Genomic DNA, 44,858 nt, shown 5'->3' with positions numbered 1-44,858 from the left:
TCAAAAAGATCTATCCGAGCGAGTCCACAGATGTCCTTTCTGCGGCCTGACTCTGGATAGAGATCATAATGCAGCCATAAACGTTCTCAGACTGGGGCTACAGTCTGTGGCGAAAGCCTAGATGCCCACCAATTCATTGGCGGGAGTAGTCACGACATGTGGATGCGATCGGAGAGCATCTGCGCAGGAGATGCACCGAAGTCAGATGCCCAAACGAAGAGATTATCTAGTGGGACGCCAACCTGCATGTTTCAAAGGATTGAATAGAGGGGAGAAAAGGTCGTAGTCATGATTTCGAAAGAGGAGATTTTGGAGATACTGAATGGGTACGATCTGGAGAACATCACCATAGCCACGGTCTGCTCCCACAGCAGCCTCCAGATATTTCACGGCGCGAAAAAGGAGGGCTTCCGGACGCTCGGCATATGCATAGGGCCGCCTCCAAGGTTCTATGATGCATTTCCACTTGCAAAACCGGATGCCTTTCTATCGCTGGACAGTTATAAAGCCATGCTGGATGAGAGCGATCGTCTGATCGAGGAGAATGCCATAATAATACCTCACGGCTCGATGGTAGAGTATCTGGGCATCCAGAACTTCGAGGCTCTGGCTGTGCCGACCTTCGGGAACAGAAGATGCCTCGCCTGGGAGAGCGACCGCGAGATGGAGCGGGAGTGGCTTCTCAGGGCGGGTGTGAACGTCCCCATGAGGTTCGAGAGCGCTGAGCTGATAGACAGGCCTGTCATAGTCAAGTACCACGGCGCCAAGGGCGGGAAGGGGTTCTTCATAGCAAAGAACAAGGAGGAGTTCCAGTCGAAGATCCAGAGGGGACAGAAATACACCATACAGGAGTTCATCTTGGGAACAAGATACTACATCCACTTCTTCTACTCCCCCATAAGGGAGAGGGGCTACCGTCTGCGTAGGGGCACACTTGACATGCTCGGGATCGACAGGCGCGTCGAATCCAACGCAGACGAAATATTCAGGATAGGATCTGTGAACGAGCTTGAGGCTGCAGGGATATACCCCAGCTTCGTCGTGACCGGGAACCTCCCGCTGGTTCTGAGGGAGTCGCTCCTCCCAAAGGTCTTCGACCTCGGCGAGAGGGTCGTCGAGACCTCGATAGAGCTCTTCGGCGGCATGGTGGGGCCGTTCAGCCTCGAGACGATAGTCACCGACGACCTGGACTTCAAGGTCTTCGAGATATCTGCAAGGATAGTCGCAGGTACGAACCTCTTCATAAGCGGCTCACCTTACTCAGATCTCATTGAGAGCGGGCTCTCCACAGGAAGGAGAATCGCCCAGGAGATCTCGCTCGCAAGAAGCATGGGGGCGCTGGAAGAGGTCATAAGCTGAGTGGATCGCCAGGCAGAGGCGGATCCATTGTGGAGCGTGCGAGATCTGTGCAACATGATATGGCATACGCCTCTGCCGTCTCATTGTCGCATGGAGGCAAAGGTAGAAGCCGATCCGCCAGTGCCTCACATCACTGAGACACAGCATGCTGTCCTGCATATGCGACCCTTAGGCCAGCGATGCCGTCAGAGGATCACTTCGTCTCAGCCATGCCAGAGGACAGGGAAGCATTGAGGGTGAGATCAAGACAAAGGCGCCTGGGGCAGCTCTCAGCCACGACTCATCAGTGGTCAAAAGAGCAATCCATAGATTTAGGCGGCATGTCTTTGGGAGTGGGGGCGCACGGGAAGACCCCATTCAGGACGGGGAGCGTTCACCTGAATTTGATTGCGCACCTCGGAAGCTGAAGCCACAGTATGTTGCACCCTCTTTGATCTTTTTGTCGCCGGCTGCCCATCGCTTCCACACCGCTGGGCGTTCAGATACACAACCCGAAGTGCTAAATAGCTAATAATGAGCTTCATGTGATCCAGCAAGAGCTGGGAAGAGCTGCAGATGGCTGAGCATTTCTCCTTTGATGTTCTGAAGCGGTCAAGGGTTACGCGCGCGAGGCTCGGGGTGATCAGGACACGCCGGGGGGTCATAGAGACCCCCGAGTTCATTCCCGTCGCCACCGTGGCATCTGTCAGGGCTCTCGGATCAGATGATCTGAAGGCTCTTGGTGTGCAGGCTATATTCGCAAACACGTATCATTTGCACCTGCGAACAGGAGAGGATCTCATCAGGAGGATGGGCGGTCTCCACAGGTTCATGTCCTTTGATGGCCCCATCTTCACAGACTCAGGCGGGTTTCAGGCTTTCTCCCTCGGACTCGGAAGGGAGCACAACATAAGCAAGATAGGAAGCATCTTCCCGCAGGGGAGACGATCTGGAGAGAGGAGAGAGAACCTGACAAGGATCACGGATGAGGGCGTCGCCTTCAAATCCTTAATCGATGGTGGATGGCATTTTCTCGATCCCAGGAGCGCCATGCGTATCCAGAGCAGGCTCGGATCTGACATCGTCATGGCGTTCGACGAATGCACATCTCCGCTCTCCGATTATGACTACACCAGAGAAGCGATGGAGAGGACCCACCGCTGGGCTGTGCAGTCTTTGAGGTACCACGACAGGAGACAGGCGATATATGGCATCATACAGGGAGGCTGGTTCGAGGACCTCCGGAGGGAGAGCGCGGATTTCATAAGATCGCTGCCTTTCGACGGCATCGCGATCGGAGGCTCTCTCGGAAACTGCAAGGAGGACATGCACCAGGTTCTTGATTGGGTCATCCCAAGGCTTGACGAGCGTCCAAGACACCTCCTCGGAATCGGGGAGATCCCGGACATCTTCGAATGTGTTGAGAGGGGGATCGATACATTCGACTGCGTCCATCCGACAAGAATCGCACGCAGAGGCAACCTCTACATATCCCCTGCATCTGGAGGATGCATCGAAAACAAGTTCAGGATAAGCATAAAGTCCTCGATCTTCAAGGACGACAGAAGGCCGGTTGATCCGAGATGCGGATGTCCGACATGCAGGATGTACAGCAGGGCATATCTCAGACACCTCTACATCTCGAAGGAGCTCTCCTACTTCCGAGCTGCCACCGTCCATAACGTGTACTTCATGCTCAGGCTTATGGAGTCGATAAGGAGATCGATAAGAGGAGGGAGGTTCAGCGCACTCAAGAGAAGGTGGATGAAGAGTGAGACATAATGGGAGGTCCGGCAGCGATCCTGCTGGTGGTCACGCTGATGGTGGAGAACGTTTTTCATCGCGTCGTCCAGCATCTGGATCCTCTCGCTTCAGGATCCATATCGATAAAACACAGGCGACGATAATCATCTGCGGGCTTTACATATTCTTCTCGCTGGCCGGCAACATAGCCGCGACAAAGGTCACCTACTTCGGGAGCCTTGTCATGGATGCTGGCTTCATATACTCAATGACATTCACATGGAGGGACCTGATACACAAGCAGCTCGGAAAGAGAGCTGCCATCACCACGATCTGGCTGAGCGCGTTTGTAAACATCCTGGCAGCCCTTTACTTTCAGATCGTGGTTCTGATGCCTGCGGAGCCTGAATGGGCTGCAAATGGCGGGCAGGCTGCATGGCAGTTCCTTTTCGGGATATTCGAGACGTCTGGCGGCCCCTGGTGGCAGTCGATCTTCTCCCTCCAGCTCAGGATAGTTCTCGGCTCGGTGATAACCATGGTCATAGCAGAGCTCATCGACACCCAGATCTATCACCTCTGGGTCACCGGCTGGGGCAGGAACAGACCTCAGTGGGCCAGGGTCGCGGTGTCCAACGCGATATCGATACCTGTAGACAGCACTTTATTCCCACTGATAGCATTCACCGGAATAATCGGATTCGATGCGATGATCCAGATGTTCCAGACGAATATCGTTGTGAAGGCAATCGTCACGCTGCTCTCATTCTGGACGATATACCTGGTGCCTGAGAGGCCGATATACGAGCATCAAGATGGGACAAAGCAGAATTGAGTCGTATTGCGCATCGAGGCCTGAAACTCCGGTGACTTGCAGCTCACAGATTCAAAGGGGACCGCCGGTTTCCGGGAGGCCGGATTATGCGAGCGAGATCGACCCGGTCAGAGATCCAGACTCACCGGCGAGAGCCTGAGGAGATGGAGCTGAGCCCAGAGCGTCTGGCCGGCCTGCGATGAACTTAACTCAAATGTGGCCAAAAATTCATCTGGTGCTCATCCAGAGGTCTTAGGAGGCTGAGATCATGGGGGAGAAGAAGAGCTTTGCGATAAACATAATATGCGAGGACAGGCCCGGGATGCTGCGCGATATAGCCGGCGTGGTGGCGGAGCATGGTGGCAATATCGTCTACACCCAGCAGTTCGTCTTGGACAGGGGGGTGAACAGGGGGAAGGGGACGGTATACATGGAGATAGAGGGGGATGTGCGTGGTGGGGTTGAAGGCGTGGTGGAGTCTCTCAGGTCGATGCCACAGGTATACGAGGTCACAGTGCACCCCTCATTCAACCAGATCTACGGCTCCAGAGTCATAATCATAGGAGGGGGTGCCCAGGTTGCTCAGGCAGCCGTTGGAGCGGTCAGCGAGGCCGACAGGCACAACCTGCGTGGCGAGAGGATAAGCGTAGACACGATCCCGCTTGTGGGAGAGGATGCGATAGCTGATGCCGTGAGCGCTGTGAGCAGACTACACAGAGCCTCGATCTTAATCCTGGCAGGCGCACTGATGGGCGGGCGCATAACAGAGGAGGTTGCGAAGCTCCAGAAGGAGGGAATACCCGTCATAGCCCTGAAGATGGCAGGCACTGTGCCTAAGCAGGCCGATCTAGTTGTTACAGATCCGATCCAGGCGGGAACCTTCGCGGTCATGCATGTAGCCAGGACTGCAGTCTTCGATATAAACAGGGTGAAGGGCATGGAGTTCTAGAGCTTCAGCTCCTTGAGCCGATCCCCATCGAAGAGATCTCCGGTTGTGTAGAACCTGCCGTCCAGCTCCAGCACCGGAGCGGACATCGTGAACACTCCATTGACCCTGAGCTCGGTGAGGGCCTCGGCTGTTGTCATATCAACCACCTCAAAACTCACGCCCCTGCTCTCAAGAAACGCCTTCAACTGCTCGCATCTCGGGCAGTCAGGCGTTGTGTAGATCCTGCATGCCAAACACCTTCACCTCAGAGACATGGGATAGTCCCTGTCAGCCCAGACAGCGTATCCCTGGTTCACTGCGCGCTCTGCGCACTCCCTGCAGCATGAGAAGTTCGCAAAGTACTCGACGCCGTTCATCTCATATTCAAACACATTGTTTATTGTGAATCCACATATCCTTCTGAAGTCCTCACCCATGCAGAAGAAATCGTTCGCCACCTCAGGAGGGCATTCCTCAAGGTACCAGTCCTTTGGCACAAGCACAGGCAGAATGGCCATGTCCATTCCGCAGCCACACGGGCCGTAGCAATCCTCAGGCCCCAGGAAGACTATAGCCTTGTTGACAGGAGGCAACCGACTCACCTCTTAAATGAGCGCCTTCGGAGCGCCATAGCATCTCTGTCGGGATGGCATTTTAAGTTGTTGGCGTGAATGCTCCCTTCCCTGAAGGCCAGGGCTTCCAGGCCTGCGCCACAGATCGCATTCCAAATCTGAGAATGTTGATAAAAGATATGAGCATGAGCTCCAAAAGAGCGCGAACACCGCTGGATGGCATATCGACAATCTTTGATAAAATATGTGCCTGAGCCCCTGCTCACTCGTAAAGCCAGGGCTCATCGATGCGTCTGTACTCGAAGATCTCTGAGTCGCTGAAGTGGAGGGCTATCTCGCGGGCTGCAGACTCAGGCGAGTCAGAGCCGTGAACCACGTTGCGACCGGTCTCTATTCCGAAGTCCCCCCTGATCGTGCCGGGAGCCGCCTCTGCAGGGTTGGTCGCGCCGTTCATCTTCCTCATTGCGGAGATGACTCCCTTTCCCTCAACGACCATCTGCACAGACGGGCCGGAGGTTATGAAATCGACAAGGTCCCTGTAGAATGGCTTTCCCGCGTGCTCTGCGTAGTGCTTCTCAGCACGCTCTCTCTCCATGACCGAGAGGCGCATCGCCACTATCTTGAAGCCCTTCTCCTCGATCCGCTGGATTATCCTGCCGACAAGCCCTCTCTGCACGCCATCCGGCTTGATCATAACAAATGTGCGCTCCAGCCTCTACGCCCCCTTTCGAGCCCACTTTATCTTTCTGGGCACCCGGCCAAGCCTCATGTTCTTCTCACACTTGGACGAGCAGAAGTAGTACACAGTCCCATCCTTCTTTGCGTACAGCTTCCCCGTGCCAGGAGTGATCTTGGTGCTGCAGAATGAGCATCTTCTCTCTTCCATTGGGGATCACCTGCCAGTCAGCTTCTTGGCCTCGCGCGCGGTCTCCAGAAGCATCAGGACATCGCCAACCCTCACAGGTCCCATGCAGTTCCTGGTTATGATCCTGCCCTTGTTCGAGCCCTCCAGTATCCTGCACTTGATCTGGGTGGCCTCTCCATGCATTCCGGTGACCCCGATGACCTCTATGACCTCAGCGGGGACGCCGTTCTCCTCAGCCACTATTTATCACCTACTTCAGAGCCTGGAGTTTCTGGATTATCTCCTCCAACAGCTCCTTTCCCTTTCCCGGCTCTATTATCGCCGCTGCCGCGCTCTTCACGCTCAGACCGGCAGCCGCCCCCACATCGCTCTGTTTCTTCACATACACGTAGGGGGTGTTCTTCTCCTCGCAGAGCGGGGGCAGGTGCGCCACTATCTCTGGTGGCTCCACGTCCTCTCCAATTATCACGAGCTTCGCAACCCCTCGCTCCACGGCCTTTGTAGCTTCATTCGTTCCCTTCTTTATCCTTCCGGTGTCTCGAGCCAGCTCAAGCGCCTCAAGCGACTTGGATGCCAGCTCAGGTGGAACATCAAACCTCACATATATCGGTCTAGCCATATCACACATCTCCTTCAGGGCACCAGCCCATCATCATTCATCGTGGAAAATTGCCTCACTCGAATGAACAGATCCAGCTACATCTCCGTATCTAAAAAGCTTACGCTGTCAGGGCGCGAGCAGATCTGCGATCATGCCCTTCAGCCCCTCTGGTGGTACGCTTCCGTCGAGTCGCAGAATGCTGCCATCGCGCGAGATGCTCATGTTGTATTTGGAGGCGAGCGTCTGTATTCTTGTCAGCGTGTTCCCAGATGGCGACATGAACTTGCAGCTCACATAAACGTCGTTCCCTCTCTGAGATATGCCTGCATAGAACTCATCGTACCCGCCGCCGAGCGGTGCGTTCTCGACGCCACCGACGCCTGCGATCTGCAGATCCGCGATCTCGTCGTACGCCAGGGTCAGTCGATCTGTCGGGAATCCGCCAAGAATCACGTCGATTATCTGCTTCAGCGCGCTCTCAGGGCCGAATAGCGTCGGCCTCCCGAAAACCCTTCCCAGATCTCCGGTCGCAGGTATGATCATGAAATCGCTGTAGGGTATCACAAGCCCCTGGTAGTTGTAGCTGAATGGCATTACCCAGTGGAACTCAGCCCATGTATCGTTGAAGAATACCGATGCCTCTCGCTTGATCTCCGTGGGGTACATCTTATCTCTGTAGATCAGCCCTGCTGCAGGTGGATAGATCTCAGGAATCACAGAGGCTGCAGCATCTGTTATGTTCTGCGATGCCTCGAGATCGATCCAGTATGCGAATGTTGTGCTCTCAGGGCACATCTCAAGCAGGTCCTGCATGCTGGAAAAGCTCATGTCCACCAGATTTCCCCTAACTCCGAAGGCGGAGAGCGGTGCTGTCTCAACCGATTCCGGCCCAGACCGGGTCTCCACATCCCCGCTCCGCAGAACAAACCCCGCAAACGCGGATAGCACCATCACAGCGCCCACGAATATCGCAAATGCCTTGGCAAACTCCTTCTGATTCATTCAGCGCTCCAATACCTGGCGATGTTATTTAATCTTTGGGATTTTATCGAGTAAGCGATCTTCCGGCCAATGCGAAAGAGATAACTACAATCACATCAGATTAAATTCCATGAGAAGATTGGGAGTCTGTCTTCTGCTCCTTGCGCTGCTCTCTGTCGCTTCGGTAAGTGCGCAGGTCGAGTACGCACCCGGTGAGAGGAGGGCGGAGGCTCTCTTCAACATGGGTGTTGGAAGGCCCTGGCTCATAAGCGAGCATGCCCCATGGCTCTACGGATGCACCACGATGCCTGTTCGCGGCTTCAGCTACAGATTCTACGATCCATTTGGAGGTCTGGCAGCAGAGTACCGCGACAGGAGGTACAGCTCTCTGAAAAGCATCTCCCTCAGAGAGGGAACAGTTCTTGGATATGTTACGGTAGATAGCGGCATGCTCAGCGTGCTCGATGCCGACACCCAGAACCCGATCGGCGTGGTCAAGATTCACACAAGGAGGGGCGCATATCCTGTAATCGCCATGGTGGACAGGGACGGATATCTGAGCGGGGTTTACATAGATCTGCGCTATTCATAGTGCCCCCGAGGCGCAGGGTCAGTGGAAACTCCGGTCTTCAGGCCGGATTGGCTGACGATTCATCTGAGCACCTCATACGCAACCTCATATCCCCTGTCAGGGCAGTCCGGCAAGCCTACAGGCATCAAAACATTCAAAGGCTCAGAGCCAGCCGCTCTGTGCTTTAAAATCCTCCATGAAGGCACACGAGATCAGAGTGATTGAGCAGCGCTTTGCGCTGGCCATGATCCTCACGGTATCCATACTGGTAGCGGAGCTGGCAGGGAGCTGGTGGACTGGCAGCCTGGCGCTGCTATCGGATGCAGCGCATGTATTCCTCGACCTCTTCGCGCTCGGTCTGAGCTGGTTCGCGATCAGGATCTCAGCGCTTCCGGCCAGCGAGAGGTACAGCTACGGCTTCCACCGCTTCGAGGTGGTTGCGGCGCTTGCTAACGGTCTCACCCTTGGGTTTGTGGCCCTGGTCGTTCTCATCGAGGCGTACAGGAGACTTCTGGAGCCTGAGCCCGTGAAGGGCCTGGATCTGCTTCTCATCGCGAGCTTCGGGCTCATCGTGAACCTCATCGTCGCCTTTGTTCTGAGCAGGGACGGCCACGTGGAGGATCTGAACCTCAGATCCGCGATCCTTCACGTCCTTGGGGATGCAGCAGCATCTCTTGGCGTGATCGCAGCAGCGCTTGTGATCTGGAGGACCGGCTGGTACCCCGCAGATTCGATCATCAGCGTGTTCATCTCTGCTCTGATATTTGCCGGCTCCTACAGGCTCCTCAAAGACTCATTCCGCCTGATTATGGAGGGCGTGCCTGAGTGCATAAGATCCGATGAGGTCGCGAACCAGATATCCACTGCGCCCGGGGTGATTCAGGTCCACGATCTTCACATATGGGGCGTATGCTCCTCGAACATCGTGCTCAGCGCACATGTGGTGGTCTTTCCTGGGTCTGACCATCAGAGGACGCTCAACGAGATACGAGAGCGGCTAAGGTCCATCTTCGGGATAGAGCATACGACGATACAGCTCGAGAACGAGTACTGCGGCCAGGGCACGGTTGTAGCCCGGAAGCAGTTGAACTGACGAGAGACCGCTAAATGTTATTCGTCCAACACCTTCTCCAAGCCTCACTGATTTTCAGAAGCATTCGAACCGACGAGAGACCACCAAATAATAGAGCATGAAGTTCCCGAACACTGCGAGCCTCTGCATGCTCTCTGCAGAAGCCATAGACATTGCTGTTCTGCATGGTAGAAAGCAGTGGATTCGAGAGAAATCGCTATAAATAAGGCGGACAACCGCTGAGGGATGCTCGCGGATCTGCTCATCCCTTTTATCACCATTGCCATCGCGGAGTTCGGCGATAAAACACAGCTCTCTGTTCTCCTGCTGTCCACCAGAACAGGCAGACATCTGATGCTGCTCACAGGGGTGATGCTCGCCTTTTTCATCGTCGACGGCTTCGCCATACTTCTCGGCGCGTGGATAACAGAGGTCGTTCCGGCGAGCGTTCTGAAGATCATCTCAGGTGCGATCTTCCTCCTATTCGGGATAACCACACTTAGAGATCTTGATGGGGATGGGGAGGAGAGCAGGAGATTTGATGACAGCCCATTCCTGTCTGGCTTTCTGGTGATATTTCTGGCTGAGTGGGGGGATAAGACACAGATCGCATCCGCGATATTCGCGACACAGTACAACCCGTGGATGGTCCTCAGCGGCACCATGCTTGCTCTGTTCATGCTCTCGCTGAGCGCCATATACCTTGGAAGGTTCATACTGAGATACATAAAGCGGCGGACGATCTCCCTGGCAGCGGGGCTGATCTTCCTGGCGATGGGCGTGGGGCTTCTCCTTCTCTAGCCGGGGACCCGTAAAGTGCCAGATACAATCTGGAGTTGACATTGGTATCCTGAAAACCAGATGCGCTGTATCTGTCCCATTGCCCTTACAGCTTTGAGACGGCCTGCTCCCAAAGTCCCGCAATCGTTGAGTCATATGCATGCGACCCTGAGGGATCAATGTGGCATCGTGTATCTGCAGATTCGCGTGCGTGTTCGTCATCAGAGCCCACGACCAGCACAACGATGGCAAAAACCGTAAATCAGGAAGATCGAACGCATCAATATTTGTCGATGTCATATGCGAGCTAAGTAATGGCAGGTGATCGTATAGATCTCATGTAGATCCGAGATGAACACAAATCTTTTTTAATTTATATGGATCATCAGGGCATGAGGTGTTTGGTTTGAAGCTTGTCTATGCAACAGTGGTGCTTTTCCTGCTGCTGGGATCTGCCTTTGCGGGCACTTTCACAGCAGGCCTCGATGTAGATACATATGTTGATAGAGACAATCCGGATGCGACATTCGGCGGTGAGACCACGCTGTGGGTGGCATCACAGGCAGGAGAGCCTGTGAAGATCGCATACATCGGATTTGTAAATGCTTTTGGCAATCAGGGCATCAGTTCTCCTGATCAGGTCTCCACCGCAACACTGAAGCTGACGGTCTCAGAGGTGGAGAAGCCAGGAGCCATCAAAGTCTACTTTGTCCACGGCTATATCAGCCCTGAGCTCACATGGAATGATGCCCCCGAAGCTGTGGAGAACGTATCCGCAGAGATCGAGATCGAATCCCCAGGCGAGTATACGCTGGATGCCACAGACATCGTCAAGGAGGCTGTAAGGACATGCACAGAGGGATGTCCGTACGGTCTGAAGATCGTCGCTGAAGGGGACGCGTCGATCGGACTTGCCTCCTCGGAGTTATCGCGTGGCTCAACCGAGCTCAAGTATGTCGCGGGAATGTAGCTCAGCGGTTTGAGCTACACCTCCTCTTTTTGTGGGAATTTATGCTGTGTTGAATAATGTTTGAGAATCAGATAGCAGAGGCTCGATTCATACGAATTGCAATTCTAGTAAAAATCGATAGCTATCGACCTTAGAGCTCTTAATTATTCAACACAGCAGGAATTTACCATTCGATGACAAGCGCGCACAAAATGTATTTTGGTGATCCGCGCAAAGATGCATCAACAATTCGAGAGAAACCTCCAAATCCCATACCAATATCATGATCTAATGTGATCTATTCCGCGTGGTGGTTTCTTATGCGGCTGCTCTGCATAGCTGATGTTCATGATGCGTACCCCGGCCTGGGGTTTCTGAAAGGTTGCTCTGCGGATCTGATGGTGATAGCAGGAGATCTTCACGATGATGGGACACCGGAGGATGCGGCATATGTTCTCGACGAGCTCTCCCGCTTTCCGCAGATGAAGCTCATAGTCCCTGGCAATATGGATCCCAGGAGCTTTGCTGAGGCTCTCTGGCGCAGGCATGGCCTCATACCGATCCATCGGTCGTCATTTCTGCTGGGGAATGTGGGTTTTGTGGGCATGGGCGGGATGGTGGCGAGGAACCCCAGGAGGATCGGAGATCCCACAAGGTACTACCACAGCGATGAGGATCTTTACCGCACCCTGACGGATCTGCTCCAGTCCATTCGCGATCTCGAGCAGCGGGTGGTGGTGGTCCACCAGCCACCTAGAGGGGTGAGAGATCGTCTCTACAACGGGGAGCTCTCTGGAAGCGTTGGCCTGCGCCGGGTGATCGAGGAGCATCAGCCGGATCTGGTTGTATGCGGCCACATCCACGAGGACCGTGGCGCCTCATGGCTCGGAGGCACGCTGGTGGTTAACGTTGGAGAGGCGCGCATGGGGTATGCTGCGCTTATAGATCTTGATGGTATGGATGTGGAGTGGCTGAGGGCGGAATAGGTTCAGTATTTATATGCGTATTGCCATAATACATTGCGAAGTGGGTTGGATGCCTGCTAGGGTTATGGATTTGATGAGCTATCCGGTGCTCACAGTGCCGCCGAATGCGAGGGTCATAGATGCGATAAGGCTGATGTCCAGCGGGCCGAAGGGCTGCGTTATCGTCGCAGAGGGTGGCCTTCTCAAAGAGGTAAAGGGCATTGTCACAACAAGTCGCATATTCACCAAGGTCTTCGCAGCCGGCCTGGACCCTGAGAGGGTTTGCGTGGCAGACATAATGACTCCAGCCCCGCTTGTCACGATCTCTCCAGATGCCACCAGCAGAGAGGCGGCTGAGCTCATGATGCGCCACAACATACGCCGTCTTCCAGTGGTCCAGGAAGGAGCGCTTGTCGGCATCATCACCAGCAAGGACCTCCTGCGCTGCGTGAAGTGACCAACGATATCTATTTATGGTAAGGTGGAGACGCATACTCTTGCAGCGAGCGCTTCTGCCACGAGCGGGCGGCGCGGAGCCGGCGTGCAAGATGCGACGATGCACCTGCAATGATTGGATTTATCTGTGTCGAGGTAGCCTAGCCAGGTAGGGCGCAGGTTTGCTAAACCTGTTCCCCTTCGGGGATCGAGGGTTCGAATCCCTCCCTCGGCGCTAAATTTTATATGCAGCCCTCTTCCGCCCATCCAGCGGGATACGAGGGAGATGGCCATACCAAGAAGGTGTCAGTCTCCAGCACGGGATAACGGACATGCGCCAAATCCTTTTTGCAAAAGGGAATTTCTGGATGATCTCTTCACGTCCTTGAGGAACGGAATGGCGCCTCAAAAATGCATTCTCCTCAGCGGCTCATGCCTGCCAAATCCTCTCAGGCGGATCTCATCATCTGTGAGTATGAGATACGTGTTGTCACCACCGTCAGCTAGCGAGCCTGCGTTTGCAACCAGGAGATCATCATCCTTTCTGTAGATGGCAGCCTGGTGCGTATCGCCATAGACGAAGCAATCTACCCTGCCTGGATGCCTCTCTCTGATGAACCTGAGGATGGCATCGTACTGAGACTCAACAGGGCTGTATCTCAGCGTCCTGAGCAATCCAGATCTCACCTTTTCGAATATGCCCGTGACCCTCCAGAGCGACTCCTCTATCTCCACAGTCTCGCCCAGGTAGCAGGACCTGTAGATGCTCTCATATGCATACGCCATCATCCTCTCGAGATCAGCGGGCAGCACAGGCTCCCCCGATAGCCTGCGTATTCCCTCGAATATCTGCACAGGCAGCGATTTAATGCCATCTAGATGATGGCCGTGTGTGAAAAGAAGGCGCCTGCTTCCCATCGATATCTCATACGTGGGATAATGGAATGTCATCTTCAGTCCCGCGAGATTCATCGACCATCTCAGGTTGGGTAGATAAACTGCGAAAGGCTCACCCCTCGCGGCCCTCTCGAGAAGAGAGAGCTCCTGGCGTATGATCGTCATGTGGTGATCGTGATTGCCCACCACATAGCTCACCCTCACGCCCAGCTCGTCCAGCCGCCTGAAGAAATAGCTGGCATCTCGTATGGCATTCTCCATCCGGGCCCTCCAGAGATCGAGGATATCGCCGAGAAGCACAACCTCATCTATGCCTTCTCCGTACCTCCAGAGCTCCCATATGAGGTAATCAACATTATCGCGCCTTGAAAGAGCAGAGCACTTTGAGCCGAAATGCGTATCAGAGATCACAGCAATTGACACAGAGCTACACCCCTTCAGCTACCCCCACTTCAGTGCTAACACATAATTATGATTCAAACCCAGTAATACTTTAACTTGTTGGTGAGGTAGCGGCCCACCTAAAGCATCGAGTTGAAGAGCATCCCTGCTCTCTTTGTTCTTTCAAAATCGCCACTCACATATATTCAGTGTATTTTCCACTCAAATTAAATCGACGCGATAAGCGATCGTCGGAATGCATCTGGGCTGAGGACATCATAGGACTTCATGTATCTACCGCTTGCTGCTGGACATTTTGAGGCTGGAGGACCATGCTTGTACATCAGATTCCTTCAGCTGTGATATCACCATCTCCGCTATCTTCGGGCCGAGGATCTCTGACAGGGTGGATTTATCCGCGGCTTTGAGGCTCTCCAAGCTCCTGTAGCCGGCCTGGTAGAGCTTCCTGGCCCTTACCCTGCCTATGCCCTTCAGTTCCAGCAGCTGGAGGAGCTCATCGCCTGCGCCGTAGTGTATCCTGAGCGCCAGCCTCTCAGCCAGATACGTGACTCCTAGATCCATATGCTTCGATATCCTGTGCAGCGCGCTCATGAGCCACTCCGCGGTCTCCGCAATTCTCATGACATCTCCCGGGCCGATATTGTACATGTCCGCGATCCTGTCCTCATGAGCCTCGTTTATCCAGTCCAGGAGCATGGAGGCTGTCTTCACCTCCCTGAGTAGCCAGTCGAGGTTCTCCTCGCTCCCGAGCTCTGATGAGTGCTCGGAGATGAAATCCTCTAGCCAGCTGTCGCTCTGCTGAACGAAGAGGAGCTCCATGTCAGGGGTCATCGTTATCACATGCAGAAGCGTGAGCTCAGAGGGCCTGCGAACGCCCCTGATCCCCTGGATCATCTTCACGGCGCTCAGCGGATCCAGATACAACCTGGATACAAGAGAGCCGAGGGGTGTGGGACTGAGATCCTCCTCGATCATATCGCTCCTCACGAGAAACTCGAGAACAGAATCTATGGTCTCTCCCAGATGCGATGGATCCTGCTGGCGAGCGTAGAATGTCGATGCCATGAGTCTGCTCAGGGAATCTATCGAATCTGCGAATCCAGAAGCAATCGCTGCAAGCACATGCGTGCGGAGCGCTCTCTCGCTGGCCAGCTTCGACCATATCTCCTCAGGCTCGCCCATCACGTAGTATTCCATGAGCTTTTGGAGCTCGTCCTCGCTTCTGGCCATGATGAGCGACTCTCCATATGGATCGAGCCCCGGCCTGCCAGCTCTCCCAGCCATCTGCCTGTACTCCATGACCGGAATCGGGCGGGTTCCGAGACCCGCTTCATATCTCTTGTAGCTCCTTATGAGAACCCTGCGCGCCGGTAAGTTCAGTCCCGCAGCGAGGGTCGGGGTGCATGCTATCACCTTTATGATATTCTGCCTGAACCCCATCTCTATCAAACGCCTCTGCTCGGGCAGAAGTCCTGCATGATGGAACGCGGCTCCGCGTCTCAGGCATATGGAGAGCTTCCTCGAGGTCTCGCCCTCGCCGCTTAGTCTCTCTGCAATCTCGATCGTCTCCTCGGATTCCCGGAGAGCTCCGGCAAGCTTCTGAGCCATCGCCTCAGCATTCCTCCTGGTGCTCTCGAATATCAGCATCTGTCCGCCCTGGTCAATTGTATCCATAACAAGGTTCAGCACAGGATCCCTGCTCCGGTTCTCGAGCTGTATCCCCCCATCCGGAAAGACAAGTCTGTCCTCCAGCAGCACACCCTCCCTGAGCCTGACAGGCCGCCAGTCGCTCGAGACGATCTCCCCTTTTATCCAGTCCGCGATCTCCTCTCCGTTGGCTATCGTCGCGCTGAGCCCGATCACCTGCATCTCAGGATTGAGATGCATGAGCTTCGTCATCGTCATCTCCAGGGTCGGGCCCCTGTTTGCGGAGTCCAGGAGATGGATCTCATCCACGACCAGAACACCGATCTTACGCACCCAGGAGGCCCCGTTTCGTATCAGAGAGTCCGCCTTCTCAGATGTCGCTATGATTATATCGTTCCTGCCCAGACTCTCGTCCCTCCTCTCAAAATCCCCGGTGCTGATCCCTATCTTAAGGCCGAGCCTGGAGAACCTGCTGAAGCTATCGAACTTTTCCGAGGCCAGAGCGCGCAGCGGGACTATGTAAAGCGCCCTTTTTCTTGAGAGCGCGCCCCTGAGCATCGCAAGCTCCGCGAGAAGGGTCTTTCCAGCCGCAGTCGGCACTGATATGATCATGTTCCTTCCGTCGAGAAGCCCGCGCTCTATCGCATCGGCCTGTGGAGGGTAGAGCTCGCTTATCCCCGATGCTTCATAGAGCTCGATGACGCTCTCTGGCAGCCATCTCCTCAGATCTCTGATCGTGAGCATGAAACCCCTTACTCTTATATACTAAACAGCGCTAGTAGTTGCGGCAGCATCTGGATCCTCCAGCATCTTCGGAGAGATATGAATGTACGCTGATAGGATAAAATCCCTTCCTCCATATCTGTTCGCCGAGATCGACGGAATCAAGAGGAGAGCGAGAGAGAGGGGCGTTGACGTCATAGATCTTAGCGTGGGCGACCCGGACATCCCAACGCCTGAGCATATAGTCAGAGAGATGTGCGAGGCCGTGAAGAGACCTGCAAACCATCAGTATCCATCGTATGAGGGAAAGATCGAGTTCAGAGAGGCAGTGGCTGAGTGGTATCGCAATCTCTTCAGCGTCGATCTGGATCCCTTCACAGAGATACTGACACTAATAGGATCGAAGGAGGGGCTTGCGCATGCCCCGCTGGCGTTCGTAAATCCAGGGGACACAGCCCTCGTTCCGGATCCAGCGTATACGGTTTACAGCACAGCGGTGATGTTTGCAGGTGGCATTCCTGAGAGGATGCCTCTAATGAAGAAGAACTCGTTTCTCCCCGATCTCAGGAGAATAAGGGAGAGGCTGGAGCAAGACCCGAACTGGAGGCCCAGGCTGATCTTTCTGAATTACCCGAACAATCCGACCGGCGCGGTCGCTGGATTGGATTTCTTCAGGGAGCTGGTGGATCTCGCCCGCGAGTACGGGATTCTGGTGATGCACGACAACCCGTACTCTGAGATATACTTCGAGAGGCGACCTCCCAGCATACTTCAGGTACCCGGAGCGAAGGATGTGGCTGTCGAGTTTCATTCGCTCTCAAAGACGTACAACATGACTGGCTGGCGCATAGGCATGGTCTCAGGAAGCGCTAAGATCATTGAGGGCATCGGCAGGGTCAAGTCGAACATAGACTCCGGGAACTTTGGAGCTGTACAGGACGCGGGGATAGCTGCTCTCAGAAGCCCGCCGGAGATGGTTGATGGATTGAGGTCCGTGTACAGGGAGAGGATCGATATCCTGTACTCAGCGCTCTGCGATATTGGGCTCGAGCTCGCGAAGCCGAAGGCGACGTTCTACCTCTGGGCGTGGACCGGCGGCGACTCCAGGGAGTACGCCAAGATGCTTCTCGAGAGGACGGGTATAGTTGTGACACCAGGCGTCGGATTCGGCGAGCATGGCGAAGGTTACATAAGGCTCTCTGTGACCCAGCCCACAGAGAGGATCGAGATGGCTGCTGAAAGGCTGAGGAATCTCTGAGAGGAGGGTGTATGTTGCGTAAAGAGTATTCAGCGCATGAGATAGAGGCGAAGTGGCAGAAGATATGGGAGGAGGAGGGCGTATTCCACGCGGAGCCTGATTCGAGAGATAAGTTCTTTCTGACGATACCATATCCATATCTGAACGGCAACCTTCACGCTGGACATACACGCACCTTTACGATAGGCGATGCCATAGCGCGGTACCACAGGATGCTGGGCGAGAACGTCCTCTTCCCGATGGCGTTCCACGCGACAGGTACCCCCATAGTCGGGCTCAGCGAGCTGATCGCGAACCGCGATCCTCTGATATGGGATGTCTACACCAGGCTGCACGGCATACCCGAGGAGGAGCTGAAGCAGCTGACCACTCCCGAGGCCATAGTCGATTACTTCAGGAAGCAGGCGAAGCTCGCCATGAGGAGCATAGGCTACTCCATAGACTGGAGGAGGGAGTTCACAACAACAGATCCAGCGTACAACAGGTTCATCGAGTGGCAGTTCGGAATACTCCGGGAGAAGGGATATGTCACCAAGGGCTCGCATCCTGTAAGGTGGTGCCCCAACGATCAGAATCCTGTAGAGGATCACGATATACTGAGGGGAGAGGACGCGACGATACTGGACTTCACCCTGATAAAGTTCAGGATCGATGATAAGGTGCTGCCATGTGCCACCCTCCGCCCTGAGACGGTCTTCGGGGTGACGAACCTGTGGGTGAATCCAGATGTCGTTCATTACATCGCAAGGGTGAATGATGAGGTCTGGATAATAAGCCCCCAGGCATATTACAAGCTGACTTTCACAGATAGAGCTGTGGAGAAGATCGGCGAGATCCCGGGGGAGGAGCTGATCGGTAAGAAGGCCAGGAATCCTGTAACTGGAGATGAGATCATCATCCTCCCTGCCACATTCGTCGATCCTGATAACGGCTCAGGCATAGTCATGTCCGTGCCCGCGCATGCGCCTCTGGACTACCTCGCGCTCAGGGATCTCTACGATGCGGATCTAAGCAGGTACGGCATAACAGAGGATCTCCGCAACATAAAATTCATCTCTCTGATATCTGTGCCGGAGTATGGAGAGTTCCCGGCAGTTGATGCCGTTAACGAGCTGGGTGTGAAGGATCAGAACGATCCGAAGGCTGAGGAGGCGACGAAGCTCGTCTACCGCCGGGAGTTTCACAACGGGGTGCTGAAGGAGATCACCGGAAGATACGCAGGAACTCCGGTGCACAGGATAAAGGACATACTGCTACAGGACCTTATAGATCAGGGGAAGGCGGAGATATTCTACGAGTTCAGTGAGACTCCGGTGATCTGCAGATGCGGGGCGAGGTGTGTCGTCAAGATGGTCCGCGATCAGTGGTTCCTGGAGTACTCTGATCCCGTCTGGAAGTCCAGGGTGCTGGAGTGTCTTGCTGGCATGCGGATCATTCCCGAGGATATGCGCGCGGAGTTCATCAACAAGATCGACTGGCTCAAGGACAAGGCATGCGCAAGGCGGAAGGGTCTCGGGACAAGGCTTCCCTGGGACAAGGAGTGGCTGATCGAGTCGCTGGCGGACAGCACGATATACATGGCGTTCTACATCCTGGCGAAGTATGTCAACGCGGGCATGAGGATAGACCGGCTGGTCCCGCAGTTCTTCGACTACATCTTCCTCGGAAAGGGCTCGCCTGAGGAGGTCGCATCTATTACAGGATTGGACGTGGGGACTGTCAGGCGTATACGCGAGGACTTCGAGTACTGGTATCCCGTGGACCTCAGGACCTCCGGAAAGGATCTGGTGGCAAACCACCTGCTCTTCTTCCTGTATCACCATGTGGCGATATTTCCGGAGAGCCTCTGGCCCAGGGCGATAGCCGTGAACGGGTTCGTCTCTCTCGAGGGCCAGAAGATGTCGAAGTCCAGAGGGCCTATACTCACGCTCAAGCAGGCTGTCGCAGAGAACGGCGCTGATGTGACCAGGCTGTACATACTTGCGAATGCAGAGTACACCCAGGATGCGGACTGGAGGAATGACGGCGCGCAGGCGACACGCGGTCAGGTCGAGAGGTTCTACGCGCTCGCCAGGGAGATCATCGAAAGGAATGACATAGATGAGAGCGCGGAACTGACGCTGATCGACAGGTGGATGTTATCTCGACTTCAGCGCAGGATCATCGAGACGACAGATGCGCTGAACAACATCCAGACGAGAAGGGCGCTTCAGAGCGCGTTCTACCACATGCTCAACGATTTGAGATGGTATGAGAGGAGAGGTGGAAGGAACCAGCTCCGCAGGATACTGAATGTCTGGGTAAGACTTATGGCTCCGTTCACCCCTCACATCTGCGAGGAGATCTGGCAGAACATTGGCGAGGGATATGTTTCAAGAGCTCCCTGGCCGGTGCCGGAGATCTCTCTCATTGATGAGCATGCAGAGCGAGCAGAGGCGTACCTGGAGCAGACACAGAGGGATGTCGAGGAGATCATAAGGGTGACAAAGACAAAGCCCGGAAGGATCGTGCTGTACACAACTCCCGCGTGGAAGAGAGAGATGCTTCGCCTGGCTCTTGAGGTCTCGAAAGGCGGGAGGCTCGACATGGGCGCTCTGATGAAATCCGCTATGAGCCATCCGAAGATACAGAGCCACAAGAAGGATGCTCAAAAGTATGCAGGCAGGCTTGCGAAGTCAGCGCATGCCCTGAGCGGAGATGTGCTTGAGCTGGACGAACTCGGTATCCTCTCGAGGGAGAAGGAGTATCTCTCCCAGGTGTTCAGCTGCCCGGTTGAGGTCTACGCTGCGGACAAACCTCAGTACGATCCGAAGGGCAGGGCCCAGAATGCAGAGCCCGGAAGGCCCGCGATATACATAGAGTGAGAGCAGCCGGCCGTTTAAGGCCGGGGCTTTATCTCTTCATCATCACAGCCGCTGTTGTGATATCGCGGTGGTGATATGGTGGAGGGGAGGAGATGTGCTTATCTCAGGACCAGCGTCTCCCTCCCAACTCTGAGCATGGCCTCCCTTCCGGCGAGGAGCTCGACGAGCTTCAGGGCGAAGTCCATGGCTGTGCCAGGCCCCTGGCTCGTGATCACATTCCCATCCACCACGACGCGTTCGTCCAGGTACCGCGCGCAGGCAGCCACCTCGTCCTTTCCTGCCGGATGCACTGTGGCAATCCGGCCGTTCAGAACCCCGGCCTTCACCAGGACAGATGGAGCGCCGCATATCGCGGCCACGTACTTGCCAGCTGCAGACATCCTCCGTACAGCATCGAGAACGCGTTCGTCTTTGCCGAGATTTATGAATCCGGGATTCCCTCCAGGGAGCACTATCGCATCAGCTCTGTTGAAATCCACCCGGTCGAAGGTGGTGTCCGGAATAACCCTCACACCATGTGAGCCCTGGACCGGACCGTCCCTGAGGCCGGCGACCTCTACATCGATTCCAGCGCGCCTGAGGATGTCAACCACTGTCACAAACTCGATCTCCTCAAAGCCCTCAGCAAGCGGCACCACAACCCTCATGACAGAACCTCCATATCGAATATGATGGCAGAGCGGATATATTTGATGGGCGCATGTCCGCAAGTTTAAAGGAAATCAGGCAGAAGACCCCCTCACTTCGGAGGAAGAGAGGGTGTCACCGGTAAACTGCATCAGCAACTACCGTGAAGATGATCTGCAGCGTCTCTGGGTTGCAGGACGATATATTGACAATCAAAGACGTCTGGCTGTTTTGAGAGGGGTCCGGAATCAGCAGAATGCCTTGATCAAGCAGCTGGCCGGTTGGTGGAATGGAGATCCATGATGGAACTGTGTTAGCAAACAACAAAACAAAATTCTTATATCCTTAATGGACATATTGCTTTTGGGGTTTGAGGGCAGTTAGATCGATGATGGGCAGGATACCTCAATCCCTTACTCTGTGGGGTGGTGAGCATGTCAGACCTATACAAAAAAATGGTTGACGAGGCCATGATGGCCCAGCGTGCAGATGTTGAGACTGTGAAGAGAAAGAGAGGCCAGGACTTCGTCATATCAGATACGAAGGCATATGTCGATGTGGTCAACAAGATGACCGTCGCGGATGGCCAGTCAAAGGCTGTGATAAAGCTCCACGTCGACTCGGTGAACGCTCACTACGATATACTGAGCTCTCTAACAAAGACAATACGTCCGGAGGACGATCCCTTTGTGGAGCACTACCAGACACCGGCCATAATGGAGATACTCTACGAGGAGGACGAAAAGTTCAGGAAGAGCGTCGAGGCGTTCATACAGGCAGTGGGAAAGGCGGAGGCCCTGATCGGACTGGAGGTGGTCAGGAGATACGGCGGGTTCTACGGTCCGACATGCGTCGTTGATTTCGCGCTGATCCCGGGATCGACGAGCAACGTCGTGAACAGGATACTGAAAACAGTGAACATTCCGGAGCACCACAAGCAGGCGATACTCGCTGCGAAATCGTGGGGCATGAACACATCCTATGGCATAGGCGAGGTCTTCGCGCACGAGATCGAGAAGGGTGCTACGCTCTCAGATGCCATCAAGAAAGAGATCGAGATGATTCAGGCTGTGTACAGAACGCCCATCGAGGCGCAGGCAAGGCTGATGGATGCTGCGGGACACACATCATTCGATGTGAGAAAGTACATGCAGAGCTACAAGAGCAGGATGAAGGGCGCGGTCAAGGCTGCGATGGATGACGGTGTGCACTACGGCAACATAGTAACAGTGCCAGCATACTGCGTCGGGGACATAGCGCACCACATCGCTCAGTCGACATTCAACATGTGCAAGGATGATGTTGTGATGGCGACGATCGAGGCCACAACAGAGGTCATGGAGTCCACGCTGAACAATGCCGTTGATAAATTCAAGAACGAGTACCAGCCGCTCGCGCTCGCCACTGGAGCATCAGCATGCGCTGTAGAGCACATCCTGGAGCTTGATGGCTTCAACGCGATAATGATTGTAGACCTACTCACAAAGAGATTCCACAACTACGTGCAGCTTTACCCCACAAGGAGCGCAGCCGCGGAGCTTCACAACTGCGACTTCATGGACATGATACTCAGAGGATGGAAGTACCTGGACAAGGCAATGCGCATGAGGAACGGCGCAAAGACGAAGATCGTCCCGAAGGTCCTGGGATTCGATGTCGATCTCGATCCGATACACAGAAACGATGTCCTGATGAACCCGCAGAGGTACGCGTATCCGGGATGCGCCATATCTGTCAGATTCTCAGCTCTGATGAGGCTTGCTGATTATCCGTGCCTGCTCACGAGCGAGCCTGTGACAGCTACGATGATGACAAACATAATAGCACTGCACAAGGAGAAGCCTGCGTCTCCGGCGAGAGTGTGCAAGGACTGCGCTGCTGCATCGCTGATAGACTTCAGGCATCAGTACTGCCAGTGGAAGGAAGCCGTGTGAGGGATTGAATGAGATGCTATCTCTGCGCCCTCGATGGCAAGACCACCGAGGCGGTCGCGATATGCATAGTCTGCGGGATGGGCGTCTGCATGGATCATCTCGTCAGGGATGAGATCGAGGTCTGGGAAGGGGGATACCCATTCCCCTCGAAGAAGCTGAAGAGAAAGCTTCCCAGGATTCTCTGCAAGCCATGCTACGCTGTATACCACGAGGGATGAAAGATGTCCCTGGCCAAGAGATGTCTTGCTGAGCTCATCGGGACAGCGATTCTGGTATACTTCGGCGCTGGAGCTGCTGCTATCACACTCATGATCTCGAAGGGCTCCAGCCCGCCTAACCCCTTCAACATAGGGATCGGCGCTCTGGGCGGCCTAGGCGACTGGTTCGCGATAGGGATGGCGTTCGCCATAGCGATCGCTGGCGTCATATACGCTCTCGGGAGGGTATCAGGGGCGCACATAAATCCGGCTGTGACGATAGCGCTCTGGGCAACAAGGAGGTTCCCGAGCGGTGATGTTGTTCCATACATAGTGGCACAGCTCATCGGCGCCTCCCTCGGCTCTCTCCTCTTCGCCGCGAGCGCAGGATCTGATGCTGTGATGGTCGGCGGGCTCGGAGCGACCGCGCCGTTCCCGGGCATATCATTCGGTCAGGCGGTGCTCGCAGAGGCGATGGGGACGTTCTTGCTGATGATGGTGATCATGGGCGTCGCCGTCGACGAGCGTGCACCTCAGGGATTTGCTGGTCTGATAATAGGCCTGACAGTGGGAGGCGTCATAACGACCACAGGGAACATCGCCGGCTCTTCCCTGAACCCGGCCAGGACATTTGGGCCATACCTGATAGACCACATCATGGGCGGCCCTGTGCTCTGGAGCCACTATCCGATATACGTCATAGGTCCGGTGCTCGGCGCTCTTGTGGCAGCGTTTCTATACGATATGCTCGCGAGAGAATAAAAAAATTATTTTTATTATTTTTTAATTTAAACTTTATCCGATTTCTCTCGCCGCATCCATATCCGCATGGAGACCGCCTCTTACCCAAACACAGGATCTCTCCTCTGGCTTTATGGAAGCCGCTGCTTCCACGCCAGCAGAAGCATATCGGATGAAGCCGAACCTGAGAAACCTTCGGCAGTTCTCGACGTACTCAAGAGGCCCGACGTGCATTCGAAGCGCATTAAGCCCGCCCGTCAGGGAGGGGCGTGCGAAAGACTGACCGCACAGTTCTTTCGAAATCGCACTGTTGGCGTCTGTTGGGATATCTTTTTATCGGAAAAGGTGCAAGCCCCAGCCGTGGCAGCAGAGAAATCGCTATCCGAGATCAACGAGCGGATACGTGACGGAAGCGTCAGGGTTGTGACCGCGGAGGAGATGCCCTCCATTGTCGAAGAGCTGGGGCCGGATGGCGCAGTGCGCGAGGTAGATGTCGTGACCACTGGCACCTTTGGGGCGATGTGCTCCTCCGGAGTCTTCCTGAACCTCGGGCACAGCGATCCGCCGATAAAGATCTCGAGGGCCTGGCTGAACCGGGTTGAGGCATACGGTGGGGTTGCCGCAGTCGATCTCTTTCTCGGAGCGACCCAGCCATCTGAGGATAAAGGCATAGAGTACGGCGGCGCTCACGTCATAGAGGATCTCGTCTCCGGGAGGGCTGTGGATGTGATGGGCGAGGGCGTGGGCACAGACTGTTATCCCAGGATGGAGATCGAGACGACTCTCCATCTGGAGGACCTCAACCAGGCGCTGATGGTCAACCCAAGAAACGCGTATCAGAGGTACAACGCTGCCACGAACTCGTCTGACAGGACTCTTCATACATACATGGGCACGCTGCTCCCCCGCTTCGGGAACGTCCACTACAGCGGCGCGGGCGTTCTCAACCCGATCTCAAACGATCCGGAGTTTGAGTATATAGGCACTGGGGTCAGGATATTCCTCGGAGGCGCACAGGGTTACATCGTGGGACCCGGCACACAGCACAGCCCTGATACAGGGTTCGCCACGCTCATGGTCGCAGGGGACCTCAAGAGAATGAGCAGCGAGTTCCTAAGAGCTGCTACTTTCACAAGGTACGGCCCGACGCTTTATGTTGGCGTTGGCGTTCCGATACCGATACTGAACGAGAGGCTCGCGCTGAGCACCGCTGTCAGGGACAGTGACATCACCGTTCCTATAGTCGATTATGGCGTGCAGCGAAGGGACAGGCCTGTGCTGAGAAGCACGAGCTACGCGGAGCTGAAGTCAGGTTCCGTGGAGATAAACGGAAAAGAGGTTCCAACAGCATCGCTTTCAAGCTTCCACATGGCCAGAAGGGTTGCGGGGACTCTAAAGGAGTGGATCGAGAGGGGAGAGTTCTTGCTGACCGAACCGGCAGAGCCTCTGCCGAGAAGTGGCATCAGCAGGCCGATGAAGCAGACGAAGGAGCTCCCGTACGTCGGGGATGTCATGAACAGGGATGTTGTAACAGTGGGGGAGAACATCAGCGTTCCTGAGGCAGCACGTGTAATCGTCGGAAGCAGATTCGATCATCTCCCTGTGGTCTCTGATGATGGAAAGCTCATGGGCATAATTACGACATGGGACATATCCAAGGCGGTTGCAAACGGCAACATCTCAAGAGTCTCGGAGATCATGACCCGACGGGTGTACTCAGCGACCCCGGACGAGCCGATAGAGCTTGCTGCGAGGATGATGGATACACACAGCATCTCTGCGCTGCCCGTTGTGGATAAGGATAATCGCGTCATAGGGATGATAACAAGCAACGACCTGAGCAGGCTGTTTGCGGGGAGGCGATTTAGATGAAGCTGATGCTCAGGGTCGCGCCGGGCATAGTCAGAAAGCCCCTGATAGCTTCAGTCATCCTGGAGACCGGCGCGCTCATAAACATCGAGAGAGCGAGCATAGATGCAGTCAGTGGCGAGATCGTCCTCGATGTCTCAGACGATAAATGCAAACAGGTAAAAGACGCATTCGAGAGCAGGGGCGTCGACGTCATACTGCTCGAGATCCCTGTGATAAGAAACGAGGAGGAATGCGTCCACTGCGGCGCATGCATCGCGATATGCCCCACCGGCACATTCAGGTTCGACGACTGGAAGGTTGTGGCAGACCCGGGCAAGTGCATCCAGTGCGGAGCATGCGTGACAGCATGTCCCCACCGCGCACTGCAGCTTGTGCTGCGGTGACACGGAAGATCTTGCCTTAGGCAGATGCGTCTGAGATGAGTTTGGAAGGCTGTTGATGCGATTTAGCTCATCCTGATTTCACAGGCATCGTGTTAAAATGTGCGGATCTAAGATCTCGTTTGGTGTGAAGGCGCCGCGCTCGATGGGCGAGCGTATAAGGAGGATCCTCATCGAGATGGGAGCTCTCGACAGAGGAAAGCGCATCCGATCCGACGGTTCCCACATATACATTCCAGTTCTTGAGAGCATCAACTCTGATTTACTGAAGGGTATCGCGGATGTCGAGATCGTCCGCATGGAGTTCGAGGAGGATCGAAGAAGGGTCACAGTTGAGGAGATCCTGGGAAGAAAACCGAGCTTCGAGACCATCGGGGATATAGCTGTGGTTGAGGATGAGGAGCCTGAGAGGGTCGCGGATGCGATCATGGCTGTGCACAGGGGAATCCGCACAGTACTCGCACCCGTTTCAGATGTCGAGGGCGAGTTCCGGCTCCGCAGGTACAGATACGTGGCTGGCGAGAAGAAGACGCTCACAGTTCACAGAGAGCATGGCATCCGCTACATGGTGGATCTCGAGCGAGCATACTTCTCGCCGAGGCTGGGCACCGAGAGGCTCAGGGTTGCGGAGCAGGTGCGCCCCGGCGATACCGTGGTCGATATGTTCGCAGGCGTGGGCCCCTTCTCGCTTCTCATGGCGAAACGGGGCGCAAGGGTGATCGCGATCGACAAGAATCCGTATGCAGTAAAGCTTCTCAGGGAGAACGCGAGGATGAACCGTCTGGATGTTGAGGTACGCGAGGGTGACGCCGCCGCTCTCACAGAAGATCTTGCAGATCAGGCGGATCATGTCGTGATGAACCTGCCGCACTCTGCGTCGATCTTCCTCTCAGAGGCGATACGCACTGCGAAGAGCGGGGGCGTGGTGCACTACTACACGTTCGCCCCTGAGGATGACCTCTACAGGGATGCAAAAACCATAGAGGAAAAAGCCAGGGAGCTTGGATGCGAGGCATCTATCCTGTACAGAGGCATCGTCAGAAGCTATGCGCCCAGGATCTACAACGTGGTCATCGACTTCATGGTGAAGAAAGATGCATCCACATCTCAGAATGGGATCTGAATTTACGTCGCAGAGTGCCCCTAAGGGATAATGCCATCCCTGCAGGATCTCCTGGATGAAAACGGCACATGCGACCTGGCAGCTCGGAGACGGTGAATCTCTGAACTTGCACCCTGCAGGATCTACTGGATGAAAAAAGCACATGCGACAGCAGAGGCGTGCCAAAAGGATGAAAAAGGCACATCGAGGATCAGTCAGCTCTCCCGAGAATCGCATTTATCTCTCTCTTTATGAGAGCGCTCACAGCCGCACCGTCCGCTTTGCCTCTAAGCTGCTCCATCGCGAGCCCCATGAGTGGCCCGATCGCACGCTCGCCCCTCTCCCTGACCAGATCGATCTTTGCGGAGACGATCTCGTGGACGATCCTCTCGACCTCTGATGCGCCCAGGCTCATCAGACCTGCCGCCTGCGCTGCCATCTCCGGCTCAAGATCCGGATTCTCGGCCATGGCCTTGAGGAGCGCGGGTATGCCCTCCTTCGCGATCCTGTTTTGCGAGAGCAGCTCAAAGCATCCCATGAAATGCCTGTCGCTGAGCCTGTAAACCGGCACGCCATCCCTCGCAAGCTCGACGGGAGTGGACTCCAGCGATCGCACGACGAGCGACGGCTGTACCCTGTATGAATTCACAATCTCCTCGAAGAGCTGGTAGTTGGATGAGGCCGCCATTATCCTCGCCTGCTCAGGGCTGAGCCCGTACTCCCTCTGGTACCTCTCGGCCCTCTCCACGACAAGCTCTGGAAGCCTCAGCTGCTCAACCATCTCTTCATTTATAACGACAGGCGGTACATCCGTCTCAGGGTACATCCTCGCCGATCCCGGCAGCGGGCGCATGTACTCAGATGTGCCGTCAGGAAGCGCTCTCCTTGTCTCTTCAGGAATGCACACAAGCGTCTCTCTCGCGCGCTCGATCACAGCCTCCATCGCCTTTCTAGCCCTCTCAGGAGGCGCTGCCACCATCACCACAGCATCGCTCTCCCCGCAGCTCAACAGGCTCCTGAGCGATGATACCTCCTCTTCTGTTATCCCATAGGCTGGCAGCTCGTCGGTGTGGAATATGCCACCGACACCTGCGCGCTTCGCCCTGTCCGAGAGCTCTGTGCCGAGACGCCTCCCGGGCTGCACCTCCTTTCCGATCATCCCGTTGAAGCCGTCAAGCCTAGTGGCGAGAACCACGCCGCCGCCCTTTAGGGCCCTCGCAATGACCTTCGAGCGTGAGTTTGAGAAGAGCCCGGTTGCATCGACGATATCCCCACATACCCGGGCGCCTCTTCTATGGAGCTCATCCCTTATCTCGAGCAGCCTGACCTGGCGGAGGACCTCCAGCTCAACGATCCTCTCTATAAGGTTCAGCTCCTGAACGCCCTTGATCTCGACCCTCGCGCCGCCTGCAATCGATACATTCACGTCCTGCCTTATCGTGCCGAGGCCGCGCTTGACCCGGCCTGTGGATCTGAGTATCATGCCGATGTGCTGAGCCACCTCCCTCGCATGCTGCGGAGATACTATATCTGGAGCGGTCCCGATCTCGACAAGGGGGATGCCCAGCCGGTCGAGAGAATACACCACCTCATCCCCACGATCCTCGATTATCCTGGCAGCCTCTTCCTCCAGACAGAGTATGCCTATGCCCACAGGCCCGCATGATGTGTCTATGGATCCGCCGGACGCGATGAACGCGGTCCTCTGAAATCCAGATGTGTTCGAGCCGTCTATCACGGTCTTGCGCATCGTGTGGATCTCATCAACGATGCGCATCCTCAGAAGGCGTGCAATCACCAGGGCGATCTCGAGAGCCTCCCGGTTGAGCTCCCTCGGAGGCTCCTCATCCGCCTCCACCAGACAGGTTGTGTCGTAGGATTTGTATATGAACCTCCTCGAGACAAGCGTCTCCTCAAGAGCGGCTCTGTCGATCTCCCCGAGCTCGCTCCTCGCAGGCCTGAGGTATCTGAAGAACTCGAAGTTCGAGTCCTCAACCTCTCTGTGGACTGTGGGACAGCGGCAGAAGAGCTTGCACTTGGTATCGAGCTGCTGGTGTATCTCTATGCCGCAGACGAGACCAAGCGCGCGGTAGTCCATATCGATGCCATCTCTTCCCATTGGAGCCTCATTCTCCCTGCTTTACAGGTCTCACTCGCTTTGCAGCCTCTTTTATATCCTCAGCTCTCACAGTCTTCCTCTTCGCATGATTGGCCCAGTCTACCGCCTCTTTCGCTATCTCTATGCCATAGCTCTCAAGAATCGCAGCAAGCTCGATGCTCGCATCCTCGCTCACCCTCTTTGCCCCCGCCATTCTTATCAGCCTGGCAACCGGGGCGACAGGAAGTACCGCCATATTCTGCTCCCTCCTCGAGACCCTCGGCGCAACTCTATCGATGCCGCCGAAAAGATCCCATATTCGCATTCCGAGCTCTCTTTGATGCATATATACCTTATCATCGGAATTTAAAAGCGATTTTCAAAAAAGAGAGTTGTTATCATCCCCCTCTGCGACATGCCGTTTGCTGGATTGCCGATCGATCTGAAACCTCAGGTTGTGGGCTTGAATAACCGAATGATTCTGGTGGAATCGACAGCCACGGGCGAGCCCCTCCATGTATCTGGACTGATTGAGCGCTGCGATTTCGGAGACATGCGACGTTATGGGATTCATTTGGCATTGCGCCAATGCGTGCTGAATCCTGAATTAAGCTGTTCGAGCACAAGACCGGGATTCGCTGTATCGCGCCCCAGCCCATCGGCCAGGCAGCTGCTGTGCAGGTCATACCGGCTCCATCAGTTTAATATACTGCTTTGTTATTGGTAGATAGTCCACCTGTTGGAGATGGGTATTTTGGCACGAGCCTGGAAGTTCGGAAACGATATCGACACGGATGTGATCATCCCTGGGCGGTATCTTGTGATAAATGATCCAGAGGAGCTGGCCAAGCACCTCTTTGAGGGGATCAGGCCGGAGTTCGCGAAGAGCGTCCGACCTGGAGATATCATAGTCGCGGGAACCAACTTCGGGTGCGGTTCATCCAGAGAGCACGCTCCGCTCGCCATCAAGGCAGCCGGAGTGGAGGCGGTTGTTGCGAGGTCCTTTGCAAGGATCTTCTTCAGGAACTCTATAAACATCGGGCTGCCTCTGCTCATCTGCGCGGATGCGGAGAAAATAGATGATGGCGACTCTGTGGTGGTGGATATCTCGAAGGGCATCGTTCAGAACATCTCCAAAGGAGAGTCTTATCCGACAACACCCCTGCCTCCGTTCCTACAGGAGATCGTGAGATCGGGAGGCCTTTTGAATTATACAAAGAAACAGGTGGTGAGAGCATGAATTACAAAATACCTGTCATACCGGGCGATGGCATAGGGCCGGAGATCATCGCAGAGGGCAAGAAGGTGCTGGAGGCTGCTGCGGACAAGCACGGCTTCGGACTCGAGTGGATCGAGTATCCACTTGGCGCGGATCACTACCTTAGGACAGGGGAGCTCGTGAGCGAGGACACGCTGAAGGAGCTCGGGCGATACAGAGCGATATACCTCGGGGCCATAGGCGATCCCAGAGTGAAGCCCGGGGTTCTTGAGAAGGGGATTCTCCTGGCGATGAGGTTCTACTTCGACCAGTACATCAACCTCAGGCCAGTTAAGCTCCTGGAGGGCGTGTGGACACCGCTCAGGGACAAGGGTCCGAAGGACATAGATTTTGTGGTGGTGAGGGAGAACACAGAGGACTTCTACATAGGCCAGGGTGGCAGGGCCAGGTCGGGTAGGAGCCATATCGATCTCGAGGTCCGCCGGGCTCTCTACAGCGTGAAGTTCGGCCTCGATATAGATTCTGACAGCGATGAGATCGCATACCAGATAGGCATGGTCTCGAGGGAGGGATGCACAAGGGTGATCAGGTATGCCTTTGATCTTGCGATGCAGAGAAGAAAGCACGTCTCAAGCGTGGACAAGGCGAACGTGCTGAGCGATATCTACGGCTTCTGGCGCGAGGTCTTCGAGGATGTCAGGAAGGGATACCCTGAGGTCACCACCGACTTCAACTTTGTTGATGCTATAACGATGTGGTTCGTCAAGAATCCAGAATGGTTTGATGTAGTTGTCGCGCCCAACATGTTTGGGGATATCATCACAGACCTCGGGGCGATGATACAGGGTGGCCTCGGGCTTGCGCCTGGTGCAAACCTGAACCCAGCGGGGACGAGCATGTTCGAGCCGATACATGGCAGCGCTCCGAAGTACAGGGGCATGAACAAGATCAACCCGATCGCAACGATATGGGCAGGCGCGATGCTCCTGGAGCACCTGGGCGAGAGGGAGGCGGCCAGAGATGTGGTGAAAGCAATAGAGCTCAACCTGCGTGAGGGGAGGGTGAGGACCTACGATCTGGGCGGCAGCTCCACCACATCTGAGGTAGGGGATGAGATAGCCAGGCTTGTCAGGAGCGTATAAAAGGGAAAAAGCTTTATGCATGTTTCTTTAAACAGGGGAACAGTGCAGCTCAACATTCGCGGTTCGTGGGCTCGTATGCTCATGGGGGCTCGTAGCTCAGTTAGGCAGAGCGCCTGGCTTTTAAATTTTATGGAGATACCAGGTGGCCGAGGGTTCAAATCCCCCCGAGCCCGTATGTAGCTTTTCTGGGAGGAGATCAGATGAAGCGGTTTGCCGTACAGGATCACGAGCTGGTACCGGAACACATCCTCCTCACTCCAGAGGAGGCTCAGCAGGTCCTGGAGCAGTACGGTGTCGAGGCGCGATATCTGCCCAAGATCCACGTAACGGATCCGGTGGCCGAGGAGATTGGCGCCAAGGTAGGGGATATAATAAAGATAAAGCGCAAGAGCCCCACGGCAAAGGAGTCGATATTTTACAGGCTCGTTATCGATTGAAGAGGGTGATTTAAGATTTGCTGGACAGAAGCGTTCTTTACAGGGCCTATTTTACCAAGGACAAGCTGGTACACCACCACATAAACTCGTTCAACGAGTTCATAGACAGAGGTCTGCAGAAGGTGATAGATGAGGTCAGGATAATAGAGACGAACATCGAAAATACATATGTCAAGCTCGGCAAGATCCGGGTGGAGCGGCCTGTGGTTATGGAGGCGGATGGATCTGTCGAGAGGCTCTACCCGAACGATGCGCGTCTGAGGAACCTGACATACGCATCGCCCATAAGGCTCGAGATGTCCATCGTCGATAATGGCGAGGAGAAGGAGCCGGTCGAGGCGATGATCGGCATGCTCCCTATCATGGTGATGTCGAAGGTCTGCAACCTCTGCGGAATGAGCGAGGAGGAGATGATCTCCTACGGAGAGGACCCCCTCGATCCCGGAGGATACTTCATAGTTAACGGATCCGAGCGCGTTATAATGACGCTCGAGGATCTGGCGCCCAACAAGATACTCGTCGAGTACAACCAGAGGTATGATGAGTTCATAGAGGTCGCGAAGGTCTTCAGCCAGAGGCAGGGCTACAGGTCTCTTGTCATAGTGGAGCGCGGCAAGCGATCGATACTCGAGGTCTCCTTCCCATCTGTCGCAGGTAGAATAAACTTCGTGACTCTCGTCAGGGCCCTGGGACTTGAGACTGATATGGATATAGTGAAGGCTGTATCCGATAACCCGGAGATCATGAAGTTCATGCTCGAGAACCTCGAGGAGGCGGAGGTCTCGACGACCGAGGAGGCTCTGGAGAAGATAGGCCACAGGGTCGCGGCAGGCCAGGCGAAGGAGTACCAGAAGAAGCGCGCCGCGTATGTCCTGGACAGATACCTGCTTCCGCATATAGGCGTGGAGGAGAAGGACAGGTACGCCAAGGCGCTCTTCCTCTCGAGGATGGCCGAGGCATGCTTCGAGCTCGCGCTCGGGAAAAGAGGGGAGGACGACAAGGATCATTATGCAAACAAGAGGCTGAAGCTCTCAGGGGACCTTATGGAGGATCTCTTCAGGGTCGCCTTCAACAGGCTCACCAGGGATATCAAGTACCAGCTCGAGCGTGCCAGCATGAGGAACAGGGAGCTGAATGTCATCACCACGGTGAGAGCTGATGTTCTGACGGAGAGGATGATACATCCCCTTGCAACAGGCAACTGGGTTGGTGGAAGAACAGGTGTGTCACAGCTTTTGGATAGAACGGATTACATGGCGAGCCTGAGCCATCTCAGGAGGGTCATATCGCCGCTCTCGAGATCGCAGCCGCACTTCGAGGCCAGGGATCTCCATGCGACACAGTGGGGCAGGATATGTCCTAGCGAGACTCCAGAGGGGCCGAACTGCGGGTTGGTCAAGAACTTCGCCCAGGGAGTGGAGCTCTCAAAGGGCGTTGAGGAGTATGAGGAGGTCAAGACCATGCTGATCAATCTCGGTGTGAGGCCGGTAGGTGGTTATGGTGGCTGAGGCCAGGGTTTTCATAAACGGAGAGATTGTTGGGCACCATCCTGAGCCCGAGAAGCTCGTGGCCGAGATAAGGCGTATGAGAAGATCCGGCGTTATAAGCAATCAGATCAACGTCGCATATTATGACAGGACAAACGAGATCGTCATAAACACGGATTCTGGCAGGGCGAGGAGGCCTCTGATCATCGTGGAGAATGGACGGCCTCTAGTCACCGAAGAGGATATCCGAAGACTTGAGAGGGGTGAGGCGACCTTCGACGATCTCGTTCGGGAGGGAAAGGTAGAGTATCTCGATGCCGAGGAGGAGGAGAATGCCTACATAGCGATATGGGAGAAGGACCTCACAGAGGAACACACCCATCTCGAGGTCGATCCATCTCTGATCCTGGGGATATGCACAGCCCTGGTTCCGTATCCGGAGCACAACGCGAGCCCGAGGAACACGATGGGTGCTGGCATGATAAAGCAGTGTCTTGGTCTCCCGATGGCGAACTTCCGCCTGAGGCCGGATACAAGGGGCCACTACCTCCATTACCCGCAGCAGCCGATAGTGAGCACACGGACCGCTAAAGCGATAGGCTTCGATAAAAGGCCTGCAGGCCAGAACTTCGTCGTGGCGGTTCTCGCATACGAGGGATACAACATCGAGGACGCGCTGGTGATGAACAGGAGCGCTGTCGAGCGCGGTCTTGCAAGATCCCATTTCTTCAGGGTATCTGAGGCCGAGGAGAGGAAGTACCCCGGAGGTCAGGAGGACAAGTTTGAGATTCCGGATCTCGAGGTCAGGGGCGCGAGGGGATCGGAGACATACGGGCAGCTCGATGCCGATGGTCTGGTGAATCCCAATGCAGATGTAGGTCCAAACGATGTGCTCATAGGCAAGACCAGCCCGCCGAGATTCCTCGAGGAGCCGACGGAGTTCGGTATCAGCCCGCAGCAGAGGCGTGAGACATCTGTAACGATGAGATCAAACGAGAAGGGCGTTGTCGATCTGGTGATACTCACAGAGTCGCAGAACGGCAACAGGCTCGCAAAGGTCAAGACCCGCGATCAGCGGGTCCCTGAGCTCGGAGACAAGTTCGCATCACGCCACGGCCAGAAGGGCGTTATAGGTCTTCTTCTTCCACAAGAGGATATGCCCTTCAGCGAGAGCGGGATGGTCCCAGATCTGCTCCTCAACCCGCACGCGATCCCATCGAGAATGACCGTCGGACACGTCCTTGAGATGATCGGCGGAAAGGTCGGTTCGCTAGAGGGCAGGTTCATAGATGCGACCGCGTTTCTTGGTGAGAGGGAGGACGATCTCAGGAGCGCCCTGACAAGGCTCGGATTCGCCCACACAGGCAAGGAGGTCCTCTACGACGGAGCGACAGGCGAGAGGATACAGGCCGACATATTTGTCGGGGTGATCCTGTACCAGAAGCTGTACCATATGGTAACGGGAAAGATGCATGCGAGATCACGTGGCCCTGTGCAGGTGCTCACCAGGCAGCCAACAGAGGGCAGGGCGAGGGAGGGCGGCCTAAGGTTCGGAGAGATGGAGCGCGATGTGCTCATAGCGCATGGCGCTGCTCTCGCGCTGAAGGAGCGGCTCGTTGAGGAGTCAGATAAAGTAACAGAGCTCGTGTGCAGCAAATGCGGAGTCATAGCGGTTCATGATCGAAGAAGAAACGTGGACATCTGCCCGGTCTGTGGCACTGACTCCGACATATATCCTGTGGAGATGAGCTACGCGTTCAAGCTTCTGCTTGATGAGATAAAATCACTGGGCGTGGCACCGCGCCTCATGCTTGAGGATGCAGTTTAGGTGATGGAATGACAGTTCCAAAGAGAATTGGAAAGATCAGGTTCGGCCTGATATCTCCGCAGGAGTTCAGGAAGATGAGCGTCGTCAAGGTGATCACGGCCGATACCTATGATGATGATGGTTTTCCCATAGAGATGGGTCTTATGGACCCAAGACTCGGCGTCATAGATCCAGGTCTCCGGTGCAGAACATGCGGCGGCAGGCCCGGGGAGTGCCCAGGACACTTCGGGCACATCGATCTCGTGGCTCCGGTGATACACGTCGGCTTCGCGAAGCTCATCAGGAAGGTACTTAGGGCGGTATGCAGGGAGTGCTCAAAGCTCATGCTCTCCGATCTGGAGAAGAAGGAATTTCTCAGGCAGATCAGGACGCTTGAGGAGCTCGGTCAGCCCACAGAGGACGTTGTGAACAAGGTCTTCGCAGAGGCAAGGAAGCACAAGGTATGCCCGTACTGCGGCGCCCCGCAGGGGGAGATCAAGTTCGAGCGCCCACTCTCGTACATAGAGGACGGCCACAAGCTCACGCCCTCTGACATAAGAGACAGGTTCGAGAGGATCTCCGACGAGGACATAATGGTCATGGGGATGAACCCGGAGACAGCGAGGCCCGAGTGGACGATTCTCACAGTGCTGCCTGTGCCTCCCGTCACAATGAGACCATCGATAACGCTGGAGAGCGGACAGAGGAGCGAGGACGACCTGACGCACAAGCTCGTCGATATAATAAGAATAAACCAGCGGTTCCAGGAGAACCGCGAGGCTGGCGCGCCACAGCTGATCATCGAGGATCTCTGGGAGCTTCTCCAGTATCACGTCACGACCTTTCTGGACAACACCGTATCAGGTGTGCCTCCTGCCAGGCACAGGAGCGGCAGGCCTCTCAAGACCTTATCCCAGAGGCTCAAGGGCAAGGAGGGGAGGTTCAGAGGATCCCTATCAGGAAAGCGTGTCAACTTCAGCGCGCGAACGGTCATCTCCCCCGATCCAAACCTCTCGATCAACGAGGTCGGGGTTCCGTTGGAGGTGGCGAAGGAGCTCACGGTTCCAATAATGGTCAACCCCAGAAACATCGAGGTTGTCAGGAAGTATGTGATGAGAGGCCCCGACAACCATCCTGGGGTCAATTACGTGACACGCTCTGACGGGAGGAGGGTCAAGATCACGGAGAGGAACTGCCAGGAGGTCGCGCAGCAGCTCGAGTTCGGCTGGAAGGTGGACAGACAGCTTGCAGATGGCGATATAGTTCTCTTCAACCGGCAGCCCTCGCTCCACAGGATGTCTATAATGGCTCACAGGGTCAAGGTCATGCCGTACAAGACCTTCCGGCTGAATCCCGCTGTATGCCCGCCGTACAACGCAGACTTCGACGGCGACGAGATGAATCTGCACGTTCCGCAGACTGAGGAGGCCAGGGCAGAGGCAGAGATTCTGATGAGGGTCCAGGAGAACATCCTCTCTCCCAGATTCGGCGGCCCGATCATAGGCGGGATACACGATTATGTCACGGGCAGCTTCCTGCTCACTCACAAGGAGCGCAGGCTTGACAGGGAGAAGCTCATGGAGGTCATCAAGAAGCTCGATATCACCGATATCCCCGAGCCTGCGGGATACGACGAGAACGGCGATCCGTACTGGACAGGAAAGCAGATATTCAGCCTGATCCTGCCGAAGGATCTGAACCTGACGTTCAAGGCGGACTTCTGCAGCAACTGCCCGGTCTGCAAGGGCGAGGATTGCGAGAACGATGCCTACGTAGTGATACGCGACGGGGTTCTTCTCCGGGGCACGATCGATGCAGAGGCCGTCGGCGCCTTCAAGGGGAAGGTCACCGATCGCATAATAAAGGAGTACGATCCAGGGGTTGCAAGCCAGTTCTTGGACAGGATGACGCTCCTGGCGCTCCGCGGGATCATGCTCGCTGGCTTCAGCTTTGGCATCAGCGACGAGGATGTGCCGAAGGAGGCTGCTGAGCAGATACATGATGTCACAAGATCCGCGAAGGAGAGCGTACAGAAGCTCATAGAGGCGTACAGGGCAGGAGAGCTTGAACCGCTTCCAGGACGCACGCTAGAGGAGACTCTGGAGATGCGCATAATGCAGACGCTGGGCAAGGCCAGGGATTCGGCAGGCCAGATAGCAGGCCGTTACCTCGGACTGGACAACAGCGGCGTGGTCATGGCAGTCTCAGGCGCTCGAGGTTCGATGCTGAACCTCACCCAGATGGCGGCATGTGTTGGACAGCAGTCTGTCAGGGGCGAGAGGATAAAACGCGGCTACACAGACAGAACCCTGCCGCACTTCAAGCGCGGAGATCTTGGCGCTGAGGCACACGGCTTCGTCGAGTCGAGCTACAAGAAGGGGTTATCGCCTACGGAGTTCTTCTTCCATGCGATAGGCGGCAGGGAGGGTCTCGTGGACACAGCCATAAGAACATCCCAGAGCGGCTACCTCCAGAGGCGCCTGGTGAACGCCCTCCAGGATCTGGAGGTGAACTACGATGGCACAGTCAGAGAGACCCGCGGGATGATCGTCCAGTTCAAATATGGTGAGGACGGAGTCGATCCGTCCAGGAGGGACTACGCCAGCCCCGATAACGTGCATCGGATAATCAGAAAGGTGCTCGCAGGTGAGAACGCATGAAGCTTCCAGATGCATGGCTTAAAAGGATAGACGAGCTCGATCTTCCGATCAGCCTCAAGGAAGCCCTGATAAACGGCCTTGGAGAGGCTGAGAGGGTGACCGAGGAGCAGTTCGAGACGATACTCAGAGAGGTCGTCGAGGACTATGAGCATGCGAGGGCCGAGCCATGCGAGGCTGTGGGCGTCGTCGCCGCTCAGTCCATCGGAGAGCCGGGCACGCAGATGACGATGCGCACGTTCCACTACGCTGGCGTCGCAGAGATCAACGTCACCCTCGGTCTTCCGAGGCTGATCGAGATCGTCGATGCACGCAAGATCCCATCGACGCCGACGATGACCATAAGGCTTCTGCCTGAATACGCATCGGATCGCGACATGGCGAGGGAGGTCGCATGGGCGATCGAGGCCACATCGATCCTTCATCTGGGCTCGATAGCCACAGATCTCGCGGAGATGAACGTGGTCATAGAGCTCAATGAGGATGCGATGGCGCAGCGGAAGATCACGGCCGAGGAGGTGGCTGAGAAGCTGAGAGAGGCCACAGGTCTGGCTGTTGATCAGAGGGGAAGCACACTCATAATGGCGCCCGAGGAGCCATCTTACAGGGAGCTCCTGCAGCTGGTCGAGCGCATAAAGAAGGTCACGCTGAAGGGCGTCGATGGCATAAAGCGTGTTGTCATAAGGAAGGAGGGAGACGAGTATGTCCTCTACACTGAGGGCTCCTCCCTAAAGGAGGTCCTGGAGTTCGAGGGCGTCGATCCCACCAGGACCAAGACGAACAACATTAATGAGATATGCGAGGTTCTCGGAATAGAGGCAGCTCGCAATGCTATAATCAACGAGGCTACCGATACTCTCCGCGAGCAGGGCCTGCAGGTCGATGTCAGGCATATCATGCTCGTTGCCGATATCATGACATGTGATGGCGACGTCAAGCAGATCGGCAGACACGGCGTTTCGGGGGAGAAGGCGAGCGTTCTGGCTCGCGCAGCCTTTGAGGTCACAGTGAATCACATTCTTGATGCCGCGATCCGTGGCGATGTGGACGACCTAAAAGGCGTCACCGAGAACGTCATAGTCGGCCAGCCGATCCAGCTCGGAACCGGAGATGTACAGCTGGTAGCAAAAAGGATTGATGAGGTAGTTCGATGATAAATATCGATAGAGCACTAAGGAGTTCCATAAGAACCGGTAAAGTTGTGCTCGGCTCCAACAGATCCCTGGAGCACGGTATCAGGGGAGACGCAAAGCTCATAATATACGCTTCGGATTGCCCGGAGCATGTGCGCCAGAAGCTTCGCAACCTTGAGGTTCCTGTGTATGCATACCAGAGCTCTGGAAGGGATCTGGGCGCAGCATGTGGAAAGCCATTCCCGGTAGCCGCCCTGGCTGTGATCGAGCCCGGGGACTCTGAGATCATGGCGCTGCTGCGGGAGATCCGGGGTGTTGTGAATGAGTGAGTTCAAGCTCACCACAGAGGGGATGAGATACATAGCGCTCTTTGAGAGCCTGACTGGCGGAATGGCGAGGGACTGCATTGTTGACGAGGAGAACGACAGGATAATATTCGTCATACAGAAGGGCGACATGGGGGCTGCTATCGGAAGAAAGGGGAGCAATATAAACCGCGTCAAGAAGTCCATAGGGAAGCAGATAGAGATAGTCGAATACAGCGACGATGTAAAGGAGTTCCTGCAGAACCTATTCCAGCCGGCGGATGTCAAGAACATAATGGTGGTCAACAAGAACAACAAGCGATTGGCTTATGTAGAGGTAGCTAACAAGGACAAGGGTATCGCCATAGGGCGGGACGGCCGAAACATACTTAAAGCCAAGATGCTGGCACAGAGGCATCATGGCGTTGATGATATAATCATACAGTGAGCTGAACAACGCCCTGAAAGAGCGCTATCACAAATTCACGATCAACGGTGATTAAATGGGAATGGGAATCAATGCGGCCAGGAAGATGGAAGGTGACTGGAAGAAGCTGAGGTGGAGCGATCCTCATTACTGCAGGCGGGCTCTCGGCCTCAAGGTCAAGGCTGATCCTCTGGGCGGGGCCCCCAGAGCAAGGGGAATCGTTCTTGAGAAGGTGGGCGTCGAGGCTAAGCAGCCGAACTCAGCCATACGCAAGTGCGTCAGGATACAGCTGATAAAGAACGGAAGGCAGGTCACGGCATTCTGCCCAGGCGATGGAGCCATAGGGTTCATAGACGAGCACGACGAGGTCATCGTCGAGAGGATCGGCGGAAGAATGGGCAGGTCGATGGGCGACATACCAGGAGTTAGATTCAAGGTCGTCGCGGTGAACAACGTCTCTCTCGAGGAGATGGTCTCGGGCCGCAAGGAGAAGCCGGTAAGGTGATCTTGTGAAGGTATTTGGCAAATGGGACGCATCCGAGGTGGAGATCCCGGATCTGAGCGTGAGGGGCTACATCAACCTGAAGCCACGGGCTGTGATGCACACCGGCGGCAGGCATGCGAAGCAGCAGTTCAAGAAGTCGGAGCTGCATATCGTCGAGCGTCTGATCAACAAGATGATGAGGCGGGAGAAGAACACGGGCCAGAAGCAGACCGCCTACAGGATAGTCGATGAGGCATTCGATATAATCCATTCGCGGACGAAGGAGAACCCGCTCTCAGTCCTGATCAGGGCGATCTCAAATGCTGGACCGCGCGAGGAGGTCGTCAGGCTCAAGTACGGCGGCATCACTGTCCCAAAGGCAGTGGATACCGCGCCTCAGAGGCGTGTCGATACCGCGCTGATGCTCATAGCAAAGGGCGCGTGGCAGGCATCATTCAAGAGCAAGCGCTCCATCCAGAGCTGCCTTGCGGATGAGATAATAGCTGCTGCAAACTACGACGTGAAGAGCTTCGCTGTCAGCAGGAAGGACAGCATAGAGCGTGTGGCAAAGGCTGCCAGGTAGATCTGGCTGCCACTCTCACGCCATAAGCAGCGGAATTTCCGTCGCTTGGCCGGATATCAGCATGGGATATCTGCGGGGCCTTCAAATGTTCTCACTTTGTGGTGAGCGTCAGATCCGCGATCCTTTCCGGATGGGTGTAGATGTTCATCCTCTCCCCGCGGACAAATCCTATTAGTGTGGTCCCTGCGGCATCTGCTATCTCAATGGCAAGACTGGTCGGCGCGCCCCTGGACGCGAGGATCGGGATCCTCGCGCGCGAGCACTTCAGAGCGAGTCCTGAGGAGATGCGGCTTGTCATCAGGACGAGCACTCTCGAGAGATCGATGCGTTCGAGCAGGCAGTGGCCTATGGCCTTGTCCATCGCGTTATGCCTTCCTATATCCTCCGCCATCCATGCCGTACCATCCTCACAGAAGACTCCAGCGCGGTGGAAACCACCTGTGATCCTGTGAGCATCTGAGTCGAGAAGCATGTGCATCGAGCGGAATATGCCATCTCTGCTAACCGCAAACCATTCAGTCTTTTCAGCATGACCTTTGCGGTTCTGCATCCCTGCGTTGCGAAGGGTAACATTTGCCCTGCGGCCCTCAATGTGCATGGCGGCGATCTCCTCCAGCTCCCCTATGTACCCCTCAGAGAGGAGATGGCCGACGACGAACTCTCTGATACCGGATGGACTCAGCGATACTCTCTTGAGCAGATCTCCATTGATGAGCAGCTCGATCTGGATCTCCTCTGCGACTGCATCACTTACCACTGAGTAACTCAGGCCATCGACTCTTATGCATGTGCGTTCCTCTATCATATCACTCTGTCTTTGCTGAAGATTCGCACATATAGAATTGGTCTCCGAACAGCTCATCAGCTGGACGGTCGATATGAGATGCATGACGATTGGCTAGTTGCGCCGTCGAAGCTCCGGCTGAGGAGCATCTTTTTAAAACATGCCGCATACCGTTAAAATTGGTGATGGCGCAGCCCATCATGAGACTGCGCCGGTTCAATGGAGCATGCCATAGAGACCAGGGGACTTGTAAAGAGGTTTGATGGTCTTGTAGCGGTTGATGACGTGAACCTGTCCGTGAGACGAGGGGAGATCTTCGGCCTGCTGGGCCCGAACGGCGCGGGAAAGAGCACGATAATCAAGATGCTGACCACGATGCTCCGGCCCACTGAGGGAGAGGCGTATGTCTGGGGCCACCACATCGTGCGCGAGAGGGATGCGGTGAGAAGCTGCATCGGCGTGGTCTTCCAGGATCCGAGCGTCGATGGAAAGCTCACAGCGAGGGAGAACCTGGATTTCCACGGCAGGATGTATGGAATGCCAGGGGCAGAGAGGAAACGAAGAATCGAGGAGGTTCTGGAGCTTGTGGAGCTCTCCGATAAGGCGGATGTGCTCCTCGAGGAGTTCTCGGGTGGCATGCGGAGGAGGCTCGAGATCGCCAGGGGGCTGATGCACAGGCCGCATGTCCTCTTTCTGGATGAGCCGACGCTCGGTCTGGACACTCAGACCCGTCGCTACATATGGGATTACATCAGGGATTTGAATGAGGAGGATGTCACTGTTGTGATCACCACACACTACATGGAGGAGGCGGACAACCTCTGCAATCGTGTCGCGATCATAGACCATGGCAGGATCGTGGCCCTCGACACCCCAACGTCCCTGAAGAGCATGATCGGCACCGATACTCTCACTCTGGAGGTTAGGGATGGTCTGGAGCGGCTCCGCGATGTCCTGCTGGGGCTCGAGTGGGTGCGCTCATTCGACGCGAGCAACGGATACGTGAGGCTGAGCGTGGATTCAGCGCAGTCGAGGATCCCGGAGGTCGTGCTGGCCGCGTGCCGTGCTGGTGTTCGGATAAAATCTGTGAGCGTCCATGAGCCGACCCTGGAGGATGTGTTTCTGAGGTACACAGGCAGGAGCATGAGGGATGAGACTGGGAAGGGTGATCTTGTGAGAGCTTTGATGAGGAGGTAGCATGAGGGTGTTCGATCCGTACGCGATATACAGCCTGTGGCTGAGGGAGATGATACGGTTCTTCAGGCTTAAATCAAGGGTTGTGGGTTCAATAGCCCCGCCGTTCTTCTTCCTGACCTTCCTCGGCACAGGCTTCAGCGGGATGGCGGCCAGGGTTCCGGCGGGAGTTGATTATATCAATTATCTCGCCCCCGGAATAATAGGCATGACGCTGCTCTTCAGCTCGACGTTCGCGGGGATGTCGGTTCTCTGGGACAGGGAGTTTGGCTTCCTCAGGGAGATAATGGTCGCGCCGGTGACGAGGCTCTCGATAGTCCTGGGAAGAACCGCAGGAGGCGTGACCCAGGCCGTGCTCCAGGGCATCATAATACTGATACCCGGGATAGCGATGGGCGTGAGAATAAAGGGGCTGACTGGGCTGATTCTATCAGTTGCGCTCATGGTCCTCATATCCGCGACGTTCATAGGGGTCGGTCTCGCATTCGCATCCAGGATGAAGGACATGTCCGGATTCGGCATGATAATGAACTTCATGATATTCCCGGTCTTCCTGCTATCAGGAGCGCTCTTTCCTGTGCAGAACCTGCCGGAGCCGGTCAGGATCCTCTCCTATATCGATCCCCTCACTTATGGGGTCGATGCGCTGAGAGGCTGTCTCGTTGGAGCGAACTCTTTTCCCATCGTGATGGATACGATCCTCCTCACAGGATGCTGCGCAGCGACCATGGCGATAGGTGCGTACATGTTCGAGACGAGCGATATAGATTAGCGTAGTCTCTTCATCGACCCGATCGCGTTTATGCCGTAGTCCAGGAGCGATGGGTAGATGCCTGGCCCGAACTCCATGTCATAGGGGTTCTGGAAGTTCGGCTCTCTGTAAAGACGCCAGACGCCGCTCAGCACGACCATCGACCCGGGGGTTGCGTTGAATGCGCTGTCCGCTCCGACATCGGAATCGAGCTCGAACACGTGTTTGTGGGCACCCCTCTGGTTCGCCTCCGCGAAGAGCACGACCTCCGACGGACCGCTTGTGGCAGCAGCTCCGGCGCCTGCCACCACGCCCTGAAGGTCGGATACACCGGGTCCGAAGCCCCCTGGCATCATTATGTTCCGCTGCGCGCTGACGCATAAAAGGCCGATCAGGATCGCCATGCAGAATGTAAGCAATATTTTGTTTTTCATATTATTATCACCGCCTTCTTAAAGAATTTCTTTTTTTATTCCGTCATACATTTTCTGAAGAGATATTGCGATCGAAGATATATTAATATCGTTTGATTGTTGTGCAGGGATATCTCGAGTTAAGCCGGATGAGAACAAACCATCCCAGTACATCCAGCTGCTCCAAAACGGTCTCCTGAGAGAGGCTGCATCAGCTCTGCTAGCGCAGATGGATTCTTGAGATCGGCAATCCAACGCGAAAACTCAACAGCGGCGTCTCTGTGCCAATATCAGCAACTAACATCATGGGTACCTCCTTTTTGCACGCCTGTACTGTAGCATGCGGGTTTTGGGACGACTTCAGGTTCATGAGGCACTCCACGAATATCAGCTTCATCCGTGCTTCTTCAGAGCTCCGCCCTGAATGAGCGGGCTTCCTGCGTTCTTTTGCTTCGTCGAAGTCTTCCGACGTGGGCGGTAGCGTTTGACGCGCCTTTACACCGTGCAAAAGTGTTTGAGCTCCATTTGCGCGGTCTCTTCCATCAAATGTACATTAATGGATGCGTTTCGTGGGTATCCACCACCCATGCGCCCCAGGTGGATCATTAGCTGAAGATGCTTTAAGAAATCAGCATGCACTGGCATACTGATTCATGGGATCATGAGAAGCATGCGGCTTGTC

Annotated in this window: 46 protein-coding genes and 2 tRNA genes; 34 read left to right on the top strand and 14 right to left on the bottom strand. The window is 55.4% G+C overall.

Going from position 1 to position 44,858, the window contains the following annotated elements; all coding sequences use genetic code 11:
• The 5 genes from NQU42_RS03750 to NQU42_RS03730 form a co-directional block, all read left to right on the top strand.
• On the top strand, positions 1-121 hold a 121-nt coding region (locus tag NQU42_RS03750), incomplete at its 5' end, for a zinc ribbon domain-containing protein (RefSeq protein ID WP_296609164.1).
• A gap of 167 nt (positions 122-288) precedes the next feature.
• Positions 289-1,359 (top strand): formate--phosphoribosylaminoimidazolecarboxamide ligase, encoded by a 1,071-nt coding sequence (locus tag NQU42_RS03745; protein ID WP_296609158.1) that lies wholly within the window; start codon positions 289-291, stop codon positions 1,357-1,359.
• A gap of 555 nt (positions 1,360-1,914) precedes the next feature.
• Complete coding sequence (gene tgt / locus NQU42_RS03740; RefSeq protein ID WP_296609156.1) at positions 1,915-3,120, top strand: tRNA guanosine(34) transglycosylase Tgt; 1,206 nt, start codon at positions 1,915-1,917, stop codon at positions 3,118-3,120.
• Positions 3,110-3,913: a queuosine precursor transporter gene (locus NQU42_RS03735; RefSeq protein ID WP_296609154.1), complete on the top strand. Its 804-nt coding sequence runs from the start codon at positions 3,110-3,112 to the stop codon at positions 3,911-3,913. The genes tgt and NQU42_RS03735 overlap by 11 nt, the downstream gene beginning before the upstream one ends.
• 247 nt (positions 3,914-4,160) lie before the next feature.
• Positions 4,161-4,841 carry a DUF5612 domain-containing protein gene (locus tag NQU42_RS03730; RefSeq protein ID WP_296609152.1) on the top strand — a complete coding sequence of 227 codons (681 nt, stop codon included), beginning with the start codon at positions 4,161-4,163 and terminating at the stop codon, positions 4,839-4,841.
• On the opposite strand, the gene NQU42_RS03725 is transcribed toward NQU42_RS03730, so the two are convergent.
• The 7 genes from NQU42_RS03725 to NQU42_RS03695 all read right to left on the bottom strand — a co-directional run bounded on the left by NQU42_RS03725 (position 4,838) and on the right by NQU42_RS03695 (position 7,860).
• Positions 4,838-5,074: a glutaredoxin family protein gene (locus tag NQU42_RS03725; protein ID WP_296609151.1), complete on the bottom strand. Its 237-nt coding sequence runs from the start codon at positions 5,072-5,074 to the stop codon at positions 4,838-4,840. The two genes, NQU42_RS03730 and NQU42_RS03725, sit on opposite strands and share 4 nt — an antisense overlap.
• Before the next feature lie 6 nt (positions 5,075-5,080).
• On the bottom strand, positions 5,081-5,422 hold the full coding sequence (locus NQU42_RS03720; protein WP_296609149.1) for a hypothetical protein: 342 nt from the start codon (positions 5,420-5,422) through the stop codon (positions 5,081-5,083).
• 232 nt (positions 5,423-5,654) lie between these two features.
• On the bottom strand, positions 5,655-6,104 hold the full coding sequence (gene ndk / locus NQU42_RS03715; protein WP_296609162.1) for a nucleoside-diphosphate kinase: 450 nt from the start codon (positions 6,102-6,104) through the stop codon (positions 5,655-5,657).
• A gap of 3 nt (positions 6,105-6,107) precedes the next feature.
• A complete protein-coding gene (locus tag NQU42_RS03710) occupies positions 6,108-6,278 on the bottom strand; it encodes a 50S ribosomal protein L24e (RefSeq protein WP_296609147.1) in 171 nt (56 codons plus the stop codon).
• A 6-nt stretch (positions 6,279-6,284) separates the two neighbouring features.
• A complete protein-coding gene (locus tag NQU42_RS03705) occupies positions 6,285-6,497 on the bottom strand; it encodes a 30S ribosomal protein S28e (RefSeq protein ID WP_296609145.1) in 213 nt (70 codons plus the stop codon).
• A 10-nt stretch (positions 6,498-6,507) separates the two neighbouring features.
• Positions 6,508-6,876: a 50S ribosomal protein L7Ae gene (gene rpl7ae / locus NQU42_RS03700; protein ID WP_011695524.1), complete on the bottom strand. Its 369-nt coding sequence runs from the start codon at positions 6,874-6,876 to the stop codon at positions 6,508-6,510.
• A gap of 108 nt (positions 6,877-6,984) precedes the next feature.
• The gene (locus NQU42_RS03695) at positions 6,985-7,860 is read right to left on the bottom strand and encodes a hypothetical protein (RefSeq protein ID WP_296609141.1); all 876 of its coding nucleotides are present in this window, start codon (positions 7,858-7,860) and stop codon (positions 6,985-6,987) included.
• Between the two features lie 109 nt (positions 7,861-7,969).
• Between NQU42_RS03695 and NQU42_RS03690 the strand changes: the two genes are divergently transcribed.
• From NQU42_RS03690 to NQU42_RS03660, 7 genes are all read left to right on the top strand, one after another.
• Positions 7,970-8,431 (top strand): hypothetical protein, encoded by a 462-nt coding sequence (locus tag NQU42_RS03690; protein ID WP_296609139.1) that lies wholly within the window; start codon positions 7,970-7,972, stop codon positions 8,429-8,431.
• Positions 8,432-8,606: 175 nt separating this feature from the next.
• Positions 8,607-9,503: a cation diffusion facilitator family transporter gene (locus NQU42_RS03685; RefSeq protein WP_296609137.1), complete on the top strand. Its 897-nt coding sequence runs from the start codon at positions 8,607-8,609 to the stop codon at positions 9,501-9,503.
• 225 nt (positions 9,504-9,728) lie between these two features.
• Positions 9,729-10,283 (top strand): TMEM165/GDT1 family protein, encoded by a 555-nt coding sequence (locus NQU42_RS03680; RefSeq protein ID WP_296609136.1) that lies wholly within the window; start codon positions 9,729-9,731, stop codon positions 10,281-10,283.
• A gap of 385 nt (positions 10,284-10,668) precedes the next feature.
• A complete protein-coding gene (locus tag NQU42_RS03675; RefSeq protein WP_296609134.1) occupies positions 10,669-11,232 on the top strand; it encodes a DNRLRE domain-containing protein in 564 nt (187 codons plus the stop codon).
• Between the two features lie 299 nt (positions 11,233-11,531).
• Entirely contained in the window at positions 11,532-12,197 is a 666-nt protein-coding gene (locus NQU42_RS03670) for a metallophosphoesterase (RefSeq protein ID WP_296609133.1), read from the top strand.
• A gap of 49 nt (positions 12,198-12,246) precedes the next feature.
• Entirely contained in the window at positions 12,247-12,633 is a 387-nt protein-coding gene (locus tag NQU42_RS03665; protein ID WP_296609131.1) for a CBS domain-containing protein, read from the top strand.
• Positions 12,634-12,761: 128 nt separating this feature from the next.
• Positions 12,762-12,846, top strand: a tRNA-Ser gene (locus tag NQU42_RS03660).
• A gap of 170 nt (positions 12,847-13,016) precedes the next feature.
• Here the strand turns inward: NQU42_RS03660 and NQU42_RS03655 are convergent.
• Both NQU42_RS03655 and NQU42_RS03650 read right to left on the bottom strand, forming a co-directional pair.
• Positions 13,017-13,931 (bottom strand): UDP-2,3-diacylglucosamine diphosphatase, encoded by a 915-nt coding sequence (locus tag NQU42_RS03655; RefSeq protein ID WP_296609130.1) that lies wholly within the window; start codon positions 13,929-13,931, stop codon positions 13,017-13,019.
• A gap of 252 nt (positions 13,932-14,183) precedes the next feature.
• On the bottom strand, positions 14,184-16,301 hold the full coding sequence (locus NQU42_RS03650) for an ATP-dependent DNA helicase (protein WP_296609128.1): 2,118 nt from the start codon (positions 16,299-16,301) through the stop codon (positions 14,184-14,186).
• Between the two features lie 82 nt (positions 16,302-16,383).
• On the opposite strand from NQU42_RS03650, the gene NQU42_RS03645 reads away from it, so the two are divergent.
• Both NQU42_RS03645 and leuS read left to right on the top strand, forming a co-directional pair.
• On the top strand, positions 16,384-17,538 hold the full coding sequence (locus NQU42_RS03645) for an LL-diaminopimelate aminotransferase (RefSeq protein WP_296609127.1): 1,155 nt from the start codon (positions 16,384-16,386) through the stop codon (positions 17,536-17,538).
• Positions 17,539-17,549: 11 nt separating this feature from the next.
• Complete coding sequence (leuS, locus tag NQU42_RS03640) at positions 17,550-20,402, top strand: leucine--tRNA ligase (protein ID WP_296609125.1); 2,853 nt, start codon at positions 17,550-17,552, stop codon at positions 20,400-20,402.
• A 98-nt stretch (positions 20,403-20,500) separates the two neighbouring features.
• On the opposite strand, the gene NQU42_RS03635 is transcribed toward leuS, so the two are convergent.
• Positions 20,501-21,049, bottom strand: a complete 549-nt coding sequence (locus tag NQU42_RS03635) for a DJ-1 family glyoxalase III (RefSeq protein WP_296609124.1) — start codon at positions 21,047-21,049, stop codon at positions 20,501-20,503.
• 414 nt (positions 21,050-21,463) lie between these two features.
• Here NQU42_RS03635 and NQU42_RS03630 point away from each other — a divergent pair, with 414 nt between their 5' ends.
• From NQU42_RS03630 to NQU42_RS03605, 6 genes are all read left to right on the top strand, one after another.
• Positions 21,464-22,963, top strand: coding sequence for a DUF2193 domain-containing protein (locus NQU42_RS03630; protein ID WP_296609123.1), 1,500 nt, complete (start codon positions 21,464-21,466; stop codon positions 22,961-22,963).
• Between the two features lie 8 nt (positions 22,964-22,971).
• Positions 22,972-23,181 (top strand): DUF2180 family protein, encoded by a 210-nt coding sequence (locus NQU42_RS03625; protein ID WP_296609121.1) that lies wholly within the window; start codon positions 22,972-22,974, stop codon positions 23,179-23,181.
• 3 nt (positions 23,182-23,184) lie between these two features.
• A complete protein-coding gene (locus NQU42_RS03620; RefSeq protein WP_296609120.1) occupies positions 23,185-23,922 on the top strand; it encodes an MIP/aquaporin family protein in 738 nt (245 codons plus the stop codon).
• A gap of 339 nt (positions 23,923-24,261) precedes the next feature.
• Positions 24,262-25,773, top strand: coding sequence for a homocysteine biosynthesis protein (locus tag NQU42_RS03615; RefSeq protein WP_296609118.1), 1,512 nt, complete (start codon positions 24,262-24,264; stop codon positions 25,771-25,773).
• Entirely contained in the window at positions 25,770-26,156 is a 387-nt protein-coding gene (locus NQU42_RS03610; RefSeq protein WP_296609117.1) for a 4Fe-4S binding protein, read from the top strand. The genes NQU42_RS03615 and NQU42_RS03610 overlap by 4 nt, the downstream gene beginning before the upstream one ends.
• Before the next feature lie 97 nt (positions 26,157-26,253).
• Positions 26,254-27,276 carry a class I SAM-dependent methyltransferase family protein gene (locus NQU42_RS03605; protein ID WP_296609115.1) on the top strand — a complete coding sequence of 341 codons (1,023 nt, stop codon included), beginning with the start codon at positions 26,254-26,256 and terminating at the stop codon, positions 27,274-27,276.
• 190 nt (positions 27,277-27,466) lie between these two features.
• Here NQU42_RS03605 and gatE read toward each other — a convergent pair whose 3' ends face one another.
• Together gatE and NQU42_RS03595 are read right to left on the bottom strand one after the other, a co-directional pair.
• Positions 27,467-29,374, bottom strand: coding sequence for a Glu-tRNA(Gln) amidotransferase subunit GatE (gatE, locus tag NQU42_RS03600; protein WP_296609114.1), 1,908 nt, complete (start codon positions 29,372-29,374; stop codon positions 27,467-27,469).
• 7 nt (positions 29,375-29,381) lie between these two features.
• Positions 29,382-29,609: a histone family protein gene (locus NQU42_RS03595; protein ID WP_366070092.1), complete on the bottom strand. Its 228-nt coding sequence runs from the start codon at positions 29,607-29,609 to the stop codon at positions 29,382-29,384.
• Positions 29,610-30,104: 495 nt separating this feature from the next.
• On the opposite strand from NQU42_RS03595, the gene NQU42_RS03590 reads away from it, so the two are divergent.
• The 12 genes from NQU42_RS03590 to NQU42_RS03535 all read left to right on the top strand — a co-directional run bounded on the left by NQU42_RS03590 (position 30,105) and on the right by NQU42_RS03535 (position 41,034).
• Positions 30,105-30,593: a 3-isopropylmalate dehydratase small subunit gene (locus NQU42_RS03590; RefSeq protein ID WP_366070091.1), complete on the top strand. Its 489-nt coding sequence runs from the start codon at positions 30,105-30,107 to the stop codon at positions 30,591-30,593.
• The gene (locus tag NQU42_RS03585) at positions 30,590-31,714 is read left to right on the top strand and encodes an isocitrate/isopropylmalate dehydrogenase family protein (RefSeq protein ID WP_296609108.1); all 1,125 of its coding nucleotides are present in this window, start codon (positions 30,590-30,592) and stop codon (positions 31,712-31,714) included. Before NQU42_RS03590 ends, NQU42_RS03585 begins: the two co-directional genes overlap by 4 nt.
• An 85-nt stretch (positions 31,715-31,799) precedes the next feature.
• Positions 31,800-31,887, top strand: a tRNA-Lys gene (locus NQU42_RS03580).
• Between the two features lie 27 nt (positions 31,888-31,914).
• Positions 31,915-32,151 carry a DNA-directed RNA polymerase subunit H gene (locus NQU42_RS03575; protein WP_296609107.1) on the top strand — a complete coding sequence of 79 codons (237 nt, stop codon included), beginning with the start codon at positions 31,915-31,917 and terminating at the stop codon, positions 32,149-32,151.
• Positions 32,152-32,168: 17 nt separating this feature from the next.
• Positions 32,169-33,659 carry a DNA-directed RNA polymerase subunit B'' gene (locus NQU42_RS03570; protein ID WP_296609106.1) on the top strand — a complete coding sequence of 497 codons (1,491 nt, stop codon included), beginning with the start codon at positions 32,169-32,171 and terminating at the stop codon, positions 33,657-33,659.
• Positions 33,652-35,466, top strand: coding sequence for a DNA-directed RNA polymerase subunit B (rpoB, locus tag NQU42_RS03565; protein WP_366070090.1), 1,815 nt, complete (start codon positions 33,652-33,654; stop codon positions 35,464-35,466). The genes NQU42_RS03570 and rpoB overlap by 8 nt, the downstream gene beginning before the upstream one ends.
• A gap of 8 nt (positions 35,467-35,474) precedes the next feature.
• Entirely contained in the window at positions 35,475-38,105 is a 2,631-nt protein-coding gene (locus NQU42_RS03560) for a DNA-directed RNA polymerase subunit A' (protein WP_296609104.1), read from the top strand.
• Positions 38,102-39,256 carry a DNA-directed RNA polymerase subunit A'' gene (gene rpoA2 / locus NQU42_RS03555; protein WP_296609103.1) on the top strand — a complete coding sequence of 385 codons (1,155 nt, stop codon included), beginning with the start codon at positions 38,102-38,104 and terminating at the stop codon, positions 39,254-39,256. Before NQU42_RS03560 ends, rpoA2 begins: the two co-directional genes overlap by 4 nt.
• Positions 39,253-39,564: a 50S ribosomal protein L30e gene (locus tag NQU42_RS03550; protein WP_296609101.1), complete on the top strand. Its 312-nt coding sequence runs from the start codon at positions 39,253-39,255 to the stop codon at positions 39,562-39,564. Before rpoA2 ends, NQU42_RS03550 begins: the two co-directional genes overlap by 4 nt.
• Positions 39,557-39,988: a NusA-like transcription termination signal-binding factor gene (locus NQU42_RS03545; protein ID WP_296609099.1), complete on the top strand. Its 432-nt coding sequence runs from the start codon at positions 39,557-39,559 to the stop codon at positions 39,986-39,988. Before NQU42_RS03550 ends, NQU42_RS03545 begins: the two co-directional genes overlap by 8 nt.
• 55 nt (positions 39,989-40,043) lie before the next feature.
• A complete protein-coding gene (locus NQU42_RS03540; protein WP_296609097.1) occupies positions 40,044-40,472 on the top strand; it encodes a 30S ribosomal protein S12 in 429 nt (142 codons plus the stop codon).
• Between the two features lie 4 nt (positions 40,473-40,476).
• Positions 40,477-41,034, top strand: coding sequence for a 30S ribosomal protein S7 (locus tag NQU42_RS03535; RefSeq protein WP_296609095.1), 558 nt, complete (start codon positions 40,477-40,479; stop codon positions 41,032-41,034).
• 91 nt (positions 41,035-41,125) lie between these two features.
• Here NQU42_RS03535 and fdhD read toward each other — a convergent pair whose 3' ends face one another.
• Complete coding sequence (fdhD, locus tag NQU42_RS03530; protein WP_296609094.1) at positions 41,126-41,839, bottom strand: formate dehydrogenase accessory sulfurtransferase FdhD; 714 nt, start codon at positions 41,837-41,839, stop codon at positions 41,126-41,128.
• A gap of 198 nt (positions 41,840-42,037) precedes the next feature.
• Here fdhD and NQU42_RS03525 point away from each other — a divergent pair, with 198 nt between their 5' ends.
• Together NQU42_RS03525 and NQU42_RS03520 are read left to right on the top strand one after the other, a co-directional pair.
• On the top strand, positions 42,038-43,015 hold the full coding sequence (locus NQU42_RS03525; RefSeq protein ID WP_296609092.1) for an ATP-binding cassette domain-containing protein: 978 nt from the start codon (positions 42,038-42,040) through the stop codon (positions 43,013-43,015).
• A 1-nt stretch (position 43,016) separates the two neighbouring features.
• On the top strand, positions 43,017-43,784 hold the full coding sequence (locus NQU42_RS03520) for an ABC transporter permease (protein WP_296609090.1): 768 nt from the start codon (positions 43,017-43,019) through the stop codon (positions 43,782-43,784).
• Here NQU42_RS03520 and NQU42_RS03515 read toward each other — a convergent pair.
• Complete coding sequence (locus NQU42_RS03515; RefSeq protein WP_296609088.1) at positions 43,781-44,197, bottom strand: beta/gamma crystallin-related protein; 417 nt, start codon at positions 44,195-44,197, stop codon at positions 43,781-43,783. The two genes, NQU42_RS03520 and NQU42_RS03515, sit on opposite strands and share 4 nt — an antisense overlap.
• Positions 44,198-44,858: the final 661 nt, after the last annotated feature.

This window comes from Methanothrix sp. (assembly GCF_024518575.1).
In the GTDB taxonomy this organism is placed as follows: Archaea; Halobacteriota; Methanosarcinia; order Methanotrichales; family Methanotrichaceae; genus Methanothrix_B.
This window is presented reverse-complemented; position numbering and strand designations above follow the sequence as displayed.

Bases quoted from the DNA above. Each gene is read 5' to 3' on its own strand.
- NQU42_RS03745 (WP_296609158.1), top strand. From the start codon at position 289: ATGATTTCGAAAGAGGAGATTTTGGAGATACTGAATGGGTACGATCTG.
- tgt (WP_296609156.1), top strand. From the start codon at position 1,915: ATGGCTGAGCATTTCTCCTTTGATGTTCTGAAGCGGTCAAGGGTTACG.
- NQU42_RS03730 (WP_296609152.1), top strand. From the start codon at position 4,161: ATGGGGGAGAAGAAGAGCTTTGCGATAAACATAATATGCGAGGACAGG.
- NQU42_RS03710 (WP_296609147.1), bottom strand. From the start codon at position 6,278: ATGGAAGAGAGAAGATGCTCATTCTGCAGCACCAAGATCACTCCTGGC.
- rpl7ae (WP_011695524.1), bottom strand. From the start codon at position 6,876: ATGGCTAGACCGATATATGTGAGGTTTGATGTTCCACCTGAGCTGGCA.
- NQU42_RS03695 (WP_296609141.1), bottom strand. From the start codon at position 7,860: ATGAATCAGAAGGAGTTTGCCAAGGCATTTGCGATATTCGTGGGCGCT.
- NQU42_RS03690 (WP_296609139.1), top strand. From the start codon at position 7,970: ATGAGAAGATTGGGAGTCTGTCTTCTGCTCCTTGCGCTGCTCTCTGTC.
- NQU42_RS03685 (WP_296609137.1), top strand. From the start codon at position 8,607: ATGAAGGCACACGAGATCAGAGTGATTGAGCAGCGCTTTGCGCTGGCC.
- NQU42_RS03680 (WP_296609136.1), top strand. From the start codon at position 9,729: ATGCTCGCGGATCTGCTCATCCCTTTTATCACCATTGCCATCGCGGAG.
- NQU42_RS03670 (WP_296609133.1), top strand. From the start codon at position 11,532: ATGCGGCTGCTCTGCATAGCTGATGTTCATGATGCGTACCCCGGCCTG.
- NQU42_RS03665 (WP_296609131.1), top strand. From the start codon at position 12,247: ATGCCTGCTAGGGTTATGGATTTGATGAGCTATCCGGTGCTCACAGTG.
- NQU42_RS03650 (WP_296609128.1), bottom strand. From the start codon at position 16,301: ATGCTCACGATCAGAGATCTGAGGAGATGGCTGCCAGAGAGCGTCATC.
- NQU42_RS03645 (WP_296609127.1), top strand. From the start codon at position 16,384: ATGTACGCTGATAGGATAAAATCCCTTCCTCCATATCTGTTCGCCGAG.
- leuS (WP_296609125.1), top strand. From the start codon at position 17,550: ATGTTGCGTAAAGAGTATTCAGCGCATGAGATAGAGGCGAAGTGGCAG.
- NQU42_RS03635 (WP_296609124.1), bottom strand. From the start codon at position 21,049: ATGAGGGTTGTGGTGCCGCTTGCTGAGGGCTTTGAGGAGATCGAGTTT.
- NQU42_RS03630 (WP_296609123.1), top strand. From the start codon at position 21,464: ATGTCAGACCTATACAAAAAAATGGTTGACGAGGCCATGATGGCCCAG.
- NQU42_RS03625 (WP_296609121.1), top strand. From the start codon at position 22,972: ATGAGATGCTATCTCTGCGCCCTCGATGGCAAGACCACCGAGGCGGTC.
- NQU42_RS03620 (WP_296609120.1), top strand. From the start codon at position 23,185: ATGTCCCTGGCCAAGAGATGTCTTGCTGAGCTCATCGGGACAGCGATT.
- NQU42_RS03610 (WP_296609117.1), top strand. From the start codon at position 25,770: ATGAAGCTGATGCTCAGGGTCGCGCCGGGCATAGTCAGAAAGCCCCTG.
- NQU42_RS03605 (WP_296609115.1), top strand. From the start codon at position 26,254: ATGTGCGGATCTAAGATCTCGTTTGGTGTGAAGGCGCCGCGCTCGATG.
- gatE (WP_296609114.1), bottom strand. From the start codon at position 29,374: ATGGGAAGAGATGGCATCGATATGGACTACCGCGCGCTTGGTCTCGTC.
- NQU42_RS03595 (WP_366070092.1), bottom strand. From the start codon at position 29,609: ATGGCGGTACTTCCTGTCGCCCCGGTTGCCAGGCTGATAAGAATGGCG.
- NQU42_RS03585 (WP_296609108.1), top strand. From the start codon at position 30,590: ATGAATTACAAAATACCTGTCATACCGGGCGATGGCATAGGGCCGGAG.
- NQU42_RS03575 (WP_296609107.1), top strand. From the start codon at position 31,915: ATGAAGCGGTTTGCCGTACAGGATCACGAGCTGGTACCGGAACACATC.
- NQU42_RS03560 (WP_296609104.1), top strand. From the start codon at position 35,475: ATGACAGTTCCAAAGAGAATTGGAAAGATCAGGTTCGGCCTGATATCT.
- rpoA2 (WP_296609103.1), top strand. From the start codon at position 38,102: ATGAAGCTTCCAGATGCATGGCTTAAAAGGATAGACGAGCTCGATCTT.
- NQU42_RS03550 (WP_296609101.1), top strand. From the start codon at position 39,253: ATGATAAATATCGATAGAGCACTAAGGAGTTCCATAAGAACCGGTAAA.
- NQU42_RS03545 (WP_296609099.1), top strand. From the start codon at position 39,557: ATGAGTGAGTTCAAGCTCACCACAGAGGGGATGAGATACATAGCGCTC.
- NQU42_RS03540 (WP_296609097.1), top strand. From the start codon at position 40,044: ATGGGAATGGGAATCAATGCGGCCAGGAAGATGGAAGGTGACTGGAAG.
- fdhD (WP_296609094.1), bottom strand. From the start codon at position 41,839: ATGATAGAGGAACGCACATGCATAAGAGTCGATGGCCTGAGTTACTCA.
- NQU42_RS03525 (WP_296609092.1), top strand. From the start codon at position 42,038: ATGGAGCATGCCATAGAGACCAGGGGACTTGTAAAGAGGTTTGATGGT.
- NQU42_RS03520 (WP_296609090.1), top strand. From the start codon at position 43,017: ATGAGGGTGTTCGATCCGTACGCGATATACAGCCTGTGGCTGAGGGAG.
- NQU42_RS03515 (WP_296609088.1), bottom strand. From the start codon at position 44,197: ATGAAAAACAAAATATTGCTTACATTCTGCATGGCGATCCTGATCGGC.